We start from the raw sequence: 55,976 nt of genomic DNA on the forward strand, positions 1-55,976 counted from the left end.
TGTTCGTGCTCCTTCTGGCCGGTCGCGACGATGCTGCCCTTCTTGTCGAAGATGATCGCTCGGCTCGACGTCGTTCCCTGGTCGATGGCGATGATGTAGTCAGCCACTTGTGCTCTCCTTTGAATTCAGTGCGATGAGATGTGCGTCAGGCGGCGAGGCCGAGCAGCACGGGTGCGGCGAGGGCGGCGATCACACCACCGATGAGGGGACCGACGACGGGAACCCACGAGTAGGACCAATCGCTGGTGCCCTTGCCCTTGATCGGGAGGATCGCGTGAGCGATGCGCGGACCGAGGTCACGGGCGGGGTTGATGGCGTAGCCGGTCGGTCCACCGAGCGAGGCGCCGATGCCGACGACGAGCAGGGCCACCGGGAGCGCGGTGAGCGGGCCGAGGCCGCCGGGAACACCGATCTCGATGTCGCCGTAGTCCGCGAACGCGAAGATGCCGAAGACCAGCACGAAGGTGCCGACGATCTCGGTCACCAGGTTCCACCCGTAGGAGCGGATGGCGGGGCCGGTGGAGAAGACCCCGAGCTTGTTGGCGGCGTCCGGCTCCTCGTCGAAGTGCTGCTTGTAGGCGAGCCAGACGATGATCGCACCGAGGATCGCACCGACGAGTTCGGCAGCCGTCGCGGTGAGGAACATCACGAAGCTGATCTTGCCGGCCACCAGGAGGCCGATGCCGACGGCGGGGTTGAGGATCGCACCGGAGTACGCGGAGACGAGCACACCGGCGAAGACCGCGAGGCCCCATCCCCAGTTGACCATCAGGAAGCCGCCGCCGAAGCCCTTGGTCTTCGCAAGAGCCACGTTGGCGACGACACCACATCCGAGGATGATCAGCATCGCCGTGCCGACCAGCTCCGAGAGGAAATAGAGACCGAGATTCACATCAGCCATGTCTTCTTTGACCTTTCTTGTGTGTCGGGGCCCCTCTGCCCCGACACGTTATGAGGGATTGCACCGCGAGGAGGGCGGCAGTTCGAAGTCCTGTCAGCCGCGGGTGCGGGAGCGGATATCGAGTCCGTGTCGTTCGTTCAGCAACTGGCGGGTCTGGTCGAGTTCGGCGTCGTGGCGCGCGCGATCCCAGCCGAGCATCGGTGCGAGCGCGTCGGCGATCTCATCGAGCACCTCGGCGTCCGCGTTGCCGGTGAAGGCGATGCTGGTGCGGCGGAGCACGATGTCTTCGAGGCGCGCCACCATCTCGTTCTGCACCATCCACTCGAGCTCGCGCGTGGAGAGGTCGCCGCCGGCGAGGGACGCGTCAGGTCCCTGCTCGACGTACGCCCACACATCTGCCGCGCGGGTTCCGTATCGGGCCAGCAGCTGGTCGGCCCGCGCTCCGGCGCCCGGGAGGTTCTCCTGGATCCAGATCCGGCGTGCCTTCTCGGTGCGCGGGAACTCACGGCCGCCGCCGATCGCTCGTCCGGTCGTCGAGACGGTCCTGGTGCGACCGATGAGGCCGAGCACGACGTCGGAGAGCGATTCGCCGAGCGCGCGGAACGTCGTCCATTTGCCGCCGACGAGGCTGACCAGGGGGACGGCACCCTTCTCGTCGACCTCGATGCGGTAATCGCGGGACACGAACCCGGGGGCGGTGTCCTCGTGGCGCGGCAGGGGGCGGATTCCGGAGAACTTGTAGACGATCTGATCGCGGGTGACCGGGATCGTCGGGAACACGTGGTGGATCAGGTCGAAGAAGTAGTCGACCTCCTCATCGGTGCACACCGGGACCTCGCGCGGGTCGGCGTCGATGTCGGTAGTGCCCACGAGGACGCGTCCCTTGAGGGGGTAGATGAGGACGATGCGGCCGTCGGAGTGCTCGAAGAAGATCTCCCTGCCCTGCGTCGCCTCGAGCAGCTCGGGGTGGTCGAGCACGATGTGCGAGCCCTTGGTGCCGCCCATGAAGCGGGTGTCCTCGCCGAGCGCGTCGTTCGTGAGATCCGTCCAGGGGCCGGAGGCGTTCACGACCACATCCGCGTGAACGCGGAATTCGGTGCCGCTCTCCCGATCGCGGAGGACGACCTCGTCACCGTCGCGTGCGATCGCTTCGACGTAGTTGAGAGCATGCGCTTCGGGGTGAGCGGCGCGACCGTCCTGGAGCACGTCCAGCGCGAGGCGCTCCGGGTCGTGCATCGAGGCGTCGTAGTAGGTCGCGGTGTACTTGATGTGCGGGTCGAGCGAGGGCAGCTCGGCGAGCGACTTCTTCCGACCGAGGAAGCGGTGTCGGGGAACCATGCCGCCGTCGCGCGAGAACGTGTCGTAGATCGTCAGGCCGACCTTGATGAGGAACGCGCCGCGCTCCTGCGGTTTGCCGCTCTTGTGCGTCAGGAATCGCAGGGGAGCGGAGAGGATGCCGGAGAAGGTCGAGTAGATCGGGATGGTCGTCTGCAGCGGCTTCACGTAGTGAGGGGCGATCTTGAGCAGTCCGTTGCGCTCCTCGACGGACTCCCGCACGAGTCGGAACTCGCCGTTCTCGAGATAGCGGATACCCCCGTGGATCATGTGGCTGGATGCCGCGGATGCGCCGGAGGCGAAGTCGCCGCGCTCGACGAGCACCACGTCGACGCCCTGCAGTGCCAGGTCGCGGAACGTGGAGATGCCGTTGATACCGCCACCGATGACGAGCACGCCGGTGCGTCCGGATTCGCGGACGGCGCGAACCTCTGCGCGCTCCGCTGACGAGTGTGTGGAATCGATCATCGTCGACCCTCTCTTCCTTACTTGCCAACCAGCATCGACCTGTGTGGCATCCCGCGCAAGCTCACTGCACATATGTGCAAGGATCGAGGTCGAGGAGGTCACGATGGTCGATCAGAGCGCGGAAACCCGCGACAGCAAGCTGATCGCGGCGCTCACAGCCGCGCAGCTCTACTACATGCAGGACAAGACGATGGAGGTGATCGCACAGGAGCTCGGCACATCCCGCTCCTCGGTCTCCCGCCTCCTGAGCTTCGCGCGGGAGAGCGGTCTGGTCGATATCCGCATCAACTCGCCGCTGGAGCGGCTGGGCATGCTCGAGCAGCGCATCCGCGATCGGCACCGGGTCGCGGCACACGTCGTGCCGATGCCCGAGATCCTCAGCGAGGTGGAACGTCTCGAACGCGTCGCGCTCACAGCCGGCCGTCTGCTGTCGCAGTTCGTCGACTCCAACATGATCATCGGTGTGGCGTGGGGATCGACGATCAGCGCCGTCAGCCGTGGCCTCACGCAGAAGGAGACGCACAACACGACGTTCGTGCAGCTCAACGGGGCGGGCAACACCCAGACCACCGGTGTGGAGTACTCGAGCGACATCCTGCAGCGATTCGGCAGTGCCTTCGGCGCGCAGGTGCAGCAGTTCCCCGTCCCTGCGTTCTTCGACGACCCGGCGACCCGCGAGGCGATGTGGCGCGAGCGCAGCACCCGCCGCGTGCTCGACCTGCAGGCGAAGATGGACGTGGCCGTCTTCAGCCTCGGTTCCCCCGCTGCCGAGGTCCCGAGCCGCGTGTACGTCGGGGGCTATCTCGGACGCGACGATTACCGCAGCCTGCGCGAGGATCACGCGATCGGCGACGTCGCCACCGTGTTCTTCCGTTCCGACGGGTCGTGGCGGGACATCCGCGTCAACGCCCGGGCGACCGGCCCCGGGCTCGATCGCCTGCGCCGTGTCCCGCGACGGATCTGCGTCGTCTCGGGTATCCCGAAGCTGGTGAGCCTGCGGGCCGCACTCTCGGCGGGTCTCATCACCGACGTCGTCCTGGACGAGGGACTCGCGCGGCGTCTCGTCGACGATTGACCCGCAGCCCCCGACGTTCTCGGGCTAGTCGCCCTCCGTCGAGGACTCCGGCCCGGAGCGGAACTCGCGGATGAGGTGCTGCACGACGGCGGTGAGATCCCCGGCCGTCGCGTTGGCGATGACGAGCTGGCGCTCGTAGCTTGCCCCGTTCTCGAGAGTGAGGGCGTTGCTGCCGAACTCCCGGACGCAGCCGAGCTCCACCGCGACGGGGGCCAGCTCATCGAGGACTTCGGCGAGATGCTCACGCACCGGACGCTGCGTGCCGGCGGCATCGACGATCACACGTGCGTCGAGTCCGTATCGCGCCGCTCGCCACTTGTTCTCCCGATGGAACCAGGCGGGGAGCTCCGGGAGGGTCCGACCTTCGTCGAGCTGACGCGAGAAGTGTTCGACGAGCACCTGCACGAGTGCCGCGACCGATGCCAGCTCCGGCAGCGTCGAGAGACCGTCGCAGGCGCGCACTTCGATGGTTCCCCAGCGCGGAGCGGGACGTATGTCCCAGCGCACCTCTGTGGCGTCGGCCATCACGCCGGTGCGGACCATGTCATCGAGGTAGGACTCGTATTGGGACCAGTCGCGCAACGGCCAGGGGAGCCCGGCCGTCGGAAGCTGCTGGAACACCAGGGCGCGGTTCGAGGCGTACCCGGTGCGCTCGCCCGCCCAGAACGGGCTCGATGCCGACAGAGCCTGCAGGTGGGGGAGGTATGCCGAGAGCGCGTTGATGATGGGGAAGACCTTGCGGTGGTCCTCCACGCCGATGTGCACGTGGATTCCCCAGATCATCATGTTGCGACCCCACCACTGGGTGCGCTCGATCAGTGTGTGGTACCGGGACTTGTCGGTGATCTCCTGGTCGAACCATTGCGCGAACGGATGGCTGCCCGCCGACAGCAGCTCGATGCCCGCCGGATCCGTCGCGGTGCGCACGGCCGTGATGGCGTTCGCGATGTCATCCACCGCGTGGGCCACCGAATCGCCGATGCCGCTGGTCACCTCGATCGTGTTCGTCAGCAGCTCGCCGGTGACGGTGTGGCGCTCGTCCTCACTCTGGGCTTCGAGCGCGGCGAGCAGTTCCGGGGCGCGTCCGACGAGGTCACCGCTCGCGGGATCCGCGAGCATGATCTCCCATTCGAGGCCGACGGTGGAACGGGCGGAAGAGGCGAACTCGAGCTTCACCCGCACAGTCTGACATGCGGGCGGGGCGACACGACAACGGCGGTTTCGCCACGTTTCGCGCCGGGCGCGAGGATCTGGCAGAATAGAGGGTCGGACCACCTGCTCGACCCTCTATCCAGCAGGTGTCCACACTCATTTGAGCTTCCGCCGGGTGTGCACCCCACTCTCCAGGCGATCAGTTCGTTTCCTTCCACACAATTCAGGAGAATCGTGGCTGTCAAGATTCGTCTCAAGCGCCTGGGCAAGATCCGTGCGCCGTACTACCGCATCGTCGTCGCCGACTCGAAGACCAAGCGCGATGGTCGCGTGATCGAGGAGATCGGCAAGTACCACCCCACCGAGGAGCCCTCGTTCATCGAGGTCAACTCCGAGCGTGCGCAGTACTGGCTCTCCGTCGGCGCGCAGCCGACCGAGCAGGTCGCTGCCATCCTCAAGATCACCGGTGACTGGGGCAAGTTCAAGGGCGACAAGGACGCGAAGTCCACGCTCAAGGTCGCCGAGCCGAAGGTCCCCTTCGAGATCGACGCATCCAAGAAGTCCGTCGTGAAGCCCAAGGCCGAGAAGAAGGTGGAGGCCCCCGCTGAGGAGGCTCCCGCCGCGGCCGACGCGGAGGCCGCTGAGGCTCCCGCCGCCGACGCAGAGTAATCCGCCGTGCTCGCCGCCGCGCTCGAACACATCGTCAAGGGGATCGTCGATCACCCGGAAGATGTCCGCATCAGTGAATCCACGTCGCCGCGAGGCGACCTCCTCGAGGTGCGCGTGCACCCCGATGACCGTGGACGCGTGATCGGGCGCGGCGGCCGCACAGCCAAGGCCCTTCGCACCCTCGTCAGCGCTCTCGCTGACGGGCGTCGGGTCCGCGTCGACGTCGCGGACGACTGACGTGGTGCCGAAGGACCGCAACCAGGGCAAGAATCAGCTGCGCGTCGGGCGTCTCGTGAAGGCGCACGGCCTCAAGGGCGGGCTCAAGCTCGAGCTGTACACCGACAATCCCGCGGGTCGTTTCAGCCCCGGCGCCGGCTTCACGGTGCAAGTGCCCGAGGCATCGCCGTGGCATGGCAAGGACATCACCGTTCGCGAGTATCGCTTGATGAACGGGAATCCGGTCGTCTTCTTCCAAGACGTCGATGACCGCGAAGCCGCCGAGAGTCTCGTCAAGGCGATCCTCTGGATCGATCAGGATGTCGACGAGGTCGAGGACGACGCGTGGTTCGATCACCAGCTGGTCGGTCTCGATGTCGTCCGTGACGACGCGGTCATCGGTCGCGTCATCCGCGTCGAGCACTTTCCCGCGCAGGATCTGCTCATCGTGAAGTCCGGCGAGCAGGAGGTGATGGTGCCCTTCGTGGCCGCTATCGTCCCCACCGTCGACGTCTCCGGCGGGCGCGTGATCGTCACGCCGCCGCCCGGACTCTTCGAAGAACTCCCTGACGCCGCGGATGTCGAGCAGCCGTCTGGCTCGGACGCCGAAGCGCCTGAGTGACCGCTGATACGGTTCCCCCGTGCGCATCGACGTCCTCTCCATCTTCCCGTCCTACTTCGACGGGCTGACGCTCTCCCTCCTGGGGAAGGCACAGGCCGCCGGCATCATCGACCTTCGCGTCCATGATCTCCGTGCCTGGACGTCCGATCGCCACAACACTGTCGATGACACCCCGTACGGCGGCGGCGCCGGCATGGTCATGAAGCCGGACCCCTGGGGCCTCGCCCTCGACGATGTCGCCCGCCCTTCCGAGTCGTCCGGTGCCGAACGGCCGACCATCATCTTCCCTTCGCCCGCCGGCGAGGTCTTCACGCAGAAGACGGCGCGTGCGCTGGCGACCCGCGAGCACCTCGTCTTCGGGTGCGGACGGTATGAGGGCATCGACGAACGCGTGTTCGAGTACGCCGCCGAACTCGGCGAGGTGCGCCTCATCAGCCTTGGGGACTACGTCCTCAACGGGGGAGAGGTGGCCACGATGGCGATGATCGAGGCGATCGGGAGGCTCATCCCGGGCGTCGTCGGCAACCCGGAGAGCCTCGTGGAGGAATCGCATGAGGACGGACTTCTCGAGTACCCGTCGTACACGAAGCCCGCTTCGTGGCGCGACCGTCCGGTGCCGGACGTCCTGCTCAGCGGAAACCACGGGGCGATCGCCGCGTGGCGCCGTGAGCAGCAGATCGAACGCACCAGGGCGCGTCGCCCTGATCTGCTCCCGGGGGACGAGATCTCCCGGTCCTGACCGAGGTCGGGATCGGTACGAGATCCGGCGCACGCGTCAGAGCATCCGCTCCGAGGTGCCGTCGATCTCGAACACCACTCCGTGCGGATGCCGGAGACCGAGTGCGTTGGACGCATCGAGTCCACGGAGCTCGGCGCGCAGCATCCGCCCGATCATCTCGTGGCTCACGACCAGCGGTGTGCCCTCGGACGCCCACCCGCAGCTGCTGAGGGCCTTTCGCGCCCGGGACCTGGCCTGCGCATAGCTCTCACCGCCGGGGAACGCCCAGCCGTAGCGATTGGCGGCGCGCTCCTCTCTGGCCGTGGGATACTCCGCGTCGATCTCGTCCCAGGTCATCCCGGCCAGTGCACCGTGGTGGAGATCGGCGAGCTCCGGCACCTCGATCACCTCGGCTCCGAGCCGGTCGGCGATGATGACGGCGGTGCGCAGCGCCCTGCCGAGCGGACTGGAGCACACGGTGAGCACGCCGACATGACTGATACGGTCGGCGATCGCATGGGCTTGGGCGATGCCCTCGTCGGTGAGGGGCGAGTCGAGCTGCCCCTGAAGCCGGTGTTCGACGTTCCAGACCGTCTGCCCATGCCGAGCGAGGAGGAGACGCTCCGGCACGTGACGGTCCTGCGGAATCATGGACTCAGAATGGCATAAGCCGTCGCGTTTCGGCTCGTGGCAGCGGTCAGTCGACGCCGAGGAAGGACCGGTCGGTCAGGATGATCGGGCCGTCCTCCGTGATCGCGATGGTGTGCTCCGAGTGGGCACCGCGGGAACCGTCGGCGCTGCGCAGAGTCCATCCGTCGGGGTCGGTGACCAGCTCATCGGTCGTGGCGAGGAACCAGGGCTCGAGTGCGAGCACCAGTCCCGCCCTCAGGGGAAAGCCTCGGCCGGCGCGGCCGTCGTTCGGTACGTGCGGGTCGCCGTGCATCGTACGTCCGACCCCGTGACCGCCGAAGTCGGTGTTGATCGAATAGCCGTCACCGTGCGCGACGGCGGCGACAGCCGCGGAGATGTCGCCGATGCGGTTTCCGATCGTCGCGGAGTCGATCGCCGCGGTCAGCGCGCGCTCGGTCGTGTCGATGAGTCGGAGATCCTCGTCACGCGCTGCGCCGACGACGAACGACACCGCCGAGTCGGCGACCCAGCCGTCGACCGATACCGCGAAGTCGAGGGTGACGAGGTCGCCGTCGCGCAGCGTGTAGTCGTGGGGGAGGCCGTGCAGCACGGCATCGTTGACGGAGGTGCAGATCACCTTGCCGAAGGGACTCGCTCCGAATGAGGGGTGATAGTCGATGTAGCAGGACTCTGCCCCGGCCTTGCGGATCATGTCGTGTGCGCGGCGATCGATCGAGAGGAGATTGGTCCCGACCTTCGTCTCGTCGCGCAGGGTCGCCAGCGTCTCGGCCACGAAACGTCCTGCGGCGCGCATCTCGTCGATCTCGGCAGGGGTGCGCAGTTCGATCATCGGGTGTCCTCTCGTCGTCTCCATTCTCCCTGATCCTGCGCGGCAGGGTGCCCGACCGCTCTCAGCGAACACCGGGCCATGGCGGCGCATGTCGTCGTACGATCTGAGCATGTGGTTGCGACAGGCCTTCTTCCGCTGGCTCCTTCCGGCGGCCTTCCTCCTGCCGCTCTGGCTGCTGATCGGCTGGGGAGTCTTCCAGGGCGGCTGGTCCATCCTCTGGGTACTGCTCATCGCGATGCCGTCCGTCTTCCTCGGTCAGCTCCTGCTCACTCTTCTCACGCGCTCGCGCCCATCCGTTCGCATCGAACGTGCCGTGTCGTGGTGGGATGTCGTCGGCTTCACGATCTGGAACGGACTCACGATCGCCGTCGGCTTCTTCATCGACGGTGCGTTCCCGTGGTTGCTGACCGGTGCGATCGTCGCCGGCATCGCCCTGATCTGGTTGCAGCTGTGGCAGCTGTGGAACGAGGCGAAGGGGAGCGGGACCCGACTTCGCGAGACCATCACGTGGTCCACGATCCCGAGCGTCGACGAACCGGCGCCACCTACACGAGCGCACGAGGTCATCGTGGTGCGGGAGACCGATACCCGCGACTGACGTCAGCGTTTTGGCCGGGCGCGGCATCCATGGCAGAATGGGTGTTTGTGCTGTGACCGGCTCTGCCACAGGGGAGCCCGCGGACGTTCACCGTTTCGTACAGCTCACTCCCTTCTTGTTCCTTTGAAAACATGCATGCGACCTGTGGCGGGTGCAGAGAGAGATGATCATGCAGATCCTCGACGCCGTCGACGCGGCTTCCCTTCGTTCGGACATCCCGGACTTCTTCCCCGGTGACACCGTCAAGGTTCACGTCAACATCACCGAGGGCAGCCGCTCTCGTATCCAGGTCTTCCAGGGCGTCGTCATCGGCCGCCAGGGCGACAGCGTGCGCGAGACCTTCACGGTCCGCAAGATCAGCTTCCAGGTGGGCGTCGAGCGCACCTTCCCGGTGCACTCCCCGGTGATCGACCACATCGAGGTCGTCACCCGCGGTGACGTGCGTCGCGCGAAGCTCTACTACCTCCGCCAGCTGCGTGGCAAGAAAGCGAAGATCAAGGAGAAGCGCGACCGCTGAGTCGCAGGTTCTCCACAGCACCCCAGGACACGATGTCCTGGGGTGCTGTGTTCTGTCCCCGGTGTGCGAACCTTGATACCGTCGCGCCAGAGCGGTGTATGACTCGAGAAGGAACCTGATGACTGATTCGCCGGCCACGCGCACTTCCAGACGACGCGGGTTCCTGGTCTTCCTTCGCGACGTGCTGGTGATCATCGTGATCGCCGCCCTCGTGTCCTTCGTGGTCAAGAGCTTCGTCGTGAGGTCTTTCTACATTCCGTCGGCGTCGATGGAGCGCACGCTTCTCGTGAAGGATCGGATTCTCGTCGACGAGCTGACCCCTCGGTGGACCGACTACGAACGCGGCGATGTCGTCGTCTTCAAGGACCCGGGCGGCTGGCTCGACCCACAGCCGCAGACGCCCGCACAGCCCCCGCTCGTGCAGGCGGTCGACTGGGTGCTGAACTTCGTGGGTATCTCGGCGACGGACTCGCAGGACCACCTCGTGAAGCGCGTGATCGGGTTGCCGGGTGATCATGTCGTGTGCTGCAACGCTCTCGGCCAGATCACGATCAACGGCGCCCCGATCGACGAACTCAGCTACCTGAATCTCCCGGAGGGCGACACCGCCGCCTCGAACGAGCCGTTCGACGTCGTCGTGCCGGAGGGCTCGGTCTGGCTGCTGGGCGACAACCGCGATCGCTCACGTGATGCGCGCGCGCATCAGGATCTCCCGAGCGGCGGCTTCGTCCCGATAGAGAACATCGTCGGGAAGGCGTTCCTGACGACGTGGCCCCTGGATCGGATGGGTCCGATCGACGGGCATCACGACACCTTCAACGGAGTTCCGGACCCCGAATGACCGTGATCACTCCGAAGCTGACCCTGGAACGCAAGCTCCTGGGGGAGTGCGGCGTGATCATCGCGCTGGATGAGGTCGGCCGAGGAGCGCTTGCCGGACCGGTCGCCGTCGGCGCGGCGTTGATGGATGCCGCAGGCGCGCGACGTCGCGTGCCTGAAGGTCTGCGCGACTCCAAACTCGTGACGGAGAAGCGTCGACCCGAGGTCGCCGCTCGCGCAGCAGCCTGGGTGCAGGCCTCCGCCGTCGGATGGGCGAGTGCCGAAGAAGTCGACCAGGTCGGCATCATGCGAGCCCTCGGACTCGCCGCATCGCGGGCGGTTTCGGCGATCGCTGCCCAGGGTGCGGCGATGGACGAGGCACTAATCCTGCTCGACGGCAACCACGACTACGTCTCACGGGTGCATTCGTCGCCGTTGCGCGTGCGACCGGTGATCAAGGCCGACCGCGATTGCGCCTCCGTGTCGGCAGCCTCGGTGATCGCGAAGGTCGCCCGCGACGGGTACATGGCCGAACTCCACGAGAGCCATCCTGCGTATCAGTGGAACCGCAATAAGGGCTACGCGAGCCCCGAGCACCGCGATGCCATCCGGAGCAACGGACTGTCTCCTTTCCACCGTGCATCGTGGGCCATCACCGACGCCCCGACCCTGTTCTGACGGGGCCAGCTCTGGTCGGCGATGCCGCGCCCGGTGCGCCGCGACTCTAGGATGGAGTCATCATGGATGAGGAAGCCTTCGACGACTACGACCGCGAGCTCGAGCTGGCACTGTTCCGGGAGTACCGGGATGTGGTGTCGCAGTTCCAATACGTCGTCGAGACCGAGCGCCGCTTCTACCTCGCGAACGAGGTCAACGTCGTTCGCCGCGATACCGAGCACGATTTCTACTTCGAGATCTCGATGAGCGATGTGTGGGTGTGGGACATCTACCGTGCGGACCGCTTCGTGAAGGCCGTGCGCGTGCTCACGTTCAAGGACGTGAACGTCGAGGAGCTCCAGCGTCGAGAGTTCGAGCTCCCGCAGGAACTGTCGCTCGACGGGGAGTGAGCCGCTTCGTCGAACCTCGGTCGCGGTGCTGCTCCTGCACCATGATGCGGCGTCCCTGAATAGTCCCCAGTCCAGCGCGAGTGCGTAAAGGCACCTCACAGGCCGCGAAGGGGATCGCGATGCTGAGGGCATGGCAGCAAAAGATGACCTCGGCCGAGCGGGAGAAGAGCGCGCAGCGCAGTACCTGACGGGCAACGGTTACACCGTGCTCGACAGGAACTGGCGGTGTGCGCAGGGAGAGATCGACATCGTCGCCGCAATGGGCGATCAGCTGGCGATGATCGAGGTGAAGACGAGGCGCACAGCAGCATTCGGTCACCCGTTCGAAGCCGTCGATCGACGAAAGCGCCGCCGGCTCTGGCAGCTCGCGCAGGCGTGGGTCGCCGCACATCCCGACGTGGCTCGCGCCCGCGCCGTGCGTCTCGAGGTCATCGGGATCATCGGCCCGGACCCTTTTCTGGGCTCGCTCGAGCATCTCGTGGACATCGCATGAGCACAGCGCGAACATGGGCCGTCGCGCTCACCGGTGTAGACGGACATCTCGTCGAAGTCGAGGCCGACCTTTCGAACCAGACGCCCGAGTTCCGGATCATCGGACTACCCGACAAGTCGCTCGCCGAGGCGGTCCAGCGGGTGCACAACGCGTGCAAGAACGCCGGACTCGACCTGCCTCGTCGACGGCTCACGGTCAACCTGTCTCCGGCGAGCCTCCCCAAGCACGGAGCGGGTTTCGACCTCGGGATCGCCGTGGCAGCTCTGGCTGCCGGTGGATCGATCGAACCGCGCTCGATCGCAGCCACGGTGCATGTCGGGGAACTCGGACTCGACGGGCGGATCCGCCCCGTACCGGGTGTGCTCCCGGCCGTGTTCGCCGCCGCGCGTGCGGGGTTCGAAACGGTGATCGTTCCTCATGCCAATGAAGCGGAGGCGAGGCTGGTACCCGGGATCGACGTGCGCGCTGCCGCCTCCCTCGCCGAGGTCGCGGTGTGGCACGGGGCCGATGTCGAAACACCGGAGGTCGAGGCCGTCGACATGGCCTCGCCGGTGGTCGAGGAACCGACCGTCCTGGATCTGTCCGACGTCGTCGGACAGGAAGAGGCGATCGAAGCGCTCGTCGTCGCGGCCGCAGGTGGGCATCACATGCTCCTGAGCGGCCCTCCTGGTGCGGGAAAGACGATGCTGGCCCGACGGCTCCCCGGAATCATGCCGCCATTGGCGGAGCAGGAGGCACTCGAGGTCGCCTCGATACGCTCGCTCAGTGGCGACCTCATCCCGGCGCTCGACCGGACTCCACCGCTGGAGGCCCCGCACCACAGTGCATCCGTTGCAGCGCTGATCGGAGGTGGGTCGCGCACCGCGCGTCCGGGGGCCATCGCGCGGGCGCACTGCGGCGTGCTCTTCCTCGACGAGGCTGCGGAGTTCTCTCGTGTCGCCCTTGATGCACTGCGCCAGCCGCTCGAAGCGGGGGTCATCGAGGTGCACCGCGCGGGGTTCACGGCCCGATTCCCCGCGAAGTTCCGGCTGCTGCTCGCGATGAATCCCTGTCCGTGCGGGAATCACGGCGTACGGGGAGCCGAGTGCGTGTGTCCCCCCATGGCGATCCGGCGGTACTCGACACGTTTGTCCGGACCGCTCCGCGATCGGATCGACATCGACCTGCACGTCGCCCGGGTGGCTTCGTCCTACGCGACGGACGAGCGGAGGGTGAGGACCACGACTGCTCAGGCGCGGGCTCGTGTCCTCGCGGCAAGCGAGCGTGCGGCCCAGCGGTGGGAAGGCGCGCCCTGGCAGCGCAACGCCGATGTGCCGGGAACATGGCTCCGTCAGGGGGCTCAGCGACTCTCGCCAGCGACCCGCTCGCCGCTCGATCGTGCGTTGGAACGCGGAGCACTGACGCTGCGGGGCTATGACCGCGTGCTCAGAGTCGCGTGGACCATGGCCGACCTGGGAGGGATCGACCGACCCGGATCAGACGAGATCGGCCGTGCGCTGCATCTGCGGAGAGGGCTTTCATGATGATGGACGAACTGTTGGACGACCCTGAGACCGTCGCAGCGGTCCGCCGCATCCACCCGGGCGATGCCGTCGCGGAGTGCGTGGCTCGCGCTGCATGGAGTGTCATCGCCGAGCCCGGAGATGCGGTCGCGGGTGCGCTGATCGAAGCACTGGGCGCCGGCGAGGCGCTGTCGGCCGCTCTGGGAGATGGCTCTGCGCTGATCCCCTCAGGCGCGGGGAGTGGGCAGGCGTCTCGGGCGTTGGCGGAGGCCAGGACCCGGTGGCGCCCGCGAGCAGATCCTCGAGCGGTGCGGCAGGCCCTTCACAGCGCCCGCGATGTCGGAGCGCGGTTGGTCATACCCGGCGATGTGCAGTGGCCGGTGAGCCTCGATGACCTCGGGCCCCATGCGCCGAGCGCGCTGTGGGTGCGCGGGCACGTCGATCTGCTCGTGAGGGAGCCGCGCGTGTCCATGGTCGGGGCGCGGGCTGCCAGCAGCTACGGCGAACAAGTCGCGGCGGAACTCAGCGGAGATCTCGCGGCCTCGGGAGCGGTGATCGTCTCGGGGGGCGCGTATGGAATCGATGGTGCCGTGCACCGCGCTGCACTCGGTGCGGGCGGAGCAACCGTGGCCTTCCTGGCCGGAGGGGTCGACCGCGCATACCCGATCGGTCATCAGACGCTCCTGCAGCAGATTGCGGTCGAGGGCGCTGTGGTGAGCGAACCCCCGTGCGGAGCGGCCCCCACTAAATGGCGCTTCCTCGCGCGGAACCGACTGATCGCGGCGCTCGGGCAGGCGACTGTGGTGGTCGAGGCCGGGTGGCGCAGCGGTTCGTTGAACACCGCGGGGCACGCAGCCGCCCTCGGCCGCCCGCTCGGAGCGGTTCCCGGACCGGTGACATCGGCCTCATCTGCGGGATGCCACCGGCTGCTCAGAGAGTACGACGCACAGTGCGTCACCTCGGCGCGAGAGGTGCGAGAGCTGTGGGGGCCGATCGAGCAGCCGCGCGCCGAGCGCGAAGAGCACGACCCGAATCGCACGCGAGTCCTCGACGCGATGAGTACGAGGTCTCGGCTCTCGGTCGAGGAGATCGCCCGAAGGTCGGGTCTGTCTCCGGACCGGGTGCGGTCTTGCCTCGGGCTGCTGCACCTGGAAGGCGATGTCGTACTCGATGAAAAGGGGTGGCACCGGGCGCAGTCGTCGCAGAGCACGTGAGCGACATCCACGGAGGGCTCGGCGAGGCTCAAGAGGGGATACCCCGCACAGCGGCATGCTGAAGTCATGGATCTCGCGGTCGCCACCGAGGCGTTCGTCGACCACCTGGAGCGGGTGCGTCGGCTCTCGCCGGCGACCGTGAAGGCGTATCGGTCGGACCTCAGAGACCTTCAGACGTCGGCGGGTGGTGTCGACCTCGAGGACGTCGACCTCGAGGTGCTCAGAGACTGGCTCTGGCGTGCGACGCAGCGCGGGGATGCGAGATCGACGCTCGCCCGGCGAGCCGCTGCTGCCCGGTCGTTCTTCGGTTGGGCGCACGAGCGTGAGCTCGTAGCCCATGATCCGAGCCTCCGGCTGATCGCACCGAAGAAGGGTCGTACGCTGCCGACGGTCGCGTCCAGGGACGCGATGACTGGGCTGCTCGATTCGCATCGCGCGGCGGCCGAGGCGGGAGATCCGATCGCGTTGCGCGATCACGCGATCCTCGAGCTGCTCTACGGCTCCGGCATCCGCGTCTCCGAACTGTGCGGGCTGGACGTCGACGACCTCGACCTCGACAGAGGCACAGCCCGTGTGCTCGGGAAGGGAGCCAAGGAGCGGGTCGTGCCATACGGTGCTCCGGCAAGGGACGCGCTGGAGGCGTATCTCCGTCGCGGCAGGCCCGTCCTGGTGGCCAGGGGGCGAACCTTCACACCGGCGGTGATGCTGGGGAGCCGAGGCGCCCGCATCGGGCCGCGCGCGGTCTACGAGCTGGTGGCCAGGGTGCTGGCACCCGTCGTCGGTGCGGAGACGATCGGCCCGCACGCACTACGGCACACGGCCGCCACGCACCTTCTCGACGGGGGCGCCGACCTGCGAGCGGTCCAGGAGATACTGGGTCATGCCAGCCTCGGCACGACCCAGATATACACACACGTCTCGGCCGAACGCCTGACCGCTACCTATCGGCTGGCGCATCCCCGCGCCTGATGCCCCCGGGCATGCTTGAACTCGGTCGGTCCTGGTCTCGAGGAATCGGTCACAGGCTGTCGCAGCAGGGGAGCAGGACGGCCCGAGGAACGCTGCCGAACAGGAGCATCGGGTTGATGTAGTTGCCATCTCGTCGCACGCCGAGGTGCAGCGCTCCCGCCGGGCTGTGACCGCCCAGGTCGACGAATCCGATCTCCTGCCCGGCCGACACGGCATCGCCCGGATCGAGTGTCGTTCGGAGTGGCTCGAAGGTGCTGACGAGCCCGTCTGCGTGTTGGATCGTCAGGAGCGGGCGGTCGACGACGGTCCCGCGGACTGCCACCGTGCCATCCGCAGGAGCTGTCACGGGCGCATCTATCGACGAGGCCAGGTCGACGCCGCGATGACCCGCACCGTATTCGTGCGCCGGTGCGCGAAACGGTTCGACGACCGCCTTCACGCCGGTCAGCGGCCATCGCCAGCGCGGCAACTCGGCAGGATCGCCCGATGTCGCCGAGGCGTCGGCTGTGTACAGGGCGAGCAAGATGAGCAGGGCCGTGGTCGTTCCGGAAACCACTCGGAGCAGAGTGCGCATGAGCAGAGTGTCTCGTCTCAACCGAACGGCCGTCGCGAGGTCTCGGCAGGTTCAGCGGCAGGCGTGCACGACTCCGCCGAAGCGCTACCGGTGCAGGGTGGGTGTCGTCGCGGCATCCTGTATGCTGGAGGAGCACCTCGATATCGGGGTGACTACGCGTGCCCAGAGCGGTTCATCCGCGGCATCCACATCCACAGGTCCTTCTCACCAGAGGGCGGGTGTGCGCCGGGCACCAGGAAGTCCGATCATCCGATCGGCTTGACAACCTCAACGGCGCAGAAACGCGCCAGAACCAGGAGACGACCATGGCTGTGGTCACCATCCGCCAGCTGCTCGACAGCGGCGTGCACTTCGGACACCAGACCCGTCGGTGGAACCCGAAGGTCAAGCGCTTCATCCTCACCGAGCGCAGCGGCATCCACATCATCGACCTCCAGCAGTCGCTGGGCTACATCGACAAGGCCTACGACTTCGTCAAGGAGACCGTCGCCCACGGTGGCACGATCCTCTTCGTCGGCACCAAGAAGCAGGCGCAGGAGATCCTCGCCGAGCAGGCGACGCGCGTCGGCCAGCCCTTCGTGAACCAGCGCTGGCTCGGTGGACTCCTCACCAACTTCCAGACGATCTCCAAGCGTCTCGCCCGCATGAAGGAGCTCGAGGAGCTCGACTACGAGACCCCGGCGAACAGCGGTTTCACGAAGAAGGAGCTCCTGCTCAAGAAGCGTGAGCTCGACAAGCTGCACAAGTCCCTCGGCGGTATCCGCAACCTCACCAAGACGCCGTCGGCCATCTGGGTCGTCGACGCCAAGCGCGAGCACCTCGCGATCGATGAGGCCAAGAAGCTCGGCATCCCGGTGATCGGCATCCTCGACACCAACGCCGACCCCGACGACTTCCAGTACCCGATCCCCGGCAACGACGACGCGATCCGCTCCGTCTCGCTGCTGACCCGCATCATCGCCGACGCCGCGGCCGAGGGCCTGCAGCAGAAGCACAACCCGGAGACGGGTGACGCCGAGCCGCTCGCCGACTGGGAGAAGGAGCTCCTCGAGACTCCCGCCCAGGAGGTCCAGGAGTCCGCTGACGCCGCTGAGGTCGCCGACGCAGGCGACGCTGCTGCGGTCGTCGAGACGCCCGCTGCCGACGAGACCGCTGCCGACGAGGCCGGTGCTGAGGCTCACGACGAGGCGATCGCCGCCGCTTCCGGTGAGGAGACCGCTGAGGTCGCCGCCGCCGAGGCAGCTGACGCCAAGTAATCCCCTCGTACACACACCTAACGAAGCAAGGAGCCACCACACATGGCCAACTTCACCATCGCTGACCTCAAGGCCCTGCGTGAGCAGCTCGGCACGGGAATGGTCGACACCAAGAAGGCGCTCGAGGAGGCTGACGGAGACGTCGCGAAGGCCACCGAGATCCTGCGTCTCAAGGGTGCGAAGGGCAACGCGAAGCGCGCCGACCGTTCGACCAGCGAGGGACTGATCGTCGCTCGCGAGCAGGACGGCGCTGTGACGCTCATCGAGCTCGCATGCGAGACCGACTTCGTCGCGAAGAACGAGCGCTTCATCGCGCTGGCCGACAAGGTCGCCGACGCCGCGGCAGCCGTCAAGGCCGACTCGGTCGACGCTGCCCTCGCCGCATCCGCCGGTGACAAGAGCGTCGAGCAGGTCATCTCCGAAGAGGCCGCGATCATCGGCGAGAAGGTCGAACTGCGCCGCGTGCGCACGATCGCCGGCGACAAGGTCGAGGTCTACCTGCACCGCACGAGCAAGGATCTGCCGCCGCAGATCGGCGTCGTCGTCGCCTACTCGGGTGATGACGCCGAGACCGCGCGCAGCATCGCCCAGCACATCTCGTTCGCGAACCCGTCGTACCTGTCCCGCGAGGACGTGCCGGCGGACGCTGTCGAGAAGGAGCGCGAGATCGTCACCGAGATCTCTCGCAACGAGGGCAAGCCGGAAGCGGCGCTCCCGAAGATCGTCGAAGGTCGCGTCTCTGCGTTCATCAAGCAGGTCGCCCTGCTCGAGCAGGACTACGCCAAGGACAACAAGCTCTCTGTCGCCCAGGTGGCGAAGGACGCCGGTATCACCGTGACGGACTTCGCGCGCTTCAAGGTCGGCGCGTAGCAAGGTCGAAGGGGTTCGGATCGCCATGATCCGAACCCCTTCTTCATGCCCACGAGGCACTATCTTGAATCGGGACGAGAGGACACCCACCCATGACTGAACGCACCGGACGCCGACGCGTCCTTCTCAAGCTCTCCGGAGAGGCCTTCGGGGCGGGGCAGCTGGGTGTCAGCCCCGATGTCGTCTCGCAGATCGCCCGCGACATCGCCGCGGCCGTCGATCGGGTCGAGGTCGCGATCGTCGTCGGCGGTGGCAACTTCTTCCGTGGCGCGGAACTCAGCCAGCGCGGCATGGATCGAGGCCGTGCCGATTACATGGGCATGCTGGGCACGGTCATGAACGCCCTCGCTCTCCAGGACTTCCTCGAGCAGGCCGGCGCAGCCACCCGCGTGCAGTCGGCGATCTCGATGACACAGGTCGCCGAGCCGTACATCCCGCGTCGCGCCGAGCGTCACCTGGAGAAGGGGCGGGTCGTCATCTTCGGCGCCGGCGCAGGACTCCCTTACTTCTCCACCGACACCGTGGCTGCGCAGCGCGCGCTCGAGATCGGGGCGGACGAGGTCCTCGTCGCCAAGAACGGCGTCGATGCGATCTACACCGCCGACCCGAACAAGCACGCCGATGCCGAGCGCATCGAGCGCGTGACATATCGCGATGCGTTGCAGCGCGGCCTCAAGGTCGTCGACTCGACCGCCTTCAGCCTCTGCATGGACAACAGCATGGACATGCGCGTCTTCGGCATGGAGCCGGCGGGGAATGTGACCAGGGCCCTGCTCGGAGAGCCCATCGGAACCCTCGTCACCGCCTGAGTGTGTGACACGGCGGAGACTGCTTCGCCCGATAGAATTTGCAGAACACCCCGACGATAGGAGCCACCGTGATCGCGGACGTCCTCGCTGAAACCACCACTCGTATGAACCGGGCGGTCGAAGCTGCCAAGGAGGACTTCTCCACGGTGCGCACCGGGCGTGCGAACCCGCAGATGTTCCAGAAGGTCCTCGTGGACTACTACGGCACGCCGACCCCGATCGCGCAGCTGGCCTCGCTCGCGAATCAGGAGGCACGCACGCTCATCATCACGCCGTACGACAAGTCGGCGCTGAAGGCGATCGAGCAGGCCATCCGCGACATGCCGAACCTCGGTGTCAACCCGACGAACGACGGCAACCTCGTCCGTGTGACGATGCCCGAGCTCACGGCGGAGCGTCGCAAGGAGTACGTCAAGCTCGTCAAGACCAAGGCCGAGGACGCGAAGGTTCATGTCCGTGGCATCCGCCGCAAGGCGAAGGACGAGCTGGATGCGCTCAAGAGCGAACTCGGCGAGGACGAGATCGCCCGCGGCGAGAAGGAGCTGGACGGCCTGACGCGTCAGCACGTCGACCTCATCGACGACGCGCTGAAGCGCAAAGAGGCCGAACTCCTTGAGGTGTAGTCGGGATGTCTGACGAAACGCGTGACGCCGAGGAGGACAGGCAGCCGCTGACGCGCCGAGACGCGCGTGACGGCACGCCTGCTGACGGCGTCCCGCTCGCAGACGCGGCCTTCCCGACGTTCGATGCGGAAGCCATCCCGCCTCGTCCACCCCTTCCGGCGTCGGCGGGCGGCGGGACATCCGTCGTCGGTGGTCCGCTGGATACGGCGGACCACAATGCGATCCGCGAGCAATGGCGGGCGGCGAGGGACGAGCTCGAGAACCACGTATCCCATGCACGGGATCAGATCGATCAGGCGAATGAACGGATCAAGCAGCGCACGGGACGTGATCTCGTCCTCGCGATCCTGATCGGCCTGGCGTTCGGAGCGGCGCTGCTCGCATCCTTGCTCTTCGTCAAGGCGCTGTTCGTGCCGTTCGCTCTCGCTGCGGCGCTGCTGGGCGTGTACGAACTCTCCCGAGCGCTTCGGGCGTCCGGCCGCCGGATCGACGTCATTCCTCAGCTCGTTGCCGGCGCCTTCCTGGTGCTCTCGGCCTACTTCGCCGAGCCGTGGCTGTCCTGGGTCATGCTCTTCGTCGCCGTCGCGTTCGTCATCGTCTGGCGACTCATCGCGCAGATGGTCGCGAAAGACGGCCGCACCTACGGAGACGTTCTCGCGGATGCGGTCATCAGCGGATTCGTCCAGGTCTACGTTCCCTTCCTCGCCGGCGTCGCCCTCATCCTCCTCGAACAGGAGGGCGGCCAATGGTGGGTTCTGAGCTTCATCGCCATCGCGGTCGCCGCCGACACGGGTGCGTATGCGGCGGGTCTCGCGTTCGGGCGGCACCCGATGGCCCCGAAGATCAGTCCCAAGAAGACGTGGGAGGGGTTCGGCGGTGCCGTGCTCGCCTCCCTGGTCGCCGGCGTGCTGCTGGCCATCTTCCTTCTCGAGCTGCCGTGGTGGGCCGGCGTGGTCTTCGGCGTCTCGATCCTGCTGTCGGCGACACTGGGCGATCTCGGTGAGTCCATGCTCAAGCGTGACCTCGGCATCAAGGACATGAGTTCCTGGCTTCCCGGGCACGGCGGTCTTCTCGATCGGCTCGACAGCATCCTGCCCTCGACGATCCCGGCGCTCGGCCTCTACTTCCTCCTCTCTCCCTGGGTGGTGCTGTGATGAACGAAGAGCAGATCGCGGAACGGACGGCGGATGCTCCGCCGGCGTTCGCACTGACATCCGGGCGCGAGCGCGGATATCACCGTGCTGCCGTCGACGCGTTCCTCGCGTCCGCTCGACGAGCGTTCGAGTCCGGTACCGACGAGCTGGGCGCCGATGATGTGCGCGCGGCGTCTTTTCCGCTTGTCAAGGGCGGCTATGTCGTGGCCGACGTCGACGCGGCGCTCGGTCGCGTGGAAGACGCCTTCGCCGCGCGTGAGCGCGAGCGTGTGGTGCGCGCGCAGGGAGCCGAGGTGTGGGTCGAGAAGGCGCGAGCCGACGCGCAGATCATCCTGGACCACCTGGCGCGACCTCGACGCCGGCGCTTCGCCCGCACCGGGGTGCTCACGTTCGGCTACCGCATCGACGAGGTCGACCATGTCTCGACCAGGATCGTCCGCTATCTCCGGGATGGCGACCCGCTCTCCGCCGAGCAGCTGCGATCGGCAGCGTTCCGGATGCAGCGGGGCGGCTACCGCGAGGAGCAGGTCGATGCGCTCCTCGACGCCACGATCGACGTGATTCTGGCCGTTCGCTGAGTTCCTGATGGTCGTCCCAGGCGGCTTTGCGTAGACTGTCCTTCATCGTGAACTCCCGAAACGACATGAACCCCCAACGACGCGACCTTTCGCTGATGCCCGCAGCGAGGGTCGGATCCGCGCGCACGGGCTCTCGTCGAGGGGCCCGCCGACGCGGCGTGGTCAGCGTGGTCAGCGCTCTCGCCGTGGTCGGATTCGCGGGAGCACTCGTGGCACCGACCGGGGTCGCTCTGGCCGAACCCGTGCAGTCCGACACCCCGGATTCGGCTTATTCGCTGGCTCTCGCCGACACGCAGAACCTCACGGTCACCGTCAGCGGTGCTGCCATCACGCCGGTGGAGCGCGGCACGTTCGAGGTGTACGTGAAGCCGAAGCCCAAGCCGAAACCCAAGCCGGCAGCCACTGTCTCCACGGGCTCGCAGGGCGGATCCTCCGGAGGCTCTCTGCCTCCGTATTCGGGAGGTGGCGCTCCCGCGGACTGGATGGCCGCCGCCGGGATCGCGCAGAGCGATTGGCAGTACGTCGACTACATCGTGTCGCGCGAGAGCGGGTGGAACCCGAACGCGACGAACTCGTCCTCGGGCGCGTGCGGCCTGGTTCAAGCCCTTCCCTGCAGCAAGGTGCCCGGTAACGGCTACGACCCGGTGGACAACCTGCGCTGGGCAACCGGCTACGCCACGGGTCGTTACGGCAGCTGGGCCGGGGCCTACAGCTTCTGGACGAACAACCACTGGTGGTGAGCAGGAGCGATGCCTCGCTCACGCAGACGCCCTCCAGCGCGCCCGGAAGCCGACGACTCGTTCGAGCGGCTGCTCGCCGGATGGAAGCGCTCCGAGATCCGTCGCGGCAACGAATGGACCGTGCAGCCGGTTTCGTCCGCACAGGCCCAGAAGGACTACGTCTGCCCTGGTTGTGCGCAGCCGATCGTGGCGGGAACCGCACACCTGGTCGCTTGGCGGGCTGACGGCGTCCTCGGCGATGCCGCTGATCTCGCCGCGCGCCGACACTGGCACACACACTGTTGGAGGATCGCGTGAGCATGGAGATTCGAGGGCCGCTGGAGCTTCCCGCCGAGCGGGAGGACATCGAGCTGAAGACGGCGGACGGTCTCACGCTGGTCGGAGAGCTCGCCCTCCCGGAGAGCATGCCGCCCGTCGCGACGCTCGTCACCCTGCATCCGCTGCCGACAGCCGGCGGCTTCATGGACTCCCACATCATCCGCAAGGCGGCAGCCAGGCTTCCCGCACTGGCTGACCTGGCGGTCCTGAGGTTCAACACGCGAGGAACCACATCGCCCCGCGGCACGAGTGACGGCGCGTTCGACGGCGGTGCGGCCGAGCAGTTCGATGTCGCGGCGGCCATGGACTTCGTCCGTGCACGGGCGCTCCCGCGACCGTGGCTCCTCGGATGGTCTTTCGGCACCGAACTCGCGCTCAAGTACGGGCGCGACCATGACATCGCCGGTGTGATCCTCCTGTCTCCGCCGCTGCATCGGGCGACGGAAGCAGAGGTCGCCGCCTGGGCTGCCACCGATGTCCCCCTCGTCGTGCTGGTGCCGGAGCTGGACGACTACCTGCGGCCCGACGAGGCACGGGAACGCTTCGCTTCGATACCGCACGCGCAGCTGATCGCTGTCGAGGGCGGGAAGCATCTGTGGGTCGGTGAGACGCAGACGCGGCGCGTGCTCACCGAGATCGTGGCCGCGGTGAACCCGTCGGCGCTGCCCCTCGCCACGCACTGGCCGCTGGCGGACTGATCGAGGGCCGGACGCTCAGAGTTCGTTCATCCGCGGGATGAGCACCTGTCGATAGATGATCAGGATGCTCGCCGCCACCGGAATCGCGATGAGCGCACCCAGCAGACCGAGCAGGCTGCCACCTGCGAGGGCTGCGACGACGACCACTGCCCCGGGGACGGCGACTGCACGGCTCATGATGCGCGGCGAGATCACATACGCCTCGATCTGCATGTAGATGAGGTAGTAGATCGCCGCGGCGATCGCGATCCCTGGCGACCCGAGCCCGGGGATCAGACATACCAGGACGATGATCGTCGAGCCAGTCAGGGTCCCGACGAGCGGGATCAGCGAGAAGAAGAAGGCGATGATCGCGAGAACCGCGGGGAACGGCGCATCGATGATCGAGAGGTAGATCGCGCTGAGGACGCCGTTGATCACGCCCTGAGACACCTGCCCCATGACGTAATACCCCACCGAGTCGGTGATCTGTTCCGAAAGGTCGATGAAGCGGTCGCGTTTCGAGGACGGGGCGAGCTGGTACACGGCGCGCTTGAGCGACGGCGTCGAGGCGGTGAGATAGATCGTCAGGATGAGGATGATGAACGCGCCGAACAGCCCGCTGACAACGGCGCCGCTGGCGACGAGGACGCCCTGGCCGATGGACCCGCCGATCTCGGCGAGGTTCGTCGTCAGCCAGTCGGTGACGTAGGTGAAGACGACATCGACCTGCAGATTCGGGAAGGTGTCCTGCATCCACTCCTTGAGATCCGGGATCAGGTCCCCTCGCGAAAGGATGGCAGTGATCTGGGCGATCAGCTGGGAGATCTGATCCACGAGCACGGGAAGAATGATCAGCACGATCCCGCTGAAGATCGCGAGGACGGCGAGGATCGTCACCAGCACGGCCAGCCAGCGGGGGAGTCGACGGCGCTCGAGGAAGGACACGAGCGGATCGAGCCCCAGGCTCAGGAACAGCGCCGTGCCGACGTAGAGCAGGACGCTGGAGAGAGTCTCCACGCTGTTGATCAGGAGGATCCCCAGTCCCACGCCGAGCGTCGCCACGAGGGCGGTGCGGAACGGATTGTGGATCTTCATGCGACGACTCCTCGAAACGGCTGCAGCAAGGGTATCCAGACGCCGCGCAACGCCGCGCGCGACGTGCCGGTCCAGCCTGCACTGCACGTGTACGTGGGCAACACACAGCTGATTTCGCTAGTCTGAAATGTCGAGTGTTGCGTCGCGGGCAGATGCCGGTGATGCGTGAGGAGACTATTCGTGCGTTTCGTATGGGCCGTGGTGGCCTTCGTTCTTGCCGCCGTGCTGATCGGGGCGGGGATCGCCCAGCGCACCTTCGTGGGCCCCGACTCGCAGCAGACGCCCGTCGAGATCGAGGAGCCAGCGCCGTTCGTCCTCCTGGATGGAGACGTGCTCCGGACGAACCCGGGCGTTCAGACCCTGATCGTCCGCGGGCAGGGCGACATCTTCGGCAGCTACGGCAGGACCGCCGACATGGAGGCCTGGCTCGCAGACTCCGACTACAACCACGTCACGGTGGACGACGACGGCGGCTTCGCGGTCGAGCACGTGTCGGCGGCCGAGGATGCGGACGAGGCGGACGGCGGCGCAGGTGAGGAGGGCGAGGCGGCTACGGGCCGCGACCCCCGGGGATCCGACCTGTGGCTGGACTCCTTCGAGAAAGAGAACCGCCTCGTCGCCGACAACATGCAGCTCCCCGAGGGAACGAGCATGCTGGTCGCCTACGACGGCACGAAGGATGCTCCCGACGACATCGTCGTCTCCTGGCCGCTCGACACCTCGACCCCCCTGGCGGGGCCCCTCATGGTCGCCGGTGGCGTCGTCCTGCTGATCGGACTCGTCCTGTACGTGCTCGGGATCCGCCACCAGCGTCGTGGCCGTGGGCCGCGCCGCAAGGGCCCCGGCCCGCTTCCTGCGACCGAGCCGATCGACATCGCGGTGCTTCCTCCGGAGGAGCGCGCGGCGATCGAAGGCTCGGCGGAAACACCGACCTCCGCCGACCCGACGCCCTCCGCAGACACCGCGGATACCGAGATCGAAGAGGGGGAGATCGTGGACCCCAAGGAGAACGACTCGAAGACGTCGATGCGCGCGAAGACCCCCGCTCGTCGTCGCCGGCTGCTTGCGATTCCCGCGCTCGGGCTCACTGCTCTTCTCGCTGCCGGGTGTTCCGCAGACTCCTGGCCGCAGTTCGGCGATGCCTCTGCGTCGCCCTCCCCGAGCCCGACCGTCATCGCTCCGGACAACCAGAAGCCGCCGGCCGTGACCGAGTCCCAGGCGAAGCGAATCCTGAAGTCCGTATCCGACACGGTGGTGGAGGCAGACACCGCACTCGACCTCGACCTGGCGTCCACCCGTCTGGCCGGACCGGCTCTCGCTGCTCGCACGACCGAGTACGCGCTGCGGACCAAGCTCACGGACATGGCAGTTCCTGCGGCGATCCCGACTGACGATGTCGAGGTCGTGCTTCCGGAGGCGACCGACGCGTGGCCGAGGACCGTGCTCATGCTTGCGAAGACCAAGGGCGACGACACCGAGCCGCCCGTCGTGCTCACGATGACCCAGGCCGACCCGTGGTCGAACTACAAGGTCAGCAATATGGCCGAGATGTCCGCGGATGCGGTGTTCCCCGACGTCGCGGCCGCCTGGCTCGGTACGTCGCTCGTCCCATCGGACTCCGCGTTCCTCACGCTCCCTCCCGCCGAACTCGCCCCGGCGTTCGCCGATGTCGTCGACTCGGGGGAGAAGAGCGAGTTCTACGGCCTGTTCGATGATCTGGCGCTGAACCTCGCGACGTCGATCACCGACAGTCGGCAGGCCGTGGTCAAGGGTCTCGCCGACAAGGGCGCCTCCAAGACATCGAAGGCGGCATTCGACATGGCGCCGACGACGGACGAGCCCATCTCGATGACCACGCTCGACAGCGGTGCGATCGTCGCGGTCTCCTTGACCGATACCGAAACGGTGACGCCCGTGTCTTCCGACGTGGTGATCCGGTTCGGGGACAACGCTCAGGCGAAGGCGCTCACCGGTGCGACCGAGTCCGCGAAGGGCGTCGAGACGACTTATGAGTTCCAGCTGTTCTTCTCGGTCCCCGCTCAGGGGTCGACGGAGCAGATCCGGCTCCTGGCAGTCCACCAGGACCTCCTTTCCGTGAAGGTGATCAAGTGAGTGAAATCTCTCCGTCCGCGCTGCGCGGCGCGGTGGACCTGTCGACCCTCCGAAACCGGCCGGCGTCGCCGCCCGAGGGCGCTCCTGCTCCCGGCGTGGTCGATGTCGTCGTCGATGCGACCGACGAGACGTTCGGGCAGATCCTCGAACTCTCCCGCACGGTTCCCGTCGTCGTGGACCTGTGGGCCGAGTGGTGTGGACCGTGCAAGCAGCTGAGCCCGATCATCGAGAAGGTGACTCGTGAACTCGGCGGCCGGGTGCTGCTCGCCAAGGTCGATGTCGACGCGAATCCGCAGCTCGCGCAGAGCTTCCGCGCGCAGTCGATCCCGATGGTGGTCGCGTTGATCGCCGGCCAGCCGGTGCCGATGTTCACAGGCGCGGTGCCGGAGCAGCAGGTGCGCGAGGTCTTCGCCCAGCTTCTGCAGGTGGCCGCACAGAACGGCGTCACCGGATCGCTCTCGGTCGATGCGGATGCCGAAGCACCGGCGACCCCGGAGGAGCCGGAGCTGCCGCCGCTGCACGCCGAAGCGTTCGCTGCGATCGAGGCAGGCGACTACACAGCCGCGATCCGCGCGTACGAGAAGGCCCTCGCCGAGAACCCTCGCGATGAGGAGGCGATCGCGGGCCTCGGCCAGGTGCGTCTGCTCGACCGCGTGCAGGGACTCGATCTGCAGACGGCGCGCGCAGCGGCCGCGGAGGGACCGCTCGATGTTCAGGCGCAGTTCGATGTGGCCGACCTCGATCTTGCCGGCGGGCATGTCGAAGACGCTTTCGCGCGACTGCTCGACCTGTTCGCGCAGCTGCCGTCCGACCAGCGCACCCCTGTGCGGGAGCGCCTGATCGAATTGTTCGGCCTCATCGGGACGGGCGACCCGCGAGTCGTGGCCGCCCGGAACAGGCTTTCGTCGCTGCTGTTCTAGCCCTTGGAGGGTTCGGGGCGGGTCACCGTCATCCGTGACTGACGGTGGGTACGTGCGGGTCGGACTGGTGGCGTAGCCACAGCGTCGAAAGCGCGGGAAGCGTCATCGTCGCGGTGGGGGCGCCACCATCCTCGCCCGACGCGAAGACCATGCCCAGGTTTCCTGACCCTCGTCCGCCGTATTCGGCGGCATCGGTGTTGAGCACCTCCTGCCAGACGCCGTCCTGCGGAAGTGCGAGTCGATATCCCGCGCGCTCCACGCCGGCGAAGTTGCTCACGACGACCAGACGGCCTCCATGGGAATCCCGCCGCTCGAAGGCGATCACGTTCGGGTCCCAGCTGGGTGCACCGAGGCGGTGGAACGACGACCCATCGTTGTCGCGCGCCCAGAGAGGGGACTGGGACCTGTAGGCACGGTTCATCGCTCCGACGAAGTCCTGCAGCTGCGCGTGCGACGGCTGTTCGAGGAGCCACCAGTCCAGCTCACGCCCTTCCGACCACTCGGCGAGCTGACCGAATTCCTGCCCCATGAACAGGAGCTTCTTGCCGGGGTGTCCCCACATGTAGGCGAGGTAGGCGCGGACGTTGGCGAGCTTGTGCCAATGGTCGCCGGGCATCTTCGCCATCAGGCTGCCCTTCCCGTGCACGACTTCGTCGTGGCTGATCGGCAGCAGATAGTTCTCCCCGAATGCGTACACGAACGAGAACGTCATCTCGCCCTCGTGGTGCGCCCGGTACATCGGGTCGCGGGAGATGTACTGGAGCGAGTCGTTCATCCAACCCATGTTCCACTTGAACCCGAATCCCAGCCCCGCGTGATCCGTGGGTGCCGTCACCCCGGGGAAGCTGGTCGACTCTTCGGCGATCATCATGATGCCGGGGTGCAGGCGGTACGCCGTGGCGTTCACCTCCTGCAGGAACCGGATCGCCTCGAGGTTCTCGCGACCGCCGTGGATGTTCGGTTCCCATTCGCCGGCTTCGCGGGAGTAGTCGAGGTAGAGCATCGAGGCGACGGCGTCGACGCGCAGGCCGTCCACGTGGAACTCCCTGAACCAGTACAGCGCGTTGGCGACGAGGAATCCCCGCACCTCAGGACGGCCGTAATCGAAGATGAGCGTGCCCCAGTCCTGGTGCTCGCCGCGACGCGGGTCCGGGTGCTCGTAGAGCGGCTGGCCGTCGAAGCGGGCGAGTGCGAAGGCGTCCTTGGGGAAGTGCCCGGGAACCCAGTCCATGATCACGCCGATACCGGCCTGGTGCAGCTTGTCGATCAGGTACCGCAGATCATCCGGGGTGCCGAACCGGCTCGTGGGCGCGTAGTACCCGCTGACCTGGTAGCCCCAGGAGCCTCCGAACGGGTGCTCCGCCAGGGGCATGAACTCCACATGGGTGAATCCGGCATCCGTGACGTGCTGGATCAGCGGCTCGGCGATGTCCCGGTATCCGAGTCCCTCGCGCCAGGAGCCGACGTGGATCTCGTAGACCGACAGCGGCTGCGCGACAGCGTGTGTCGCGGCGCGCCGGGTCATCCATGCGCCGTCCGCCCACTCGTACGAGGATGAGGTCACGACCGATGCCGTGTCCGGCGGCACCTCGGCGGCGAGAGCCATCGGGTCGGCCTTGAGGATCCAGGCGCCCTCGCGGGTGCGGAGCTGATACTTGTACCGCGTGCCCAGCGGGAGATCGGGGATGAAGAGCTCCCAGACCCCGCTCACGCCCATCGAGCGCATGGCATGGGCTTCGCCGTTCCAGTCGTTGTGATCTCCCACGACGCGCACGGAGGTGGCGTTGGTCGCCCAGACGGCGAACGAGACGCCCTGTTCGCCCCCCAGGGTGCGCGGGTGCGCCCCGAGCACCTCCCAGAGGCGTTCGTGGCGGCCCTCTGCGATCAGATGGAGATCGAGGTCTCCGAGGGTCGGGTGGTGTCGGTACGGATCTCCGGACAGAGTCTCGTCGTGGTCCGCGTATCGCGTGGCGACGCGATAGGGGAGCGGGGGACCGACATGCTGCGCCTCCCAGATGCCGTGCGCGACATGGACGAGCTCGAGCCGATTGCCGTCGCCGAAGACCGCGGCCACGCTGCTGGCCAGGGGCCGTCGGACGCGGATGACCGTCACCGTGCGATCGGCCGCATCCTTGCGGGGATGCGCGCCGAGAACGGCATGCGGATCGTGGTGCGTGGCCGAGGAGATGGCCTCCCACTCGGTGGACGCCGTGACATCTTCTGCGTAGCTCATGCTCGCTCCCTCACCTTCAGGATGTGCACCGGCTCGGCGAAGGCGTCGAGTCGCACGTAGTTGTGGTCGCTCCAGGTCCAGACGGCGCCGGTGAGCAGGTCTTCGACCTCGAACGACTCGCCGAGCGGAACGCCCCACTGGGTACTGTCGAGATGCACGGTCGTCTCGCGGACCGAGTGCGGGTCCACGTTCGCGACCACGATGATGGTGTCCGCGTGGCCCGTGCCGGTGAACGGGGCGGCCAGGTGCTTGCTGTAGACGAGGACGGCATCGTCATCGCTCCAGTGCGCCCGGAAGTTCCTGAGCTGACGGAGTGCCGGGTGGGCGGTGCGGATCTCGTTGAGCCGTCGAAGCAGGGGAGCGAGGGATTCTCCGCGAGCCTCGGCGCCCGACCAATCTCGGAACTTGTACTCGTACTTCTCGTTGTCGATGTTCTCCTCGGAGCCGGGCCGCGCCACGTTCTCGAAGAGCTCGTAACCGGCATACACCCCGTACACCGGACCAGCGGTGGCGGCGATGCAGGCACGGATGCGGTAAGCCGCACGACCGCCGAACTGCAGGTACTCGGTCAGGATGTCGTGCGTGTTCACGAAGAGGTTGGGCCGCATGTAGTCGGACGTCTCCTGCGACACGGAGGTGAGGAACTCCTCCAGTTCGCTCTTGGTGTTCCGCCAGGTGAAGTAGCTGTAGCTCTGCTGGAACCCGACGGCGGCCAGGGCACGCATGACTGCCGGACGGGTGAAAGCCTCGGCGAGGAAGATCACATCCGGGTCCACGGTGTTGACCTCACGGATCAACCACTCCCAGAACTGCAGCGGCTTGGTGTGGGGGTTGTCGACCCGGAAGATCTTCACCCCCTGGGCCACCCAGTGCTGCACGACGCGCAGCATCTCGGCCGCGATGCCGTCGGGGTCGTTGTCGAAGTTGAGGGGGTAGATGTCCTGGTACTTCTTCGGCGGGTTCTCCGCGTACGCGATCGTCCCGTCGGGGAGGGTCGTGAACCACTCCGGGTGCGCGCTCACCCAGGGATGATCCGGGGAGGCTTGGAGTGCGAGGTCGAGGGCGACCTCGAGGCCCACCCCGTGCGCCGCCCGGACGAAGGAGCGGAAGTCGGCGGCCGAACCCAGGTCGGGGTGGATGGCATCGTGGCCGCCCTCGGCGGAGCCGATCGCATACGGCGAGCCGGGGTCACCCGACTCGGCGGTGAGGGTGTTGTTGCGTCCCTTGCGGTTGGTGGTTCCGATCGGATGGATCGGAACCAGGTAGACCACGTCGAAACCCATCGCGGCGACCTCCGGCAGGCGTTTGGCCGCCGTGCGGAACGTCCCACTCTTCACCGTGCCGTCCTTGAGCCGCTTCGCCCCCTCCGATCGGGGGAAGAACTCGTACCAGGCACCGACGCCCGCAGCATGACGTTCGACGTTGAGTGTTTGTCGCTCCGTCGCGGAACGCAGGGTCACCAGGGGGCGGGCGCGGAAGAGGTCGGCCAATCCGGGATCCGTGGAAAGCGCGAGCGCCGTCGCACCGTCCCCGCCCTCCAGCGACTCCGCATCCGCGAGCAGACGCTTTCGCTGCGCGGCGGGACGCTCCTTCTCGGCAGCGGCTCTCGCGAGCAGCTCTGCTCCGAGCGCAGCCATCACCGGCACGTCGACCCCGGCCGCGACCTTCAGCTCCGTGGCATGGGCCCAGGTCGCGAAGTCGTCCGAGAAGGCCTCGAACCGATAGCGCCATGCGCCCTGCTCATCGAGCGCGATCTCGGCCGACCATCGGTCCGTGCCGTCGTTCCGGGCGGTCAACCGGTGGAGGCTCTCCTCGCCGGACGGCGACGTGAGGCGGACGTGCACGCCGATGATGTCGTGCCCCTCGCGGAACGAGACCACGCTGAACGGGACGACCTCGCCCACGAATGCCTTGGGCGCGAAGCCGCCGGGAACCGCCGGACTGGGATCGAGCAGGGGGATCCGCGTGGTGCGGAGGGAGCCCGGAACATCTGCGTCGACGAAGACGCGCGTCGGGATCTGAGCGGGGCTCCGGAGAGCCGAGGACCGGGTACCAGCGCGTGCAGCCACATCCCGAATGTACCGCGCGGACGTGGTCGCGGGTAGCGCGCCGCGTGGTGCGTCGGGAGCGGGGCTCATTCGACGCGGAACAGCCTCATGGACGTTCCGGACACCGGCAGCACATCGCCGGGTGCGAAGACCTCCTCCTCATCGGAGGGCCGCTCCTGAGCGCTCGACCACAGGGACACGAAGCGGGTCGCGCCTTCGATCTCCTCGGGGAGACGCACGTCGATCGGCGCCTCCGTCCCGTGCACGATGAGCAGGATGCGGTTGTACGCCTCGGTGTCGGGTGTGGACGCGGCGACGTACTGCAGCGTCCTGTTCCCGGGGTCTGCCCACTGCCCCTGCTCCATCGTCTCGCCGTTCTGGTCGTACCAGTCCATGACCGAGGCGTTGGGGATGTGCTCGCCGAGCCGTGCATAGCGACTCGGGCGGAGCGCGGGGTTCTCCTGCCGCAACCGGATCAGGTGGGAGACATGCGCACGCAGGTCCTCCTGCCAGGGCTCGAACTCCCAGGCGAGCCAGGTGAGAGCGGAATCCTGAGCGTAGGCGTTGTTGTTGCCGCGCTGGGTGCGGCCGACCTCGTCGCCGGCGGTGAGCATCGGGATGCCGGCGGAGAGCAGCAGAGTCCCGAGCAGGTTGCGCATGGCCTTGCGACGTGCGGCGAGAATCGTCGGGTCGTCCGTCGGCCCCTCGATCCCGTGGTTGAACGCACGGTTGGTGTCAGCGCCGTCGCGGTTCTGCTCGCCGTTGGCCTCGTTGTGCTTGACGTCGTACGAGACGAGGTCATGCAGGGTGAAGCCGTCGTGGGCGGTGACGAAGTTCACGCTGGCGAGCGGACCCCGATCTTCGCTGAAGGTGTTCGAGGAACCGGCGAGACGCGTCGCGAACCCCCCGATGCCCACCGGTGCCGACGCACGGCGTGCATAGTCGATGTCGCTCAGCCAGAAGTTGCGCACGCGGTCGCGGTAGCGATCGTTCCACTCGTGCCACCCCGAGGGGAAGTTCCCCGTCTGCCACCCGCCGAGGCCCACATCCCACGGCTCGGCGATGAACTTCGTGTCCGCGAGGATCGGATCGTCGGCGATAGCGGTCAGAAGCGGATGCTCCGGTGTGTACGCGTGGGACTCGTCCCGTGCGATCGCGGTGGCGAGGTCGAAGCGGAAACCGTCGATCTGCATCTCCTGCGCCCAGTAGCGGAGCGAGTCGAGTACGAGTCTGGCCCCGGCGTCGGTCGCGGTGTTCAGCGTATTGCCGCACCCGGTGGTGTCGACGTAGACGCCGGCCTCGTCCTGACGGTAGTAGACGGCGTTGTCGATGCCGCGCAGGCTCGAACGGGGTCCGCCGATGCCCTCTTCCGAGGTGTGGTTGTAGACGACGTCGAGGATCACTTCGAGGCCGGCCTCGTGCAGCAGCCGCACCATCCCCTTGAATTCCGCGAGCACGGCCTCCGGGCCTTCCTTGCGCGCGTCCTCCGTCGCATAGGCGGTGTGCGGAGTGAAGAAGTTCAGGGTGTTGTAGCCCCAGTAATTGGTGAGCCCGCGTTCGAGCAACCGCGGCTCCGGCACGAAGGCGTGCACGGGGAGGAGCTCGATGGAGGTGATGCCCAGCGAGTGGAAGTACTCGATCATCGCGGGATGCGCGAGGCCGGCATACGTGCCGTGCAGTGCAGGAGGGACATCGGGGTGCCGCTTGGTGAGTCCCTTGAGATGTCCCTCGTAGATCACGGTGCGGTCGAGGGGGATACGCGGCTTCTGGGAGTCGCCCCAGTCGAATCCGTCGACGATCACGACGGAACGCCACTCCTCGTACCCGTCGCCCTGGGCGAGACCGCGCGCATACGGGTCGAGCAGGAGCGTCTCCGGGTTGAAGGTGTTTCCGGGGCCGTGAGGGCCGCCGACACGGATGGCGTAGCGGACGCCCGGCTGCAGGAGTTCCGTCGTGACCTCCCAGACACCTCCGGCCAGTCGCTCGAGCGGGACCTCGTCGGTCGCCCAGTCCAGGTCGGTGGCATCGAACACGACCAGCTCGATCGACGAGGCGTTCTGGGACCAGACGCGCAGGGTGCCGACGCCGTCGTGCAGACGGACGCCGAGGTTGTCGAGGGTGGTGCCGCCGGGCACGGTGAGGTCTCGGGACGCGGGCATGAGTACACACTAGGCGCGATGTGTTGCAGTCTCATGTCAGGGCGTACCGGGTTCCATGGCCGCAGACCCGGCAGGGCGCGTTTCGCGAGAGAATCGAAGGATGCGGCACTATCTCGATCATGCGGCGACCACGCCTCTGCGCCCCGAAGCGCGCGACGCCTGGCTGGCCGCCACGGAGACCGTCGGCAACGCGTCGTCCACGCACGGCGCCGGCCAGGACGCCCGCCGACTGCTCGAGGAATCCCGCGAGCGCGTCGCCGCGAGCCTCGATGCCGACCCGATCGAGATCGTGTTCACCTCGGGGGGCACCGAGTCGATCAATCTCGCGCTGCAGGGCCTGTGGCGGTCTCGCCCCGAGGGCACATCGGCGATCGTGATGCCCGAAGCCGAGCACCACGCCACGATGGACACCGTGGCCGCACTCGTGGAGGATGGCGCCGAACTGCGCCGGGTGCCGGTGACCGACCGCGCGCGTATCGAGCCGGAGCAGTTCGCGTTGCAGCTTCCGGAGGCGGCTCTCGCCACGGCGCTCGTCGCCAACAATGAGGCCGGTACGATCAACGACGCCGCAGCGCTGTCCGCCGCTGCCGCCACGGCCGAAGTGGCGCTCCACCTCGATGCGGTCGCTGCGCTCGGACATGTACCGCTGTCGTTCCGTGGGCTGCGTGGGGGTGCGGCCGGGGGAGTCGGCCTCGTGGCCATGAGCCTCGCCGGGCACAAGATCGCGGCTCCCGTCGGCGTCGGGGTGCTCGTCACGGCGCGTACCGCGCGCATGACGGCCCTCCTGCGCGGCGGCGCGCAGCAACGAGGGCTTCGCGCCGGAACCCAGGACGTCGCCGGGGCCGCGGCGTTCGCCACCGCGCTCGAGCTCGCCGAAGTCGAGCGGGTCGAGGAGGCCGCACGACTCCGCGCACTGCGCGACCGTCTGGTCTCCGGGATCCGCGCCGCAGTTCCAGCTGCGGAACTCCTGGGTGACCCGGTCGATCGTCTGCCGGGCAACGCGCATCTGCTCTTCCCCGGCGCGGTGGGGGAGAGCCTGCTCTTCCTCCTCGACGTCGCCGGGGTCGCGGCGTCGACCGGATCGGCGTGTCAGGCGGGCGTCGCCGAACCGTCGCACGTCGTGATGTCGATGGGGCGGAGCGAACGCGATGCGCGCAGTGTTCTCCGGTTCTCGCTCGGGCGCACCTCGACCGACGCCGATGTCGACGCAGTTCTCGCCGCGATCGCCGACGCGTACACGCGGGCATCCGGCGCCGGTACAGGCACACGCTCGTAGACTGTTCTCATGCGGATCCTTGCGGCGATGAGCGGCGGCGTCGACTCCGCCGTCGCGGCAGCCAGAGCCGTGGAGGCGGGGCACGACGTCGTCGGTGTGCACCTGGCACTCTCCAGAGCCGGCGGAACGCTCCGCACGGGCAGTCGCGGATGCTGCACCATCGAAGATGCCCTCGACGCGCGGCGAGCTGCCGATCTGCTCGGCATCCCGTTCTATGTGTGGGACTTCTCGGAGCGATTCCGCGATGACGTGATCGACGACTTCATCGCCGAGTATCAGGCGGGGCGCACCCCCAACCCCTGCATGCGGTGCAACGAGAAGATCAAGTTCGCGGCCCTCCTGGAACGCGCGATCGAGCTCGGCTTCGACGCCGTGTGCACCGGGCACTACGCCACGCTCGTGGACGGTGCCGACGGACTGGAGCTGCATCGTGCCTCCGACAATGCCAAGGATCAGTCCTACGTCCTGGGCGTGCTGACCGCGGAGCAGCTCGCGCACACCTACTTCCCGCTCGGGTCCACACCCTCGAAGGCGATCGTGCGCGCCGAGGCCGCAGCACGCGGCCTGACCGTCGCCCAGAAGCCGGACAGCCATGACATCTGCTTCATCCCCGACGGCGACACCCGTGGATGGCTTGCCGAGAAGGTCGGCACCGCCACGGGCGAGATCGTCGATCGCAGTGGAGAGGTCGTCGGATCGCACGAGGGGGCGCATGCGTTCACGGTGGGTCAGCGACGTGGCCTCAAGCTGGGTGTCCCCGCGGCGGACGGCAAGCCTCGCTTCGTGCTCGAGGTCAGACCGGTGTCGAACACCGTCGTGGTCGGGCCCAAGGAAGCCCTGGCGATCGCGGAGGTCGCGGGGGAGCGGTTCAGCTGGGCCGGTGCCGCACCGACGAAGTCATCGTTCGATTGTCACGTGCAGATCCGCGCGCACTCCGAGCCGGTTGCCGCGCGTGCGGTGGTCTCGGACGACGGGGTACGGGTGACACCGGAGATCCCGCTCGACGGTGTCGCGCCGGGGCAGACCGCCGTGCTCTACGTCGGCACGCGGGTGCTCGGGCAGTTCACCATCGACACCACGGTCTCGGCGGTTCCCGTCGGCGCGTTAGGCGCTTCCGGTGTCGGTGCCCGCTCGTAGACTGGCGGAGTGCCGGAGAACATCTCGCTGGAAGACGCCCGAACCGAAGCCGACGAGCTGACGGCTCGCATCCTCGAGGCCAAGGAGGCCTACTACGGTCGCGACACCTCGGTCGTCGACGACTTCACCTACGACGGATGGATGCATCGGCTCGAGGAGCTGGAGCGGCTGCACCCCGAGTTGCAGGGGCAGGACTCGCCCACGCAGATGGTCGGAGCCGCCGAGGCGACCGGTCTCGCGACGATCGAGCACGCCGAGCGCATGCTCAGCCTCGACAACGTCTTCTCCGTCGACGAGCTGCGGGAGTGGGCCGCGAAGACCAGGGCCGCCGCCGGGCGCGAGGTCGCGTGGCTCACCGAGCTGAAGATCGACGGGCTCGCGATAAACCTCCGCTATGAGAACGGCGTCCTCACCTCTGCGGCGACTCGCGGCGACGGTCGTGTCGGCGAGATCGTGACGGAGAACGCGCTTCGGCTGCCCGAGATCCCGCAGCGTCTGAGCGGCGAGGGCCATCCGTCGATCGTCGAGGTGCGCGGCGAGGTGTTCATCCCCGTCGCGGCGTTCGAGCGCCTCAACGCCGCGCAGGCCGCCTTCCGCGACCGCGCATACGCCGATGCTCTCGCGCGCTGGGAGGCCCGAGGTGGGGCCAAGAAGGCGTTCGACGAGGAGAAGGCGCAGACGGCGGCCGCCAGGCGCTTCCCGTCGTTCGCGAATCCGCGCAATGCCGCCAGCGGGGGGCTCCGCCAACAGATCGACAAGAAGAACGGTCTCGAACTCGAGGCCGGGCTCCTGCGCATCGAGTCGCTCGCGCTCTACGTGCACGGCATCGGCGCGTGGACGAACCCTCCCGTCGCCGCGCAGAGCGAGGTGTACGACCTGCTCTCCGAGTGGGGCCTGCCCACGAGCCCGCACACGAAGGTCTGCCACACCGTCGACGAGGTCGTCGCGTTCGTCGAGCACTTCGGTGAGCACCGTCACGACATCGAGCATGAGCTCGACGGCATCGTGGTCAAGGTCGACGAGCTCGAGCTGCACGACGAGCTCGGCGCGACGAGTCGAGCCCCGCGCTGGGCCATCGCCTACAAGTACCCGCCGGAAGAGGTCCAGACCAAGCTCCTCGACATCGTCGTGTCGGTCGGACGCACCGGGCGCGCCACGCCGTTCGCCGTCATGGCGCCCGCGCACGTCGCCGGTTCCGTGGTCCGACAGGCGACCTTGCACAACAAGGACGTCGTCAAGGCCAAGGGCGTTCTGATCGGCGACACCGTTGTACTGCGCAAGGCCGGCGACGTGATCCCCGAGGTTCTCGGCCCTGTCGTCGAGAAGCGCGACGGCAGCGAGCGGGAGTTCGTGATGCCCGTGGAATGCCCGGAGTGCGGCACCCCGCTGCGCGCGATGAAAGAGGGCGACATCGACCTCCGGTGCCCGAATGCGCGTTCGTGCCCTGCTCAGGTCCGCGGCCGCGTCGAGCACATCGGCTCCCGCGGTGCCCTCGACGTGGAAGCGCTGGGCGAGGTGACGGCTGCCGCGCTCACGCAGCCGACCTCACCTGCCGTTCCCCCGCTCGAGACCGAGGCAGGGCTGTTCGCGTTGACGCTCGAAGAGCTCGTACCCATCGAGCTCTTCGTGCGAGATTCCGAGACCGGGCTCCCGAAGGAGGATGAGGACGGCATCGTCAAGACTCGCGCACCCTTCCGACGCAACCCCACCGCTGCCGAGAAGAAGTCAGGACTCGAGGGTCCCCAGCCGTCGTCTCAGGCGCTCACGCTGCTCGCCGAGCTCGAGAAGGCGAAGACCAAAGACCTGTGGCGGCTGCTGGTCTCGCTGAACATCCGCCACGTCGGCCCCGTCGCCGCGCGGGCGCTCGCGCAGTGGTTCGGCTCCCTCGACGCGATCCGTGCGGCATCGCGCGACGAGCTCGCCGCCGTCGAGGGCGTGGGCGGCATCATCGCCGACTCGCTGCTCGCCTGGTTCGAGGTCGACTGGCACCAGGAGATCGTGCGGCAGTGGGCCGACGCAGGGGTGCAGTGGTCGACTCCGGGGCACCCCGGACCGGGTGCGGCAGTCGCGGCGGGGGGCGTGCTCGAAGGACTCACGGTGGTCGCCACTGGATCGCTCGATGGCTACACCCGCGACGGTGCGCAGGAGGCGATCATCAACGCGGGCGGCAAGGCTGCGTCCAGTGTGTCGAAGAAGACCGACTTCGTCGCCGCCGGGCCGGGAGCGGGGTCGAAGCTCGCGAAGGCCGAGGAGCTCGGCATCCGGATCCTCGACGCGGCTCAGTTCCACATCCTCGTGACGGAGGGGCCGGCGGGGCTCCCGCCCGTGAGCGACGGTTCGTGAAGCGCTACGGACCACTGATCGTCGTCCCGGATGCTCTGGCTGTCGGCGACCCCGGGCGGCACCACCTTCGACTCACACCCGACGCCGTCATCATCCGTGAGGGCATCGAGAACCGTGGCATCGTGCCGTGGGATGGGCTGGAGGAGATCGCTCTCGACGTGCCGACGACACGGTTCCGGTTGCCCGGTCTGGTGAGCACTCTGCTGCTCGGTGCGCTGACAGCGTCGATGCTCAGCGATCCCGGCATCGATCCCGACGATGGGGCGGTGACACTCACGGTGGATGGGGAGGCCACCACGCTCCCGCTGAGCCGCCATCACGTCGGCGGATACTGGCAGCCGACGGTGGCGGGGGCGCATCGACTGATCGCTCACCTCATCGCGAACCCGGAACAACGAGCGTTGTTGGCTCACCCCGAGCCCCTGATAGACGTCGCGGCGCAACTCGCGCGCGGAACGGAATAGTCCGAACCGCGCGCGATGCGGCGTCAGCTCTTGTGGCGGGGCTTGCGGAACGGCTTTTCGTCGCGGCTGTCGCGAGCCGGACGGTCGTCGCGGTCGCGACGCTCGAACCGGTCTCCCGCATCGCGGCCACCCTCACGAGGGCCGTTGCGGCGGGCACCGGCGGGGCCGCGGTCGGGCTTGATCTCAATCAGTCGGCCCGAGATCCGAGTGTCGCGGAGCTTCTCCAGGACGGCCGGGCTCATGTTCGCCGGAAGTTCGACGACCGAGAAATCGGGGCGGATGTTGATCGCACCGAAGTCGTCACGGCCGAGGCCGCCTTCGTTCGCGAGGGCACCGACGATCTGGCGGGGCTCGACGCGGTGCCGGCGACCCACCTCGATCCGGTAGGCCGTGTAGTCGCCACGACCCCGACGCTCGCGCGGCTCGCGGGACTCACGCGTGTCCCGGCCCGTGCGCTCGCGCGGGGGACGATTGTCGGCTTCGACAGCCTTCGTCAGCGGGTCGTTGGCCGGATCGAGGAGCAGAGGCTTGTCGCCCTGAGCCACCACGGCGAGAGCTGCTGCCACGTCGGCCTCGGGAACGTCGTGGTGACGGACGTAGTGGGCGACGATGTCGCGGAAGGCATCGATGCGGCCGGTCTCGGACAGCGCGGTGGTGATCGCGTCGTCGAAGCGGTTCAGACGCGTGGTGTTCACGTCTTCGGTGCTGGGCAGCTGCATCTGAGCGGGCTGCTGACGCGTGGCCTTCTCGATGTGCTTCAGCAGGTAGCGCTCGCGCGGGGTGATGAAGCTGATCGCGTCGCCCGAACGTCCGGCGCGTCCGGTGCGTCCGATGCGGTGCACGTACGACTCGGTGTCGGTCGGGATGTCGAAGTTGACGACGTGGCTGATGCGCTCGACGTCCAGACCGCGGGCGGCCACATCGGTCGCGACGAGGATGTCCAGCTTGCCGTCCTTGAGCTGGTTGACACTGCGCTCACGCTGCACCTGGGGCACGTCGCCGTTGATGGCAGCTGCGGAGTATCCGCGGGCGCGCAGCTTCTCGGCCAGCGTCTCGGTCTCGTTCTTGGTGCGGACGAACACGATCATCCCGTCGAAGTTCTCGACTTCGAGGATGCGGGTGAGGGCGTCGACCTTCTGCGCATACGACACCACGAGGTAGCGCTGCGTGATGTTCGTGCCGGTCGCGGTCTTGGACTTGATGCTGATCTCTTCCGGGTCGCGCAGGTACTTCTGCGCGAGGCGGCGGATCTGCGGCGGCATGGTCGCCGAGAACAGAGCGACCTGCTTCTCCTCGGGGGTCTGCGCGAGGATCTGCTCCACGTCCTCCGCGAAGCCCATCTTCAGCATCTCGTCGGCTTCGTCGAGCACGAGGTACTGAAGCTGCGACAGGTCGAGCGTGCCCTTGGCGAGGTGGTCCATGATGCGCCCGGGAGTTCCGACGATGACGTGGACGCCGCGGCGCAGAGCCGACAGCTGCACGCCGTAGCCCTGTCCGCCGTAGACGGGGAGGACGTGGACGCCCTTCATCTTGGAGGCGTACGACTCGAATGCCTCGCACACCTGGAGCGCGAGCTCACGGGTGGGAGCGAGCACGAGAGCCTGCGGGGTCTTCTGCGAGACGTCGAGGCGCTCGAGCACGGGGAGTGCGAACGCCGCGGTCTTGCCGGTCCCGGTCTGCGCCATGCCGACGACGTCGCGGCCGGCGAGGAGCGTGGGGATGGTCGCCGCCTGGATGGGCGATGGGGTCTCGTAGCCGAGGTCTTTGATGGCTTTGAGGACGGGCCCGGTGATGCCGAGCTCCTCGAATCCGGGGGTCGCGGGGGAGTCCTCGGGGGCGTCGGTCAGCACTGCATCTTCAGGGGTCACTTCCCAAGGGTAGCGCGCCGCGGCGCCGGGTGCCTGTGAAGGCGGCCTCAGGCGCCCGTGTTCAGCGCGACCAGCTTCTCCTTCACTTGGCGTCGGAGCACCTTGCCGATCAGTGACTTCGGAAGCTCGTCGACCACGAACACGCGTCGCGGGACCTTGTACGGAGTGAGGATGCTGCGGGCGAAGTCACGGATCGCCTCCACGTCGACATCGGTGTCGGCATCGACCACGATGGCCGCGACGACCTCTTCGCCGGAGTGCTCGCTCGGCAGGCCGACCACAGCGGCGTCGGCGACCTGCGGGTGCTGACGCAGCGCGTTCTCGACCTCGGTGGGGGCCACGTTGAAGCCGCCGGTGATGATGAGCTCCTTGATGCGATCGACGATGCGCACGAAACCGGCGTCGTCGATCGTGACGATGTCGCCCGTGCGGTACCACCCGTCGACGAAGGCGGCTTCGGTCTCCTCGGGCTTGCCGTAGTATCCCGAGAACACCTGCGGCCCGCGGACGACGAGCTCTCCGGCTGAGCCCGCCGGCACGTCTTCGCTCGGGTTCTCCGGATCCACCACGCGGCATTCGGTCCCGGGCAGGGGGAGCCCGACGGTCCCGGGTACGCGGTTGTCCGCGACCGGATTCGCCATCAGCACCGGCGAGCACTCGCTGAGCCCGTAGCCCTCGACGAGGTAGCCGTGGGTGGCTTCCTCGAACGGCACGACCAGCTCGTGCGGCAGTGCCATGGCTCCGGAGATCGCGACCTCGATGCCGTCGAGGGACACACCCTTGTTCTTCGCCGCGGCGAGGAGGCGGTCCGCGATGGGCGGCACGAGCGGCAGGAACGTCGCGGGGTGCTTCTTGACGACGTCGAGCACCAGGTCCGGGTCGAACTTGGGGAACAGCACGAGTCTGGCGCCCATCGACATCGCGAAGGTCAAGCACAGCGTGAGCCCGTATGCGTGGAACATGGGCAGGACCGCATAGACGACGCATCCGTTGCCGCGTCGGATCGAGGGCACCCAGGCCTGCGCCTGTGCGGCGTTGGCCAGCAGGTTGCGGTGCGTGAGCGCGGCACCCTTCGGCGTTCCCGTGGTGCCGGAGGTGTACTGGATGATCGCGAGATCGTCGGTGCGCGGCGCTGGATGCGAGGCGGGAATCGGCTCCGAGGTCAGGAGGGAATCCCACGCGACGGTGCCGCGCACCTTCTCGGTGAGCGCCGCACGCGATTCGCGGGCCTTGGCGACGGGGAGCCGGAGGGCGAACCGGGTGAGGAACGGCATGGCACGCGTCACGTCGACGGAGACGAGGTTGGTGACGGCCAGATCCGCCGGGAACTCCTGCACTGTCGAGACGACCTTGTTCCACACGATCGCGTGCTTCGCGCCGTGGTCCTCGAACTGCTTCCGCAGCTCGCGCGGCGTGTAGAGCGGATTGTGCTCGACGACGACGGCACCGAGACGGAGCACGGCGTAGAACGCGACGATGTGCTGAGGGCAGTTCGGCAGCACGATGGCGACCGGGTCGCCGGCGCGGACCCCGAGGTCGCGAAGGCCTGCTGCGGCGCGGTCGATCGCCGCCTGGAGCTCGGCATAGGTCGTCTCGCGGCCGAAGAACTGGAGGGCGGGTGCCTCCGGATAGTCGCGCGCGGAAGCTGCGACGATGTCGACGAGCGATCCGTCGACGGGAGACAAGTCTTCCGGGACACCTGCTGCATAGCTGGCGGTCCACGGGCGAGGGGGCAGGAACGTGCTCACCCGCCCAGCATATGTCGCGTGGCTCGCGGGGCGGAGGAGTTCGGAGCGCGCCAACTAGACTGGGGGAGTGTCTGAAATCACCCCTGAACTCGTGCGCCATCTCGGTGTGCTCGCACGCATCCAGCTGAACGACGACGAGGTGTCGCGGCTCACGGGCCAGCTCGACGCGATCGTCGACAACATCGCGAAGGTCTCGGAGGTCGCGACCGACGATGTCGTCGCGACGAGCCACCCGATCCCGCTGAGCAATGTCTTCCGGCCCGACGTGGTCGGGCAGACGCTCACGCACGAGCAGGTGCTCCAGAACGCCCCGGATGCCGCCGACGGCCGCTTCCGCGTCACCGCGATCCTGGGAGAAGAGCAGTGAGCGACATCATCCGGCTGAACGCGGCGGATCTCGCCGCCAAGCTCGCTTCCCTCGAGGTGTCGAGTGTCGAGGCGACGCAGGCTCACCTCGATCGCATCGCCGCCGTCGATGGCGACGTGCACGCCTTCCTGCACGTCAACGCGGCGGCCCTCGAGGCTGCTGCCGCGATCGATGCCCGACGCGCCGCAGGGGAGGACCTCGGCCCGCTCGCCGGCGTGCCGCTCGCGATCAAGGACGTGCTCGTCACGACCGACCAGCCGACCACCAGCGGCTCGCGCATCCTGGAGGGCTACCGTTCTCCGTACGACGCCACGGTCGTCGCGCGTTCGCGTGCCGCGGGACTCATCCCGCTCGGCAAGACCAACATGGACGAGTTCGCCATGGGTTCGTCAACCGAGCACTCGGCGTACGGCCCCACTCGCAACCCCTGGGACCTCGACCGGATCCCCGGCGGCTCCGGCGGCGGTTCGGCTGCGGCCGTCGCGGCCTTCGAAGCGCCCCTCGCGCTCGGCTCCGACACCGGCGGCTCGATCCGTCAGCCTGCCCACGTCACCGGCACGGTGGGTGTGAAGCCGACCTACGGCGGCGTGAGCCGCTACGGCGCGATCGCTCTCGCCTCCAGCCTCGACCAGGTCGGACCCGTCTCCCGGACGGTCCTCGACTCCGGTCTGTTGCACGACGCCATCGGCGGCCACGACCCGAAGGACTCCACGTCCTTGCGTGATGCCTGGCCGTCGTTCGCCGAAGCCGCCCGTGAGGGCGCACGGGGCGACGTGCTCAAGGGACTCAAGGTCGGCGTGATCCGTGAGCTGCCGGACAGTGGCTTCCAGCCTGGTGTCGCGGCCTCGTTCCGCAGCGCTCTCGCTCTCATGGAAGCGCAGGGGGCCGAGATCGTCGAGATCGGCGCTCCGCACTTCGAGTACGGAGTTGCCGCCTACTACCTGATCCTTCCCGCCGAGGCATCGAGTAACCTGGCGAAGTTCGACTCGGTGCGGTTCGGTCTGCGGGTGACGCCCGACGGCAACCCCACGGTCGAGGACGTCATGTCCGCGACCCGCGACGCCGGCTTCGGCGACGAGGTCAAGCGCCGCATCATCCTCGGCACCTACGCGCTGTCGGCCGGTTACTACGACGCGTACTACGGCAGCGCGCAGAAGGTCCGCACGCTCATCCAGCAGGACTTCGCGAACGCGTTCGCCGAGGTCGACGTGATCGCCACGCCCTCGGCCCCGACCACGGCGTTCAAGCTCGGTGAGAAGATCGACGACCCGCTGCAGATGTATCTCAACGACATCACGACGATCCCGGTGAACCTCGCGGGCGTCCCGGGTATCTCCATCCCGAGCGGTCTGGCGGACGACGACGGCCTGCCCGTCGGCATCCAGTTCATCGCTCCGGCACGCGAGGACGCCCGCCTCTACAAGGTCGGTGCCGCGCTCGAGACGCTGCTCGTCGACTCGTGGGGTGCGCCGCTGCTCACCCGCGCACCCCAGCTCGCAGGAGGGAACCGCTGATGGCCGCTGCCAAGCTCATGGACTTCGACAAGGCACTCGATCTGTTCGAGCCGGTCCTCGGATTCGAGGTGCACGTCGAGCTCAACACGAACACGAAGATGTTCTCCGACGCGCCGAACCCGGCCAACGAGGCATATCACGCCGCCGAGCCGAACACGCTGATCGCGCCGGTCGACCTCGGCCTGCCCGGATCGCTGCCGGTCGTCAACGAGACCGCGATCCGCTCGTCGATCAGCCTGGGCCTCGCTCTCGGTTGCTCGATCGCGGAGTCGAGCCGGTTCGCCCGGAAGAACTACTTCTACCCCGACCTGGGCAAGAACTACCAGATCTCGCAGTACGACGAGCCGATCGCGTACGACGGGTCGGTCGAGGTCGAGCTCGAGGACGGGACGCTCATCACCATCCCGATCGAACGCGCGCACATGGAGGAGGACGCCGGCAAACTCACCCACATGGGTGGAGCGACCGGACGCATCCAGGGCGCCGAGTACTCGCTGGTCGACTACAACCGCGCGGGAGTGCCGCTCGTCGAGATCGTGACGAACATCATCTATGGCACCGAGCACCGCGCACCCGAGGTCGCCAAGGCGTACGTGCAGGCGATCCGCGACATCGTCCGCGGACTGGGCATCTCCGAGGCTCGGCTCGAGCGCGGCAACCTGCGCTGCGACGCGAACGTCTCGCTGCGTCCGCGGGGTACGGACAAGCTCGGCACCCGCACCGAGACGAAGAACGTCAACTCGATGCGCTCCGTCGAGCGGGCCGTGAAGTACGAGATCCAGCGGCAGGCGCAGATCCTCGCCGACGGTGGAACGATCACGCAGGAGACGCGGCACTGGCACGAGGACACCGGCACCACCTCGCCGGGTCGTCCGAAGTCGGATGCGGACGACTACCGGTACTTCCCCGAGCCGGACCTGCTGCCCGTCGAGCCGGCCGCCGAACTGATCGAGGAACTGCGCGCGGCTCTCCCTGAGCAGCCGGTCGCCCGTCGTCGCCGTCTGATGACCGAGTGGGGCTTCACCGACTTGGAGTTTCAGGACGTCCGCAACGGCGGACTGCTCGAGGTCGTCGAGGCGACGATCGCGGCCGGCGCGACGCCGGCCACCGCACGCAAGTGGTGGACGGGGGAGATCTCTCGGCTCGCGAACGCGCAGGAGAAGGACGCCACCGAGCTGATCAGCCCGGAGAACGTCGCCGCTCTGCAGCAGCTCGTCGACGCGGGGACGCTCACCGACAAGCTTGCGCGTCAGGTTCTCGAGGGTGTCATCGCCGGCGAGGGCACGCCGCAGGAGGTCGTCGACGCTCGCGGGCTCGCCGTGGTGTCGGACGATGGCGCATTGATCGCGGCGATCGACGAGGCACTGGCGGCGCAGCCTGACGTGATGGCGAAGATCAAGGACGGCAAGGTGCAGGCGGCCGGCGCCGTGATCGGAGCCGTCATGAAGGCGATGAAGGGTCAGGCGGACGCCGCCCGCGTCCGCGAACTCATCCTCGAGCGCGCTGCCCAGTAGCGCGTGCCCCCGGGCCTTCTGTCGGAGGCCCGGGGGAGAATGGTCGTATGGGACACGGTGACGGCAGGGGGCGGATCGTCTCCGCAGCCGACGCTGACGACACCGGAACGCGTATTCTCCACGTCGACATGGACGCGTTCTACGCGGCCGTCGAGGTTCTCGACGACCCCGGCCTGCGTGGGCTTCCTCTGATCATCGGTGCACCGGACGGCCGCTCGGTCGTCTCGAGCGCCTCGTACGAGGCCCGCCGTTACGGCGTCCGTGCGGCGATGCCCGTATCGCAGGCACTCCGACTGTGCCCATCGGCCCGTATCGTGCCTCCTCATTTCCACCGTTATCAGGAGGTCTCGAGGCAGGTGATGGCGATCTTCGAGTCGTTCACACCGCTCGTGGAGCCGCTGTCGGTCGACGAGGCTTTCCTCGACGTGCAGGGCGTGCGCCGACTCTGGGGGAGTCCCGCTCGAATCGCTGAACTCATCCGGGAACGGGTCCTCGACGAGGTCGGAATCACCTGCAGCGTGGGTGTCGCTGCCACCAAGCACGTCGCCAAGATGGCCTCGACGGTCTCCAAGCCCGACGGCATGCTCGTCGTCGCGGCGCACGACACGCTCGACTTCCTCGCGCCGCGACCGGTCCGTGCGATGTGGGGCGTCGGCCCGAAGGCCGCAGAGGCGCTGGAGGCGCGAGGCATTCGGACGGTACAGGATGTCCGTGATGCTCCACGCGAGATGATCGAACGCGCTGTGGGTCCAGCCCTGAGTGACCGACTCGCGCAGCTCGCGATGGGACAGGACGCCCGAGCCGTCGACACCGAGCGCGTGGAGAAGAGCATCGGTCATGAAGAGACGTTCGAGACGGACATCCTCGACCGCGCGTTCCTCCGTGCCGAGCTGCTCCGCCTCGCAGACCGGGTGGCGGCCCGGCTCCGTCGCGCACAGTGGAAGACGTCGACTGTAGCCATCAAGATCCGGTTCGACGACTTCCGAACGCTGAGCCGATCCCAGACACTGAGCGAGCCCACGGCCGTCGGCCAGCGGATCGGCGAGGCCGCCCAGACGCTGTTCGAGCAGATCGACCGCCGGGATCCGGTGCGACTCGTGGGCGTCCGTGCCGAGAACCTGCGCCCGGCCGGTGGCGGTGGTTTGGGACTCTGGGACGACGACGAGGATTGGCGCAAGGTCGAAGGTGCCGTCGACGAGGCCGTCGCGCGCTTCGGCACGGCGACGATCAGCCGTGCACGGCACATCGGTCGCGCAGGCGGCCGAGGTGCCGCGCAGCATCCGAAGGCGCACGGCCTGGATTGATCTCACGCGGGCCGCGTTCCTCGGCTACCGTGGAGGTATGCCGAACATCGCACTGGAACTCGGAAAGCAAGCAGCGTCCTTCGGCGTGAAGAGCGCGTACGGAGAGCCGCAGGACGTCGACGGAGTCAGCATCACTCCCGTCGCCTTCACCTACTCCGGATTCGGCGGGGGCAGCGGAGACGGCGCCGAGGGTGGCGGCGGTGGTGGCGTCTCCGTTCCTGTCGGGGTCTACGTCCGGCGAGAAGAGGGTCTCCGGTTCGAGCCCAACATCGTCACACTGCTCCTCGTGGCGGTGCCGTTCGTCTGGGTGACCGGGCGGGCTCTCGTACGTATCATCCGTGCCCTCAAGAAGTGACGATCCCGTCGCGACGGCTCTGGAGCGCGCCGCGTCCCTGATCGAACACGACGTTCGTGCGGTTGCGGCAGCAAACCCTGTCGTGCTGATCGACGGAGGCAGCGGTGCAGGGAAGTCCTCCCTCGCCGCACGACTCGTCCGGCACTGGCCTGTGCTCGGTCACGTGCAGCTCATCGGCCTCGACTCGATCTACCCCGGGTGGGACGGGCTCGACGACGGGGCCGCACGTGCGCTCGAGTGGATCCTGCGGCCGCACGGTCGCGGCTACCTGGGCACCTGGCGGCGTTGGGATTGGGAGGCGGAGACCGAGGCGGAGAGCCACGCGGTCGATCCGGCACTCGGCGTCATCATCGAGGGCAGCGGAATCCTGCGGCCGTCGACAGCCGCTCTCGCCGACGTCCGGGTCTGGGTCGAGTCCGCGGAGGAATCGCGGAAGACCCGGGCGCTGAAACGGGACGGCGACACGTACCGCCCGCACTGGGACCGCTGGGCAGCTCAGGAACGCCGTCACATCGACCGGGACGACCCTCGCGCACTGGCCACTCGGATCGTCGAAATTCCGTAGGTCAGGCGTTGGAGGCGGACTCGGCCTCGTCGGCGGCCTGGATGATCAGCTCGAGTCGATAGCCGACCCACTCGTAGACGTCGTGACGGCCGTCTTCGCCGCTCTGGTCGTCAGAGGTGATTCCGAGTCTGCTGGCGATGACGAGCCGGATCGCCGTGAGGGTTCGGAGCCAGGCGTCGAGGCTCGCCATCGAGATGAGTATCTCTCGCCCGTCGAGCGCCTCTTCTTGGGAGAGGGAGTCGACGTCGGTCGAATACTCGGCCAGTGCAGCGCGGACGATGCGCGCGTCGGCGAGACGACGATCGAGGAGGTCGTCTCGCGTGGCATCGGTGAACTCGGCGGCGGCGTCGGAGTCTTCGGGGTAGGGATTCGGGGTCAGTCGGGCGATGGCCGGGTCGTCGGTGCCTCGTGATTCGCCGACGAGTTCGATGAAGTCCTCGACGAGCCGGGCGAGGTGGAACTCCTCGATCACGGTGATGGGCACGACGATGATGTCGGCGCTCACAGCGGGGCCTTCCTGACGGTGGCCCAGAGACCGTAATCGTGCATCGCCTGCGCATGCACCTCCATGGTCTCGCGCGGACCGGTGGCGACGATCGCGTGTCCGTCGTTGTGGACGGCGAGCATCAGGGCGGTGGCGTGGTCGAGCGAGTACCCGAAGTACGTCCGGAACACGCGGACCACATAGCTCATGAGGTTGACAGGGTCGTTCCACACCACGACCTGCCACGGTTCGAGCGGTGCAGCGCTGAGGTCGGCGATCTCATCGAGCTCGGGATGTGCCGCAGATGGCATCATGCCCAGCCCATCTCGTGCAGCTGCTCATCGTCGATGCCGTAGAAGTGAGCGATCTCGTGGACCAGGGTGGTGTGAATCTCGTCACGAAGCTCGTGCTCGGTCTCGCATTGGGCGAGATGCGGCTCGCGATAGAGCACGATCCGGTCGGGAAGCTCACCCATCCCGTATTGCGTGCGTTCGGTGAGCGCCAGACCGTCGTAGAGGCCCAGCAGGTCCAGGCTTCCGTCCTCGGGCCGGTCTTCGACGACGAACACGACGTTCTCCAGTCCCTCGACCATGTCGTCGGGCAGGAGGTCGAGCTCGTCGATCACCAGTTCTTCGAAGGCCGCGGCATCCATGTCCATCCTGTCCAGCCTAGAGGCGCGCGGGCTCTCGCGTCGGATCAGTGCAGCAGGACGAGCACGCCGGCCACGGCGATGAACAGCACGCCGAACACCAGGTTGAGGATGCGTTGGCCGCGCAGGGACCGTGTGAACCGCCGGAACGGGCGGGCCGCAGCTGCGAAGAACCCCCACATCACGATCACGTCGACCACGATCACCGTGGCGATCAGGGTCAGGTACTGCGGGACCGGAGGCTCGTCGAGACGGATGAACTGAGGGATGAATGCCAGGAAGAACACGATCGCCTTCGGGTTCAAGAGGTTGACCCAGAATCCTCGGCGGATCATCGACCAGTGACTCTCTCGGTCGGCGATCGGCACCGGCGCATCATCGAGGGCGGCAGCGGGTTTCGCGAGGATCAGGCGGATGCCGAGGAACACGAGATAGGCCGCCCCGGCGTATCGGATGGCGTTGAACAGGAACTCCGAGCGCGAGACGAGAAGACCGACCCCCGCGGCGACGATCGCCACATGCACGACCAAAGCGATCTGCTGCCCGATGATTCCCCAGATCGAGCGCTTCCAGCCCTGGTTCAGCGCATTCGACATCGTGTTGATGGCGCCGGCTCCTGGGGTGAAGCTGATGACCACCGACGCGGTGAGCAGGGAGAACCAGACCGCGAGCGACACCACGCAAGTCTACGGCGTCGTCGTGAATGGGCCGTCCGCCGTGGGACGCGAAGAAGGCCCGAACCATACGGTTCGGGCCTTCCTCCTGAGGGTGAGTAACGGGACTCGAACCCGCGACATCCGGCACCACAAGCCAGCGCTCTACCAGCTGAGCTATACCCACCATGTGCCCGCCGGAGCAGGCAACCATACGAGTCTATTACATGTTCGGAGTGAACTCGGACACCGTGCGGGTGGCGATCTCGCGAGCGTCGTCGCTCGACGGCCCGGGCTCGTCGACGAAGACGGCTTCGCGGTAGTAACGGAGTTCGCGGATCGACTCCAGGATGTCGGCGAGCGCTCGGTGTCCGCCGTCTTTGAGAGGTGCCTGGAAGAAGACGCGCGGGTACCAGCGGCGCGAGAGCTCCTTGATGCTGGAGACGTCGACGTTCCTGTAATGCAGCCACTGGTCGACCTGAGGCATGTACTTCGCAAGGAACATCCGGTCGGTGCCGATCGTGTTGCCCGCGAGGGGAGCCTTGCGTTCGAGCGGTACGAACCGCTTGATATATGCCAGAGTCTGCGCCTCTGCCTCTTCGAGGGAGACGCCGTGCGGTATCTCCTGGATCAGGCCGGAGGTCTCGTGCATCTTCGTCACGAAGTCGTTCATGTGCTCGAGTGCCGCGGTGCCGGGACGGATCACCACCTGGAAACCCGGGTCGATGGGATTGAGCTCGAAATCGGTGATGACTACAGCGATCTCCACGAGCTCATCGACCGAGAGATCGAGTCCCGTCATCTCGCAGTCGATCCATACGAGACGATCGTTCTCGGACGCAGATACCATGCCGCCATCCTATCGACGGGTTGGACATCGTCCGCCGTGACGCCGTTCCGCGAGCATCGTCGGGTCCGCGATACTCTAGAAGAGTGCGCCTCCGTAGCTCAGGGGATAGAGCAGGAGCCTTCTAATCTCTTGGTCGCAGGTTCGAATCCTGCCGGGGGCACCCTTACCGGATCTGCGCCGGACGGGACGCGAGTACGTCGCTCCTGTGTCACCCCGTCGGCGGGGCGAAGTGCGCCCGACTCAGGAGTAGCGAAGGGCAGCGACCGCGTCGTCCACGCGCCAGAACTCGCCGACGACGCGGAAGACCCCGGTGGCGAGGTGCAGACGCTCGGCGCGATAGCGGAGCCCGAGCGGATCGGCGACGACGCGCAGGTGGCCCAGGACATGCTCCCGCCGATCCTGCACCCGCCAGAGGTGATCGGCTGCGCGGACCAGGTGCTCGCGGGGAGAAGAGAGCCGCGGCGTCGCGTACGGGACGTCGGGGAGAGAGGTGGTCAAGCTTTCGGACATCGGAACTCCTTTCATGATTCGAACCTATGACCGACCACCGACATTCGAGTGGCCGTCGCAACACGCACTGTGATCTGCCCTTTCTGCACAGGACGGCGACCACGAGGGCTGTCCACGTTTCGTGGTTTTCCTGTGGGTGGCCGGGTGCGGCGAGAGACAGGCTGGAGCGACCCGGACGAGTACCGCTCCGGTCGACGAAAGGACAGCACATGATCGACATGGTCACTATCGTGGGACGAGTCGCCACGGATCCGACCCAGGGTCAGACCGGGGGAGGAGTGCCGGTCACGAACTTCCGTCTCGCGAGCACCCATCGCCGTTTCGACGCCGCCACGCAGGAGTGGACGGATGCCGGGACCAACTGGTTCTCGGTGGCCGCGTTCCGAAGCCTCGGCGAGAATGCGAAGGCATCGTTGCGAACCGGCGACAGCGTGATCGTCACCGGCCGGCTGAAGATCCGCAACTGGGAGAGCAACGGCAAGCACGGCACGAGCGTCGACATCGATGCGGATGCCATCGGACATGACCTTCGGTGGGGCACGACGGCTTATCGACCGCAGTCACGTCCGGCTGCGGCGGGCCTCGATGCGACGTCGACTGCCGAGGGGAACAGCCCGGAGGAAGAGGTGGATGACGATGCCGGGTCGGAGCAGGCGATGCAGGATTCTGAGCCGCTGGACCTGTCATGGGCCGCACCGGGCCCGGCCGCGGGTGCCATGTCCTGACGGTGGTCCGGCTCCGCGCCCGATCGGGGTGTGCGGGGCGCCGGCGGCGCGCAGGGACCGATTGCGCGGCGACGTAGACTCGGCGTGTGCTTCGTCGTTCGGTCTTCTCGTCGCCGCGCGCGGGCGGTGCCCTCGCGGCTTCGATCGCCGCGCTCCTGCTGCTCTCCGCCTGCGCGCCGACTCCCGGCCCCTCTGCCTCTCCTACGGCTGTTGCGTCGCCGACGCCCGAGACGACGACTCCTGCGGAACCGACGCTCGTGCCCGACGGCACTGCGGAGGAGAACCTCCCGGTCTTCACCGCGGTCGCGGAGCGCGTCTGGGCAACTGATCAGCGCGGGGCCGGGCGTGCGTACATCGACGCTCTGGTCACAGCGGGATTCGATCGGAAAGCCATGCAGGTGACACAAGACCAGTCGACAGTGGGCAACCCGGCTGAGAGCCTGCAGTTCTCCGTGCGATGGGGCGACGACGAGTGCCTCGTCGGTCAAGTGGGCCCGTCCACCGGACGTGTCGTCACGGTCGTGATGCCGCAACTCGCCGAGGGGCGCTGCCTGGTCGGCACCACACGTCCGATCGACTGGTGACGCACCTAAGGGCCGGTAGGCTGGAGTGTCGATCTTCGGCGACAACAGAAGGAGCGGTTTTCGGTGGCTGAGTACATCTACTCGATGGTGCGTGCGCGTAAGGCAGTGGGCGAGAAGCTCATCCTCGACGACGTCACCATGGCGTTCCTCCCCGGCGCGAAGATCGGCATGGTCGGTCCGAACGGCGCCGGAAAGTCGACGATCCTCAAGATCATGGCCGGTCTCGACACTCCGTCGAACGGCGAGGCGAAGCTCTCACCGGGCTACACGGTCGGCATCCTGATGCAGGAGCCGGAGCTCGACGAGTCCAAGACGGTGATCGAGAACATCCAGGACGGCATCGCGATCAAGCCGAAGGTCGACCGTTTCAACGAGATCTCGCTGCTGATGGCCGAGCCGGACGCCGACTTCGACGCCCTGCTCGCCGAGATGGGCACGCTGCAGGAGGAGATCGATGCCGCCGACGGCTGGGACCTCGACTCGCAGCTCGATCAGGCCATGGACGCGCTGCGCACACCTCCGGCCGACGCCGCGATCGCCCCGCTCTCCGGTGGTGAGAAGCGTCGTGTCGCGCTCGCGAAGCTGCTTCTGCAGAAGCCCGACCTCCTGCTCCTCGACGAGCCCACCAACCACCTCGACGCCGAGAGCGTGCTCTGGCTCGAGCAGCACCTGCAGGCGTACAAGGGTGCCGTGATCGCTATCACCCACGACCGGTACTTCCTCGACCACGTCGCCGAGTGGATCGCCGAGGTCGACCGAGGCCGTCTCATCGGCTACGAGGGCAACTACTCGACTTACCTGGAGAAGAAGGGCGAACGCCTCGAGGTCCAGGGCAAGAAGGACGCGAAGCTGGCCAAGCGCCTCAAGGAGGAGCTGGAGTGGGTCCGTTCCAGCGCGAAGGGCCGCCAGACCAAGTCGAAGGCGCGTCTCGCCCGCTACGAGGAGATGGCTTCGGAGGCGGAGCGGACCAGGAAGCTGGACTTCGATGAGATCCAGATCCCCGCGGGTCCGCGCCTGGGTGGCATCGTCATCGATGCCAAGAAGCTGCAGAAGGGCTTCGACGGACGTGTGCTGATCGATAACCTCAGCTTCAGCCTGCCGCCGAACGGCATCGTCGGCGTGATCGGTCCCAACGGTGTGGGTAAGACCACGCTCTTCAAGACGATCGTGGGTCTGGAGCCGCTCGACGGCGGCGATCTGAAGATCGGTGAGACCGTCAAGATCAGTTACGTCGACCAGTCGCGTTCCAACATCGATCCGAACAAGACCCTGTGGGAGGTCGTGTCCGACGGCCTGGACTACATCACCGTCGGCAAGACCGAGATCCCGTCCCGCGCTTACGTGTCGAAGTTTGGTTTCAAGGGCCCGGACCAGCAGAAGAAGGCCGGTGTGCTCTCCGGTGGTGAGCGTAACCGTCTCAACCTCGCGCTGACTCTCAAGGAGGGTGGCAACCTGCTGCTCCTCGACGAGCCGACCAACGACCTCGACGTCGAGACCCTGAGCTCGCTCGAGAACGCTCTGCTCGAGTTCCCCGGTTGCGCCGTGGTCATCACCCACGACCGGTGGTTCCTCGACCGCATCGCGACGCACATCCTCGCTTACGAGGGCACCGACGAGAATCCCGGCCAGTGGTACTGGTTCGAGGGCAACTTCGAGGCGTACGAGGAGAACAAGATCGAGCGCCTCGGACCGGATGCCGCGAAGCCGCACCGCTCGACGCACCGCAAGCTGACGCGCGACTGAGGCCGCGATGTCCGCTTCGCCGGGGCCGCGTCTGCACATCCCGATCCACCTCCGCTGGGGTGACCTGGATGCGTTCAATCACGTCAACAACACGTCGATGCTGAAACTGCTCGAGGAGGCTCGAGTCAGAGCCTTCTGGCGTGCCGGCCCCGGCGAGGAGGCGCCGTCGACGGCGGTGCTCGACTCCGGTATCGACGAGGGCATCCTGACCCTCATCGCGCGCCAGGAGATCGAGTACCTCGCACCCGTGCCCTATCAGCGACGTCCTCTCGAGGTGCAGATGTGGTTCGGCAAGCTCGGCGGCTCGAGCGTCGAAGTCTGCTACGAGGTGCACAACGATCCGGCTGCCGAGCCGCGACAGATCTACGCTCGGTCCACCGCGATCATCGTGTTGGTCGATGCTCAGACCGGGCGTCCCACCCGGCTCACGCAGGAGATGCGCGATGCGTGGGAGCCGTACGTGGGTGACTCGATCGAGTACAGCCACCGCTGATCTGGCGTTTACAGCCGACGACGCGATGAACGTCCGTCCTTAGCGCGCCTCTTCGGGGACGCGGATCATGATCTCCTGGGCGACACTCGCGACCAGCGCGCCGTCGCGCGTGTAGATGCGCCCGGTGGCAAGGCCTCGACCTCCGCGCGCATTCGGCGACTCCTGGACGTAGAGCAGCCACTCATCCACGCGCGCGGGTCGATGCCACCACATCGCATGGTCGAGGCTCGCGACCTTCAAGCCGGGGAGCGCCCAGTAGACGCCGTGCGCCCGGAGGATCGACTCCTGGATCGTCATGTCGCTCAGGTAGGCGAGAGCCGCCCTGTGCAGGCGCTGGTCGTCGGGGAGCGGCGCACGCAGTCGCATCCACACAGCCTGGCGCGGTACGTGCGCATCGTCGCTGGGCAGATACATCGGAGAGTCGACGTGTCGCACATCGGCAGCCCGTTCGCTGAGCATCCGCGTCGTGCCTTCTGGCAGGCCGTGCACACGCTCCTCATCCGGGGTGAGGTCGTCCGGATCGGGAATTCCCGCCGGCATCGGCTGGGCATGCTCCACGCCGGGATCGGCATCCTGGAACGAGGCGATCATCGAGAAGATCGGCACACCGTTCTGGTAGGCCTGTGTCCGCCGCGTCGAGAACGATCGGCCGTCGTGGATCCGATCGACGGCGATCGTGATTCCCTGGCTCGCGTCTCCTGGGCGCAGGAAGTACCCGTGCATCGAGTGCACCGCGCGGTCCTCCGGGAGCGTCCGTTCCGCCGCGAGCAGAGCCTGGGCGAGCACCTGGCCGCCGTAGATGCGGCCACTCGGCATCGGGTGCGAGGAACCGGTGAAGATGTCCTC

59 protein-coding genes and 2 tRNA genes (2 of these 61 cut by a window edge) are annotated in these 55,976 nt (G+C 67.3%); 40 read left to right on the forward strand and 21 right to left on the reverse strand.

The window, feature by feature from the left end:
- The 3 genes from glpK to DW298_RS17850 all read right to left on the reverse strand — a co-directional run.
- Positions 1–107, reverse strand: partial view of a glycerol kinase GlpK gene (gene glpK, locus DW298_RS17840; RefSeq protein ID WP_136043820.1) — the start only. It extends 1,408 nt beyond the left edge of the window; 107 of the gene's 1,515 nt are visible here — the first part of the coding sequence; the start codon lies at positions 105–107; its stop codon lies beyond the left edge, outside the window.
- Positions 108–145: 38 nt separating this feature from the next.
- The gene (locus DW298_RS17845) at positions 146–901 is read right to left on the reverse strand and encodes an MIP/aquaporin family protein (protein ID WP_136043821.1); all 756 of its coding nucleotides are present in this window, start codon (positions 899–901) and stop codon (positions 146–148) included.
- 93 nt (positions 902–994) lie between these two features.
- Positions 995–2,704: a glycerol-3-phosphate dehydrogenase/oxidase gene (locus DW298_RS17850; RefSeq protein ID WP_136043822.1), complete on the reverse strand. Its 1,710-nt coding sequence runs from the start codon at positions 2,702–2,704 to the stop codon at positions 995–997.
- A gap of 103 nt (positions 2,705–2,807) precedes the next feature.
- Between DW298_RS17850 and DW298_RS17855 the strand changes: the two genes are divergently transcribed.
- Complete coding sequence (locus DW298_RS17855; protein ID WP_136043823.1) at positions 2,808–3,779, forward strand: sugar-binding domain-containing protein; 972 nt, start codon at positions 2,808–2,810, stop codon at positions 3,777–3,779.
- A 24-nt stretch (positions 3,780–3,803) separates the two neighbouring features.
- Here the strand turns inward: DW298_RS17855 and DW298_RS17860 are convergent, their stop codons facing one another.
- A complete protein-coding gene (locus DW298_RS17860) occupies positions 3,804–4,955 on the reverse strand; it encodes a glutamate--cysteine ligase (RefSeq protein ID WP_136043824.1) in 1,152 nt (383 codons plus the stop codon).
- Between the two features lie 210 nt (positions 4,956–5,165).
- Here DW298_RS17860 and rpsP point away from each other — a divergent pair, with 210 nt between their 5' ends.
- The 4 genes from rpsP to trmD are packed head-to-tail and all read left to right on the forward strand — an operon-like array spanning position 5,166 to position 7,177.
- The gene (gene rpsP, locus DW298_RS17865) at positions 5,166–5,600 is read left to right on the forward strand and encodes a 30S ribosomal protein S16 (protein ID WP_136043825.1); all 435 of its coding nucleotides are present in this window, start codon (positions 5,166–5,168) and stop codon (positions 5,598–5,600) included.
- Positions 5,601–5,606: 6 nt separating this feature from the next.
- Positions 5,607–5,837 (forward strand): RNA-binding protein, encoded by a 231-nt coding sequence (locus DW298_RS17870; protein WP_136043826.1) that lies wholly within the window; start codon positions 5,607–5,609, stop codon positions 5,835–5,837.
- 1 nt (position 5,838) lies between these two features.
- Positions 5,839–6,438: a ribosome maturation factor RimM gene (rimM, locus tag DW298_RS17875; protein ID WP_136043827.1), complete on the forward strand. Its 600-nt coding sequence runs from the start codon at positions 5,839–5,841 to the stop codon at positions 6,436–6,438.
- Positions 6,439–6,457: 19 nt separating this feature from the next.
- The gene (gene trmD, locus DW298_RS17880) at positions 6,458–7,177 is read left to right on the forward strand and encodes a tRNA (guanosine(37)-N1)-methyltransferase TrmD (RefSeq protein ID WP_136043828.1); all 720 of its coding nucleotides are present in this window, start codon (positions 6,458–6,460) and stop codon (positions 7,175–7,177) included.
- A 36-nt stretch (positions 7,178–7,213) separates the two neighbouring features.
- Here the strand turns inward: trmD and DW298_RS17885 are convergent, their stop codons facing one another.
- Both DW298_RS17885 and map read right to left on the reverse strand, forming a co-directional pair.
- The gene (locus DW298_RS17885) at positions 7,214–7,807 is read right to left on the reverse strand and encodes a histidine phosphatase family protein (protein ID WP_240745187.1); all 594 of its coding nucleotides are present in this window, start codon (positions 7,805–7,807) and stop codon (positions 7,214–7,216) included.
- A gap of 46 nt (positions 7,808–7,853) precedes the next feature.
- The gene (gene map, locus DW298_RS17890; RefSeq protein ID WP_136043829.1) at positions 7,854–8,636 is read right to left on the reverse strand and encodes a type I methionyl aminopeptidase; all 783 of its coding nucleotides are present in this window, start codon (positions 8,634–8,636) and stop codon (positions 7,854–7,856) included.
- Positions 8,637–8,745: 109 nt separating this feature from the next.
- Here map and DW298_RS17895 point away from each other — a divergent pair, with 109 nt between their 5' ends.
- The 9 genes from DW298_RS17895 (at position 8,746) to DW298_RS17935 (ending at position 15,815) form a co-directional block, all read left to right on the forward strand.
- Positions 8,746–9,234 (forward strand): MFS transporter permease, encoded by a 489-nt coding sequence (locus tag DW298_RS17895; RefSeq protein WP_136043830.1) that lies wholly within the window; start codon positions 8,746–8,748, stop codon positions 9,232–9,234.
- 169 nt (positions 9,235–9,403) lie between these two features.
- Positions 9,404–9,751, forward strand: coding sequence for a 50S ribosomal protein L19 (rplS, locus tag DW298_RS17900; protein WP_017830722.1), 348 nt, complete (start codon positions 9,404–9,406; stop codon positions 9,749–9,751).
- Positions 9,752–9,869: 118 nt separating this feature from the next.
- Complete coding sequence (gene lepB, locus DW298_RS17905; protein WP_136043831.1) at positions 9,870–10,592, forward strand: signal peptidase I; 723 nt, start codon at positions 9,870–9,872, stop codon at positions 10,590–10,592.
- Complete coding sequence (locus DW298_RS17910) at positions 10,589–11,248, forward strand: ribonuclease HII (protein WP_136043832.1); 660 nt, start codon at positions 10,589–10,591, stop codon at positions 11,246–11,248. The genes lepB and DW298_RS17910 overlap by 4 nt, the downstream gene beginning before the upstream one ends.
- Before the next feature lie 62 nt (positions 11,249–11,310).
- Positions 11,311–11,637: a DUF2469 family protein gene (locus tag DW298_RS17915; RefSeq protein ID WP_017204525.1), complete on the forward strand. Its 327-nt coding sequence runs from the start codon at positions 11,311–11,313 to the stop codon at positions 11,635–11,637.
- Between the two features lie 130 nt (positions 11,638–11,767).
- Complete coding sequence (locus DW298_RS17920) at positions 11,768–12,130, forward strand: YraN family protein (protein ID WP_136043833.1); 363 nt, start codon at positions 11,768–11,770, stop codon at positions 12,128–12,130.
- Positions 12,127–13,653 carry a YifB family Mg chelatase-like AAA ATPase gene (locus DW298_RS17925; protein WP_136043834.1) on the forward strand — a complete coding sequence of 509 codons (1,527 nt, stop codon included), beginning with the start codon at positions 12,127–12,129 and terminating at the stop codon, positions 13,651–13,653. The genes DW298_RS17920 and DW298_RS17925 overlap by 4 nt, the downstream gene beginning before the upstream one ends.
- Complete coding sequence (gene dprA, locus DW298_RS17930; protein WP_168429604.1) at positions 13,650–14,846, forward strand: DNA-processing protein DprA; 1,197 nt, start codon at positions 13,650–13,652, stop codon at positions 14,844–14,846. Before DW298_RS17925 ends, dprA begins: the two co-directional genes overlap by 4 nt.
- Positions 14,847–14,912: 66 nt before the next feature.
- Positions 14,913–15,815 carry a tyrosine recombinase XerC gene (locus DW298_RS17935; RefSeq protein ID WP_136043835.1) on the forward strand — a complete coding sequence of 301 codons (903 nt, stop codon included), beginning with the start codon at positions 14,913–14,915 and terminating at the stop codon, positions 15,813–15,815.
- A 49-nt stretch (positions 15,816–15,864) separates the two neighbouring features.
- Here DW298_RS17935 and DW298_RS17940 read toward each other — a convergent pair whose 3' ends face one another.
- Complete coding sequence (locus tag DW298_RS17940; RefSeq protein ID WP_136043836.1) at positions 15,865–16,389, reverse strand: M23 family metallopeptidase; 525 nt, start codon at positions 16,387–16,389, stop codon at positions 15,865–15,867.
- 305 nt (positions 16,390–16,694) lie between these two features.
- On the opposite strand from DW298_RS17940, the gene rpsB reads away from it, so the two are divergent.
- From rpsB to DW298_RS17985, 9 genes are all read left to right on the forward strand, one after another.
- Positions 16,695–17,645 (forward strand): 30S ribosomal protein S2, encoded by a 951-nt coding sequence (rpsB, locus tag DW298_RS17945; RefSeq protein WP_136043837.1) that lies wholly within the window; start codon positions 16,695–16,697, stop codon positions 17,643–17,645.
- 42 nt (positions 17,646–17,687) lie between these two features.
- The gene (gene tsf, locus DW298_RS17950; protein WP_021200481.1) at positions 17,688–18,515 is read left to right on the forward strand and encodes a translation elongation factor Ts; all 828 of its coding nucleotides are present in this window, start codon (positions 17,688–17,690) and stop codon (positions 18,513–18,515) included.
- A 92-nt stretch (positions 18,516–18,607) separates the two neighbouring features.
- The gene (pyrH, locus tag DW298_RS17955) at positions 18,608–19,324 is read left to right on the forward strand and encodes a UMP kinase (RefSeq protein WP_017830711.1); all 717 of its coding nucleotides are present in this window, start codon (positions 18,608–18,610) and stop codon (positions 19,322–19,324) included.
- A gap of 68 nt (positions 19,325–19,392) precedes the next feature.
- Positions 19,393–19,947, forward strand: a complete 555-nt coding sequence (gene frr, locus DW298_RS17960) for a ribosome recycling factor (RefSeq protein WP_029263480.1) — start codon at positions 19,393–19,395, stop codon at positions 19,945–19,947.
- A 5-nt stretch (positions 19,948–19,952) separates the two neighbouring features.
- A complete protein-coding gene (locus DW298_RS17965; protein WP_136043838.1) occupies positions 19,953–21,101 on the forward strand; it encodes a phosphatidate cytidylyltransferase in 1,149 nt (382 codons plus the stop codon).
- On the forward strand, positions 21,101–21,679 hold the full coding sequence (locus DW298_RS17970; RefSeq protein WP_136043839.1) for a DivIVA domain-containing protein: 579 nt from the start codon (positions 21,101–21,103) through the stop codon (positions 21,677–21,679). Before DW298_RS17965 ends, DW298_RS17970 begins: the two co-directional genes overlap by 1 nt.
- A gap of 95 nt (positions 21,680–21,774) precedes the next feature.
- Positions 21,775–22,419, forward strand: a complete 645-nt coding sequence (locus DW298_RS17975) for a transglycosylase SLT domain-containing protein (protein ID WP_136043840.1) — start codon at positions 21,775–21,777, stop codon at positions 22,417–22,419.
- Positions 22,420–22,428: 9 nt separating this feature from the next.
- Positions 22,429–22,716: a hypothetical protein gene (locus tag DW298_RS19685; RefSeq protein ID WP_136043841.1), complete on the forward strand. Its 288-nt coding sequence runs from the start codon at positions 22,429–22,431 to the stop codon at positions 22,714–22,716.
- A gap of 2 nt (positions 22,717–22,718) precedes the next feature.
- A complete protein-coding gene (locus tag DW298_RS17985) occupies positions 22,719–23,435 on the forward strand; it encodes an alpha/beta hydrolase (RefSeq protein WP_136044042.1) in 717 nt (238 codons plus the stop codon).
- Positions 23,436–23,450: 15 nt separating this feature from the next.
- On the opposite strand, the gene DW298_RS17990 is transcribed toward DW298_RS17985, so the two are convergent.
- The gene (locus DW298_RS17990; protein ID WP_136043842.1) at positions 23,451–24,512 is read right to left on the reverse strand and encodes an AI-2E family transporter; all 1,062 of its coding nucleotides are present in this window, start codon (positions 24,510–24,512) and stop codon (positions 23,451–23,453) included.
- Positions 24,513–24,692: 180 nt separating this feature from the next.
- Between DW298_RS17990 and DW298_RS17995 the strand changes: the two genes are divergently transcribed.
- Positions 24,693–26,624 carry a glycosyl transferase gene (locus DW298_RS17995; protein WP_136043843.1) on the forward strand — a complete coding sequence of 644 codons (1,932 nt, stop codon included), beginning with the start codon at positions 24,693–24,695 and terminating at the stop codon, positions 26,622–26,624.
- Positions 26,621–27,544, forward strand: coding sequence for a tetratricopeptide repeat protein (locus DW298_RS18000; protein ID WP_136043844.1), 924 nt, complete (start codon positions 26,621–26,623; stop codon positions 27,542–27,544). The genes DW298_RS17995 and DW298_RS18000 overlap by 4 nt, the downstream gene beginning before the upstream one ends.
- A gap of 28 nt (positions 27,545–27,572) precedes the next feature.
- Here the strand turns inward: DW298_RS18000 and glgB are convergent, their stop codons facing one another.
- From glgB to glgX, 3 genes are all read right to left on the reverse strand, one after another.
- Positions 27,573–29,777 (reverse strand): 1,4-alpha-glucan branching protein GlgB, encoded by a 2,205-nt coding sequence (gene glgB, locus DW298_RS18005; RefSeq protein WP_136043845.1) that lies wholly within the window; start codon positions 29,775–29,777, stop codon positions 27,573–27,575.
- Entirely contained in the window at positions 29,774–31,846 is a 2,073-nt protein-coding gene (locus DW298_RS18010) for an alpha-1,4-glucan--maltose-1-phosphate maltosyltransferase (protein WP_240745188.1), read from the reverse strand. The genes glgB and DW298_RS18010 overlap by 4 nt, the downstream gene beginning before the upstream one ends.
- Before the next feature lie 65 nt (positions 31,847–31,911).
- The gene (gene glgX / locus DW298_RS18015) at positions 31,912–33,984 is read right to left on the reverse strand and encodes a glycogen debranching protein GlgX (protein WP_136043846.1); all 2,073 of its coding nucleotides are present in this window, start codon (positions 33,982–33,984) and stop codon (positions 31,912–31,914) included.
- A gap of 100 nt (positions 33,985–34,084) precedes the next feature.
- On the opposite strand from glgX, the gene DW298_RS18020 reads away from it, so the two are divergent.
- From DW298_RS18020 to DW298_RS18035, 4 genes are read left to right on the forward strand one after another with little or no spacing between them, the layout of a single operon-like run.
- Positions 34,085–35,260, forward strand: coding sequence for a cysteine desulfurase family protein (locus DW298_RS18020; RefSeq protein WP_136043847.1), 1,176 nt, complete (start codon positions 34,085–34,087; stop codon positions 35,258–35,260).
- Positions 35,261–35,269: 9 nt separating this feature from the next.
- Positions 35,270–36,397, forward strand: coding sequence for a tRNA 2-thiouridine(34) synthase MnmA (mnmA, locus tag DW298_RS18025; protein WP_136043848.1), 1,128 nt, complete (start codon positions 35,270–35,272; stop codon positions 36,395–36,397).
- A 9-nt stretch (positions 36,398–36,406) separates the two neighbouring features.
- Positions 36,407–38,740: an NAD-dependent DNA ligase LigA gene (gene ligA, locus DW298_RS18030; protein ID WP_136043849.1), complete on the forward strand. Its 2,334-nt coding sequence runs from the start codon at positions 36,407–36,409 to the stop codon at positions 38,738–38,740.
- A complete protein-coding gene (locus DW298_RS18035) occupies positions 38,737–39,204 on the forward strand; it encodes a hypothetical protein (protein ID WP_136043850.1) in 468 nt (155 codons plus the stop codon). The genes ligA and DW298_RS18035 overlap by 4 nt, the downstream gene beginning before the upstream one ends.
- Positions 39,205–39,227: 23 nt before the next feature.
- Here DW298_RS18035 and DW298_RS18040 read toward each other — a convergent pair whose 3' ends face one another.
- A complete protein-coding gene (locus tag DW298_RS18040) occupies positions 39,228–41,054 on the reverse strand; it encodes a DEAD/DEAH box helicase (RefSeq protein ID WP_136044044.1) in 1,827 nt (608 codons plus the stop codon).
- A gap of 65 nt (positions 41,055–41,119) precedes the next feature.
- The gene (locus tag DW298_RS18045; protein ID WP_136043851.1) at positions 41,120–42,820 is read right to left on the reverse strand and encodes a long-chain-fatty-acid--CoA ligase; all 1,701 of its coding nucleotides are present in this window, start codon (positions 42,818–42,820) and stop codon (positions 41,120–41,122) included.
- Between the two features lie 67 nt (positions 42,821–42,887).
- Between DW298_RS18045 and gatC the strand changes: the two genes are divergently transcribed.
- From gatC to DW298_RS18075, 6 genes are read left to right on the forward strand one after another with little or no spacing between them, the layout of a single operon-like run.
- A complete protein-coding gene (gene gatC, locus DW298_RS18050; RefSeq protein ID WP_029263463.1) occupies positions 42,888–43,187 on the forward strand; it encodes an Asp-tRNA(Asn)/Glu-tRNA(Gln) amidotransferase subunit GatC in 300 nt (99 codons plus the stop codon).
- The gene (gatA, locus tag DW298_RS18055) at positions 43,184–44,701 is read left to right on the forward strand and encodes an Asp-tRNA(Asn)/Glu-tRNA(Gln) amidotransferase subunit GatA (protein WP_136043852.1); all 1,518 of its coding nucleotides are present in this window, start codon (positions 43,184–43,186) and stop codon (positions 44,699–44,701) included. Before gatC ends, gatA begins: the two co-directional genes overlap by 4 nt.
- Entirely contained in the window at positions 44,701–46,215 is a 1,515-nt protein-coding gene (gene gatB / locus DW298_RS18060) for an Asp-tRNA(Asn)/Glu-tRNA(Gln) amidotransferase subunit GatB (RefSeq protein WP_136043853.1), read from the forward strand. The genes gatA and gatB overlap by 1 nt, the downstream gene beginning before the upstream one ends.
- A gap of 47 nt (positions 46,216–46,262) precedes the next feature.
- A complete protein-coding gene (gene dinB / locus DW298_RS18065) occupies positions 46,263–47,519 on the forward strand; it encodes a DNA polymerase IV (RefSeq protein ID WP_136043854.1) in 1,257 nt (418 codons plus the stop codon).
- 37 nt (positions 47,520–47,556) lie between these two features.
- Entirely contained in the window at positions 47,557–47,874 is a 318-nt protein-coding gene (locus tag DW298_RS18070) for a hypothetical protein (protein WP_029263459.1), read from the forward strand.
- Positions 47,858–48,439, forward strand: coding sequence for a hypothetical protein (locus tag DW298_RS18075; RefSeq protein ID WP_136043855.1), 582 nt, complete (start codon positions 47,858–47,860; stop codon positions 48,437–48,439). Before DW298_RS18070 ends, DW298_RS18075 begins: the two co-directional genes overlap by 17 nt.
- 1 nt (position 48,440) lies before the next feature.
- Here DW298_RS18075 and DW298_RS18080 read toward each other — a convergent pair whose 3' ends face one another.
- The 6 genes from DW298_RS18080 to orn all read right to left on the reverse strand — a co-directional run bounded on the left by DW298_RS18080 (position 48,441) and on the right by orn (position 51,075).
- Positions 48,441–48,944 carry a DUF2017 family protein gene (locus DW298_RS18080; RefSeq protein WP_136043856.1) on the reverse strand — a complete coding sequence of 168 codons (504 nt, stop codon included), beginning with the start codon at positions 48,942–48,944 and terminating at the stop codon, positions 48,441–48,443.
- Positions 48,941–49,237 (reverse strand): ATP-dependent Clp protease adapter ClpS, encoded by a 297-nt coding sequence (clpS, locus tag DW298_RS18085; RefSeq protein WP_205820441.1) that lies wholly within the window; start codon positions 49,235–49,237, stop codon positions 48,941–48,943. The genes DW298_RS18080 and clpS overlap by 4 nt, the downstream gene beginning before the upstream one ends.
- The gene (locus tag DW298_RS18090) at positions 49,234–49,581 is read right to left on the reverse strand and encodes a metallopeptidase family protein (protein ID WP_091036179.1); all 348 of its coding nucleotides are present in this window, start codon (positions 49,579–49,581) and stop codon (positions 49,234–49,236) included. The genes clpS and DW298_RS18090 overlap by 4 nt, the downstream gene beginning before the upstream one ends.
- A gap of 38 nt (positions 49,582–49,619) precedes the next feature.
- The gene (locus DW298_RS18095; RefSeq protein ID WP_136043858.1) at positions 49,620–50,249 is read right to left on the reverse strand and encodes a LysE family transporter; all 630 of its coding nucleotides are present in this window, start codon (positions 50,247–50,249) and stop codon (positions 49,620–49,622) included.
- A 90-nt stretch (positions 50,250–50,339) separates the two neighbouring features.
- Positions 50,340–50,412: transfer RNA gene (locus DW298_RS18100), tRNA-His, on the reverse strand.
- 36 nt (positions 50,413–50,448) lie between these two features.
- Entirely contained in the window at positions 50,449–51,075 is a 627-nt protein-coding gene (gene orn / locus DW298_RS18105) for an oligoribonuclease (protein WP_136043859.1), read from the reverse strand.
- A gap of 87 nt (positions 51,076–51,162) precedes the next feature.
- Here orn and DW298_RS18110 point away from each other — a divergent pair.
- Positions 51,163–51,235, forward strand: a tRNA-Arg gene (locus DW298_RS18110).
- Between the two features lie 80 nt (positions 51,236–51,315).
- Here the strand turns inward: DW298_RS18110 and DW298_RS18115 are convergent.
- Positions 51,316–51,585 carry a hypothetical protein gene (locus DW298_RS18115; protein WP_136043860.1) on the reverse strand — a complete coding sequence of 90 codons (270 nt, stop codon included), beginning with the start codon at positions 51,583–51,585 and terminating at the stop codon, positions 51,316–51,318.
- Positions 51,586–51,794: 209 nt separating this feature from the next.
- Here DW298_RS18115 and DW298_RS18120 point away from each other — a divergent pair, with 209 nt between their 5' ends.
- From DW298_RS18120 to DW298_RS18135, 4 genes are all read left to right on the forward strand, one after another.
- Positions 51,795–52,310 carry a single-stranded DNA-binding protein gene (locus tag DW298_RS18120; protein ID WP_240745189.1) on the forward strand — a complete coding sequence of 172 codons (516 nt, stop codon included), beginning with the start codon at positions 51,795–51,797 and terminating at the stop codon, positions 52,308–52,310.
- A gap of 86 nt (positions 52,311–52,396) precedes the next feature.
- Entirely contained in the window at positions 52,397–52,894 is a 498-nt protein-coding gene (locus DW298_RS19555) for a hypothetical protein (protein WP_205820443.1), read from the forward strand.
- 63 nt (positions 52,895–52,957) lie between these two features.
- A complete protein-coding gene (gene ettA / locus DW298_RS18130) occupies positions 52,958–54,637 on the forward strand; it encodes an energy-dependent translational throttle protein EttA (RefSeq protein WP_136043861.1) in 1,680 nt (559 codons plus the stop codon).
- A 7-nt stretch (positions 54,638–54,644) separates the two neighbouring features.
- Positions 54,645–55,130: a thioesterase family protein gene (locus DW298_RS18135; protein WP_136043862.1), complete on the forward strand. Its 486-nt coding sequence runs from the start codon at positions 54,645–54,647 to the stop codon at positions 55,128–55,130.
- Between the two features lie 39 nt (positions 55,131–55,169).
- Here the strand turns inward: DW298_RS18135 and DW298_RS18140 are convergent, their stop codons facing one another.
- Positions 55,170–55,976, reverse strand: the 3' portion of a protein-coding gene (locus DW298_RS18140) for an acyl-CoA thioesterase II (RefSeq protein WP_136043863.1). It continues 84 nt past the right edge of the window; only the last 807 of its 891 coding nucleotides appear in the window; its start codon lies beyond the right edge, outside the window — the gene reads right to left on this strand; its stop codon occupies positions 55,170–55,172.

The organism is Microbacterium sp. A20 (genome assembly GCF_004794515.1).
Lineage (GTDB): Bacteria > Actinomycetota > Actinomycetes > Actinomycetales > Microbacteriaceae > Microbacterium.

Bases quoted from the DNA above. Each gene is read 5' to 3' on its own strand.
- dinB (WP_136043854.1), top strand. From the start codon at position 46,263: ATGGGACACGGTGACGGCAGGGGGCGGATCGTCTCCGCAGCCGACGCT.
- DW298_RS17915 (WP_017204525.1), top strand. From the start codon at position 11,311: ATGGATGAGGAAGCCTTCGACGACTACGACCGCGAGCTCGAGCTGGCA.
- DW298_RS17895 (WP_136043830.1), top strand. From the start codon at position 8,746: ATGTGGTTGCGACAGGCCTTCTTCCGCTGGCTCCTTCCGGCGGCCTTC.
- DW298_RS17990 (WP_136043842.1), bottom strand. From the start codon at position 24,512: ATGAAGATCCACAATCCGTTCCGCACCGCCCTCGTGGCGACGCTCGGC.
- DW298_RS19685 (WP_136043841.1), top strand. From the start codon at position 22,429: ATGCCTCGCTCACGCAGACGCCCTCCAGCGCGCCCGGAAGCCGACGAC.
- DW298_RS17925 (WP_136043834.1), top strand. From the start codon at position 12,127: ATGAGCACAGCGCGAACATGGGCCGTCGCGCTCACCGGTGTAGACGGA.
- DW298_RS18115 (WP_136043860.1), bottom strand. From the start codon at position 51,585: ATGTCCGAAAGCTTGACCACCTCTCTCCCCGACGTCCCGTACGCGACG.
- DW298_RS17965 (WP_136043838.1), top strand. From the start codon at position 19,953: ATGTCTGACGAAACGCGTGACGCCGAGGAGGACAGGCAGCCGCTGACG.
- DW298_RS18120 (WP_240745189.1), top strand. From the start codon at position 51,795: ATGATCGACATGGTCACTATCGTGGGACGAGTCGCCACGGATCCGACC.
- DW298_RS17985 (WP_136044042.1), top strand. From the start codon at position 22,719: ATGGAGATTCGAGGGCCGCTGGAGCTTCCCGCCGAGCGGGAGGACATC.
- map (WP_136043829.1), bottom strand. From the start codon at position 8,636: ATGATCGAACTGCGCACCCCTGCCGAGATCGACGAGATGCGCGCCGCA.
- gatB (WP_136043853.1), top strand. From the start codon at position 44,701: ATGGCCGCTGCCAAGCTCATGGACTTCGACAAGGCACTCGATCTGTTC.
- DW298_RS17920 (WP_136043833.1), top strand. From the start codon at position 11,768: ATGGCAGCAAAAGATGACCTCGGCCGAGCGGGAGAAGAGCGCGCAGCG.
- DW298_RS18135 (WP_136043862.1), top strand. From the start codon at position 54,645: ATGTCCGCTTCGCCGGGGCCGCGTCTGCACATCCCGATCCACCTCCGC.
- rpsB (WP_136043837.1), top strand. From the start codon at position 16,695: ATGGCTGTGGTCACCATCCGCCAGCTGCTCGACAGCGGCGTGCACTTC.
- DW298_RS17855 (WP_136043823.1), top strand. From the start codon at position 2,808: ATGGTCGATCAGAGCGCGGAAACCCGCGACAGCAAGCTGATCGCGGCG.
- clpS (WP_205820441.1), bottom strand. From the start codon at position 49,237: ATGATGCCATCTGCGGCACATCCCGAGCTCGATGAGATCGCCGACCTC.
- orn (WP_136043859.1), bottom strand. From the start codon at position 51,075: ATGGTATCTGCGTCCGAGAACGATCGTCTCGTATGGATCGACTGCGAG.
- DW298_RS17970 (WP_136043839.1), top strand. From the start codon at position 21,101: ATGAACGAAGAGCAGATCGCGGAACGGACGGCGGATGCTCCGCCGGCG.
- DW298_RS17935 (WP_136043835.1), top strand. From the start codon at position 14,913: ATGGATCTCGCGGTCGCCACCGAGGCGTTCGTCGACCACCTGGAGCGG.
- DW298_RS17975 (WP_136043840.1), top strand. From the start codon at position 21,775: ATGCCCGCAGCGAGGGTCGGATCCGCGCGCACGGGCTCTCGTCGAGGG.
- DW298_RS17885 (WP_240745187.1), bottom strand. From the start codon at position 7,807: ATGATTCCGCAGGACCGTCACGTGCCGGAGCGTCTCCTCCTCGCTCGG.
- pyrH (WP_017830711.1), top strand. From the start codon at position 18,608: ATGACTGAACGCACCGGACGCCGACGCGTCCTTCTCAAGCTCTCCGGA.
- lepB (WP_136043831.1), top strand. From the start codon at position 9,870: ATGACTGATTCGCCGGCCACGCGCACTTCCAGACGACGCGGGTTCCTG.
- DW298_RS17910 (WP_136043832.1), top strand. From the start codon at position 10,589: ATGACCGTGATCACTCCGAAGCTGACCCTGGAACGCAAGCTCCTGGGG.
- mnmA (WP_136043848.1), top strand. From the start codon at position 35,270: ATGCGGATCCTTGCGGCGATGAGCGGCGGCGTCGACTCCGCCGTCGCG.
- DW298_RS17850 (WP_136043822.1), bottom strand. From the start codon at position 2,704: ATGATCGATTCCACACACTCGTCAGCGGAGCGCGCAGAGGTTCGCGCC.
- glgX (WP_136043846.1), bottom strand. From the start codon at position 33,984: ATGCCCGCGTCCCGAGACCTCACCGTGCCCGGCGGCACCACCCTCGAC.
- tsf (WP_021200481.1), top strand. From the start codon at position 17,688: ATGGCCAACTTCACCATCGCTGACCTCAAGGCCCTGCGTGAGCAGCTC.
- DW298_RS17940 (WP_136043836.1), bottom strand. From the start codon at position 16,389: ATGCGCACTCTGCTCCGAGTGGTTTCCGGAACGACCACGGCCCTGCTC.
- dprA (WP_168429604.1), top strand. From the start codon at position 13,650: ATGATGATGGACGAACTGTTGGACGACCCTGAGACCGTCGCAGCGGTC.
- rplS (WP_017830722.1), top strand. From the start codon at position 9,404: ATGCAGATCCTCGACGCCGTCGACGCGGCTTCCCTTCGTTCGGACATC.
- glgB (WP_136043845.1), bottom strand. From the start codon at position 29,777: ATGAGCTACGCAGAAGATGTCACGGCGTCCACCGAGTGGGAGGCCATC.
- DW298_RS17845 (WP_136043821.1), bottom strand. From the start codon at position 901: ATGGCTGATGTGAATCTCGGTCTCTATTTCCTCTCGGAGCTGGTCGGC.
- DW298_RS18070 (WP_029263459.1), top strand. From the start codon at position 47,557: ATGCCGAACATCGCACTGGAACTCGGAAAGCAAGCAGCGTCCTTCGGC.
- DW298_RS18020 (WP_136043847.1), top strand. From the start codon at position 34,085: ATGCGGCACTATCTCGATCATGCGGCGACCACGCCTCTGCGCCCCGAA.
- DW298_RS18090 (WP_091036179.1), bottom strand. From the start codon at position 49,581: ATGGACATGGATGCCGCGGCCTTCGAAGAACTGGTGATCGACGAGCTC.